We start from the raw sequence: 57,671 nt of genomic DNA, 5'->3' as shown, positions 1-57,671 counted from the left end.
CGCTAAGCTTTTTAGGGCTTAGCGTCACTGATGATATGAAACTCAGTAATGTTGAAGAAATTTTGACTTGGGCAAGCACACAGTTTTCTCTTGCCGCCATTCCACAAGTGCTCGAAAAAAGCATCAAACTATAACAGGTCGCAATTCAAGCTCATTCACACCAGATAACGACACACTAAAGCCACTTTTAGATCAGTTTATTTCTACTCCTAGCTTAATTTTTTAGTGACGCTAGTATATTATTAGCCACTTTGATTTTACCTATATAAGCTGAGCTGTAGTTAAGAGATTTACTAATTTATTGATATTGAATTAGTAAACGTTTTTTCAAGTCTGCAGCCGGAAACTTTTAGGGATAGCACCGCTCACGCGTCCTGCTATCGCTAAGGTACCTACATCCATGTAGGCAAGGCGAATTTACGCGTCAATAGCTGGCCTATTGCAAGTAAATTCAACGTAGTTAGCGTTAAAAGTAACCGCTGGAGATAGATTTATTATCCAGAGTTCAGGTTATAAAATAGGTTACCAACAGAGCGTTTTAGGAGACGGGTCATTATTTCCAAGCTAATTAATATGTGCAAAAAGTGGGTCAAGCCAGACTCAGCAGATGCACACCATACAACCTCGGCCACACCCGCTTTAATCACTCGTGCCGAGCATGGTATCTCGCGCAAGCAATTTAGCCCGAATGCCATCAAAGTTTTGTATCGCTTGAAAGATGGTGGCTATGACGCTTACCTCGTTGGTGGTTGTATTCGTGATATTTTGATGGGGATCCAGCCAAAAGATTTCGACGTTGTCACCAATGCTACACCAGAAGAAGTCAAAAAATTATTTAGAAATTGTCGCCTAATCGGCCGCAGGTTTCGCTTAGCGCACATCGTTTTTGGTCGAGAGATTATTGAAGTCGCCACCATGCGCGGTCACCATGAGGCCGATGAACGCAAAAATGCGACCAGCCAATCAAGTGAACATGGTCAACTGCTCCGTGACAATGTATATGGTACCATTGAAGAAGACGCTCAGCGTCGCGACTTCTCTATAAACGCCCTGTACTACTCGATTAATGACTTTAGCATCCATGATTTTGCACGTGGTGTCGAAGCCATCAACGCGCGTAAAATTGAACTGATTGGCGACCCAGAAACTCGTTACCGTGAAGACCCGGTGCGTATGTTACGCGCAGTACGCTTTGCCACCAAGCTCGATATGGAAATTGCGCCAGGCACGAAAAAGCCTATTTATGAGCTTGCTGATTTACTGGGTAACATTCCACCTGCCCGCTTATTCGAAGAAACACTAAAACTATTTTTAAATGGTAAAGCGGTTGAAAACTACCTTCAGCTTCGCGAGTTTGGCTTATTTAAACAGTTATTCCCTGCACTAGATGACATCTTAGAGCAGAGTGAAACCGGTTTTGAAGCGCGCTTTATTGAGCAAATGTTTGCCAATACCGATACGCGTATTAATCAGGATAAAAAAGTCACGCCGGCGTTTGTCTATGCTGCGCTGCTTTGGTTCCCGCTACAACAACGTACTCAACAGATTGTTGAACAGCAAGGCATGTCAGAATTTGACGCCTTCAATCAAGCTATGAATCAAGTATTAAGCCAAAACGCTCAACATGTGTCAGTGCCAAAACGCTTTACGTTAGGTGCACGTGATATCTGGCATATCCAAATGCGTTTAGACAAACGTTCAGGCCAACGCGCTTATCGCTTAAGCCTTCAGCCTCGCTTTAAAGCTGCTTATGACTTCTTACTGCTGCGTGTAGAAAGTGGCGAAGACGCTCAGCAAGCGTTAGCTGATTGGTGGACTGAATACTTAAAATCAGATGTCACCGGTCAAAAAGAGCTTGTCAAAAACTTAGGCCAGTCTGATGGCAAAAAGCCGCGTCGCCGTTACCGCAGAAAGCCAAAGAAAAAAACAGGTGATGCATGATCCCAGTTTATATTGGCTTAGGCGCCAACCTTGAAGCACCTGTTGAACAGCTACATAATGCGGTTAAAGCCCTTAGTACACTTGTTGACTGTGAGCTTAAAAAAGTCTCAGCGTTTTATTCATCTAAGCCTATGGGGCCGCAAGATCAACCTGATTATGTTAATGCCGTTGCATTACTCAACACCAGGCTTGCACCTGAAGCTCTGCTTGATGAATTACAACGTATTGAACTTGAACAAGGTCGCCAGCGTAAAGATGAACGCTGGGGCCCAAGAACCCTAGATTTAGATATTTTGCTGTTTGGCGAGCAAACCATAAACACCAAGCGCTTAACCGTGCCGCATTATGGTCTATGTGAACGTGAGTTTGTGGTATATCCACTATTAGAAATCTCACCTGAACTTAAGCTGCCGAATGGCAACACACTGGCTGATATTGCTCAGCAAGTGCCGCTCAATGGTTTAACGCCGTTAGAGTTGAATTAAATTAACCCCAAGAGGAACAACATGGCTAAAGTGACCGTCTCTACACTGGCTAAAATGAAACAAGAAAAACAAAAAATTACCGCATTAACGGCTTATGATGCGAGTTTCTCTCAGCTTTTTCACAACCAAGGTGTTGATGTTGTTTTGGTTGGTGATTCACTGGGTATGGTTTTACAAGGCGGTGACGATACGCTTGCTGTCACCACTGATGACATTGCCTATCACACTAAGTGTGTTCGCGCTGGTTCAAAAGAGCTATTTGTAATAGCTGATATGCCATTTATGAGCTATGCCAACGTAGAGCAGTCTTGTCATAATGCTGCTCAGTTGATGCGAGCGGGTGCAAACATGGTGAAACTAGAAGGTGGCGAGTGGTTACACGACAGCATTCGTGCATTGACTCAGCAAGGTATTCCTGTGTGTGGTCATTTAGGTTTAACGCCTCAGTCTGTTCACGTATTCGGCGGTTTTAAAATTCAGGGTCGCGAGTCTGAACAAGCTGATAAGATGGTTGCAGACGCACAAGCGCTAGAAGCCGCTGGTGCACAGCTACTCGTCATTGAATGTATTCCTTCGGCGCTGGCTAAGCGTATCACTGAGTCTGTAGATATTCCTGTGATTGGTATTGGCGCAGGCAAAGACACTGATGGCCAAATTTTAGTGATGCATGACCTTGTGGGGATTTCAGCGGGTTACATTCCTAAGTTTTCGAAAAATTTCTTAGCCGAAACAGGCAACATGCACGATGCAGTTAAAAAATACTGTGATGATGTAAAATCGGGTGCCTTCCCAAGTAGCGAGCACGAGTTTAACTAATGCAGTCAGTCAGTGAAATAAAATCGCTTCGCAGCCAAATTAAGGCTTGGCGTCAGCAAGGCTTAAGCATTGCATTTGTGCCAACGATGGGCAATCTTCATCAAGGCCACTTTTCACTTGTAGAAAAAGCGAAAACACTGGCGGATAAAGTCGTTGTGAGTATTTTCGTCAATCCAATGCAATTTGGTGCCAACGAAGATTTAGACAGCTACCCGAGAACATTAGACGCCGACAAACAAGGCCTTGCTGAAATTGGTACTGCGCTTGTGTTTACCCCGACCGTTGATGTTATGTATCCAAATGGGCTAGCTGCGCAAAGTTATGTAGACGTACCTGATATTTCTATGGGTTATTGCGGTGGTGCGCGCCCTGGTCATTTCAAAGGCGTAGCAACCGTCGTTACCAAACTATTCAACATGGTACAGCCAGACTTTGCTTGCTTTGGCGAAAAAGACTTTCAGCAATTACAAGTCATTCGCACAATGGTTCGAGACCTGTCTATGCCAATTGAAATCATTGGTGTACCAACACAGCGAGAAGTATCTGGACTTGCGATGAGCTCCCGTAATGGTTACTTATCTGAGCAAGAGAAAGACACAGCCAAAGTGTTGTATCAAACGTTGTTAAATGCGGGCCAATCGCTTGAACAAGGTAATAAAGCATTCGATGCGATTGAGCTAGAAGCGAAACAAGCACTTGAACAAGCTGGTTTGAAACCTGATTACTTTGCTGTTGCTGAAAAAGACAATTTAAAACCTGCTACACTTGAAACTAAAGAGTTTGTTATTCTTGCGGCCGCTTTCTTAGGCAAAGTGAGACTGATCGATAACTTACAAGTTTCTGCGTAGAAGGATAATTAAAAATGAAAGCTTTACTTATTGTCGTCTCTGTTTTGTTAGTGGGCTGTACAGCTACCAGTAGTGAACTGAATCAGTGTGCACAACAAAACTATCAATGTGAGAGTAACTGTGCGCAACGTCACACCGAAAACACGCTAGGGCATCAGATCTGTAGCAATGAATGTATTGATGACTACAACAGTTGTAAGGCTGAAACCGAAGCTTTGCTGAATAAGCCGTTAAATTAAAAAGATTGCTACCAATACTGGTTTAAGCTATTTGATATTATTCAGACACAAAAAAACCGCTGAACGTCAGCGGTTTTTTATTTTTTTATCTATTCGATTATAGAAGACCTAACTTCTTCATTTCAGCAGCAGCAACCTTGCTAGGAAGTGGTACATAACCATCTTTCTCTACGATTTGCTGACCTTCTTGAGAAAGTACCATCTTTAAGAATTCAGCTTCGATTGGTGAAAGCGGTTTGTTAGGGTGCTTGTTCACGTAAACATATAGGAAACGTGATAGTGGGTATTTACCTTTAGAAACGTTATCTAAAGTTGCATCTACGAACTTATCACCTTTTTTCGCTAGTGGTACAGTACGAACACCTGAAGTCTTATAACCAATGCCTGAATAACCGATTGCATTGATTGAAGAAGAGATTGACTGTACTACTGATGCAGAACCAGGTTGCTCATTTACGTTGTTACGGAAGTCACCTTTACATAGTGCTTTCTTTTTGAAGTAACCATAAGTACCTGATACAGAGTTACGACCATAAAGCTGTACGTCTTTACCAGACCAGTCACCGTTAAGACCTACATCACCCCAACGGTTGATTTCACCGTCAGCACCACACTTACGTGTTGAAGAGAAGATTGCATCAACTTGGTCAATACGAAGACCTTTGATTGGGTTATCTTTGTGTACAAATACTGCTAATGCATCGATTGCTACACGCACTTCAGTTGGCTTGTAACCGTAGCGCTTTTCGAACGCTTCGATTTCTTTTGATTTCATCTTACGGCTCATAGGACCGAAGTTTGCAGTTGCTTCAGTTAATGCCGGTGGCGCAGTTGAAGAACCCGCTGCTTGAATTTGGATATTTACGTTAGGGTAAATACGCTTATATTCTTCAGCCCAAAAAGTCATCATGTTTGCAAGCGTATCAGAACCTACAGATGAGAAGTTACCTGAGATGCCACTTGTTTTATTGTACATAGGTAGCTTTTCATCTAAAGCTGATGCTGGTGTTGATAATAGAGTTGTTACCGCTACACCCATTGCAGCTACTAAACTTTTAAATTTCATTTGGGTTTCTCCAGTTGTTCGTCCCAATTAGTTAACGAGGTTCATTTTGCAGCGATTAAATGACAGTTAAATTACTTAAAAATGACACTTTTATGACCACTGTTTTATTTATTGTCATAATCAGCAATACGTGTTTTTGGAAAAGCAAAAGAAAAACAAGAACCTTTACCTACTTCACTGCTGATATTTAAATGTGAATCATGACGCGTTAATACATGTTTAGTGATGGCTAAACCTAAGCCTGAACCACCTGTTTTGCGACTTCTTGCCTTATCAACTCGATAAAAGCGCTCAGTCAATCTATTAATATGCTCAGGGGCTATGCCATCACCATTATCAGTCACAGAGAAATGCGCTTGGTCATCTTTTATTTGCCATTGCACATGAATATTGCCGTTTGGCTTAGTGTAATGCACCGCATTGAACACCAAATTCGAAAAGGCGCTACGTAACTCATCCGGTGCACCGACAATATCAAGCTCAGGATCAACATCAAAACTGATCTCGTGCCCTTTTTCTTTATTGAGTGAATTCGCTTCGGTCGCAATCAGTGCCAGCATATCAGGCACTCTAACCGGTTTGTCATTATCGTATTTACGTGCCCCCTCTATTCGAGAAAGTGACAGTAATTGATTGACCAAACTGTCCATACGATGACATTGCTCAATCATGGTTTGATGTGCTTTTGCCCACATTGATGGTGGTGGCAGATTCTCTTCGTCCATCATTTCTAGGTAGCCAGTCACTACCGTTAGCGGTGTACGAAGTTCATGAGATACATTGGCGACAAAATCTTTACGCATCTGCTCTAACTGTTTCAGCCGAGAGATGTCGCGAACCACCATCATAAGCTGGCCCGCATAAGGCATTACCCTAAATTCAAGAGTTTGCTCTTGATTATGCGATACCTCAAGTTCTAATGGCTCATCGAACTTTTGTTTGTTCATGTATTTTGCAAATTTTGGATCACGCACTAAGTTATCTAAGCGCTGACCATGATCGGTTGGCCATTGCAGTCCTAATACTTTCAGCGCAAGCTGATTACACCAAATAATGCTTAAATCAGTTTGCAATACGACGACTGCGTCAGGTACCGCTTCAGCACCTTCACGAAAACGACGGATCAACTCAGCCAATTCGTTACGTTTTTTTCGGTTGCGATGCTGTAGATGATAGATCCCTTCAAAGATCTGCTCCCATGCGCCCTCACCTTCAGGGGGATTAAAACTACGTTGATTGAGGAGCCAATCACTGAGTCGATAGAGCTGATGATAATGCCACAGTAATAGCGCGATCGCGCCCAAGAATAGCAAGATAAAAGGTGCGCCGATTAAGACGCCCACTAAAGCCAGTGGTATAAAATACAAAAACAGGCGCTTAACTAACGCCTGTTTATTAATTACTCGATACATAAATGCTGTGTATCCAAAACTGTGTGCTTACATTTTACTAGAAAAACGGTAACCAGCGCCGCGAACAGTTTGCACTAGTCTGTCATGTCCTAGTGGCGCAATTGCTTTTCGTAGACGTCGAATATGCACATCAACAGTGCGATCTTCAACATACACGTTGGTACCCCAAACATGATCTAATAATTGCTCGCGGCTGTAAACACGCTCAGGGTGTGTCATAAAGAAGTGTAGTAAACGGAACTCTGTTGGACCCATGTCTAATTCATTGCCCGCCGACGTTACTCGGTGTGAAATAGGGTCTAAACGTAAACCATGCACTTCTATGGCTTCTTCAAGTGAGGTTGGAGACACACGACGAATAACCGCCTTAATACGTGCCATTAATTCTTTAGGAGAGAAAGGTTTAGTCACATAGTCATCTGCACCTACCTCAAGTCCTTTTACTTTATCTTCTTCTTCACCGCGTGCAGTTAACATGATGATAGGGATCTGACGCGTGAATTCACTTTGCTTAAACTTTTTAGCAATTTGAATACCGCTGCCGCCCGGAAGCATCCAGTCTAGTAAAACCATATCAGGGTATGGCTCTACCATTGCAGCCATAGCCGAATCATAATCTTCAGCTTCTATTGCCTGAAATCCATTTTGCTCCAATACGAAAACCAACATTTCTCTGATTGGTGCTTCATCATCAACTACAAGTACTTTACGTGACATTCCCACAGTTCTCTTCGATTTACCCAAGTTGGTTTCATTATTATGACTTAGTATGACAGTTTTATGAAAAAATAATCCGATCTTAAAAAGAAATATTTATCAGGTCACATAATTGACAAAATACATTATTCCATAAATAACAATAAATTATATGAATTATGTAGATATCTACACCCCTATTTTAGTCGCACTTAAACTCCATCTATTTTTACATCTGTTTACTCTACTTGTTAAATCGAGTTGATCGGATCACGCAAATACGCACTGATTAAATAGAGATCACTTTTTGACTAAGTAGTGCACTGAGAGATCAGTTTTATACCAAGAGAGTTGGTTTTGAGGATCAAAACTTGGATCTTGATATACAGTTTTGGGGTGATTTTGAGTGTAAATTACTCGACAAGTTAGTAAGAAATCGATCCCAGATCACTTAACTTGGTAAGATCTTGATCCTCAATCTCGAAAATCAGATCTAAGTTAGTTTGAATTAGTAAAATACTGATCCAAAAAAGCCCCAATACCGGGGCTTAATATAAAATCAGCTAGACTTGGTTATTACTTGATCTGTGGATCAAGCTCACCTGATAAATATTTCAGGTGCATATCGTCTAGTGAGATTGGTTTGATCTTCGCAGCATTACCCGCAGTGCCAAACGCTTCATAACGCGCAACACAGATCTCAGTCATTGCTTTCGTCGCTTCAGCTAAGAATTTGCGTGGATCAAAGTTAGATGGGTTGTGTGCAAGGTGACGACGGATAGCACCTGTTGATGCTAAACGTAAGTCTGTATCGATGTTTACTTTACGCACACCGTACTTGATGCCTTCTACGATTTGATCAACTGGTACACCGTAAGTTTCAGGGATCTCACCACCAAATTCATTGATTACTGCTAACCACTCTTGCGGTACAGAAGAAGAACCATGCATAACTAAGTGAGTATCAGGGATACGAGCGTGGATCTCTTTGATGCGGTTGATTGCTAAGATGTCACCTGTTGGTGGACGTGTGAACTTGTAAGCACCATGTGATGTACCACACGCGATTGCTAGCGCATCTACGCCTGTTTTCTTAACGAAGTCTGCAGCTTCTTCAGGATCAGTTAATAGTTGATCTTCAGTTAGCTTACCTTCAGCACCAATGCCGTCTTCTTCGCCAGCTTCACCTGTTTCTAGTGAACCAAGTACACCTAGCTCACCCTCAACAGACACACCGCATGCATGCGCCATTTCAACTGTACGACGTGTTACGTCTACATTGTATTCATATGAAGAAGGTGTTTTACCATCTTCCATTAAAGAACCATCCATCATCACTGATGAGAAACCTAATTGGATAGAACGCTGACATACACCTGGAGATGTACCATGGTCTTGGTGCATAACAACTGGGATATGTGGCCATTCTTCTACAGCCGCTAAAATCATATGACGAATGAAAGGTGCGCCTGCATAAGCACGTGCGCCCGCAGAGCCTTGAACGATCACTGGGCTGTTTGTTTTATCAGCCGCTTCCATGATGGCACGCATCTGCTCTTGGTTGTTAACGTTGAACGCTGGAACGCCGTAACCATGCTCTGCTGCATGATCAAGAAGTTGACGCATACTGATTAAAGCCATTTTGCTTTCTCCAATAGTCGATAGCCTTTGCTATCTAGTTTGAACGGATATATCGAAAGTAGCCTTTCGCTTGCTACTAATACCAATTAAGGAAATTGGTATAATTTATTTACCTTAATCTGAGTGAGAGTGATTAAGATAAAAAGGCCAGCAAAAGCTGGCCTGAAAACTATTACGCGCTTGCTCTTTTCTCAAGCATAGCAACAGCTGGTAGTTTTTTCCCTTCTAAGAATTCTAAGAAAGCACCACCGCCCGTTGAAATGTAAGAAATTTCATCTGCAACGCCATATTTATCAATTGCTGCTAGCGTGTCACCGCCACCTGCAATAGAGAAGGCATTAGACTTTGCAATTGCATTAGCAATCGCTTCTGTGCCATTACCAAACTGGTCAAATTCGAAAACACCAACTGGGCCATTCCACACAACCGTGCCTGCATTTTCAATGATTTTAGCTAGAGTTTGTGCTGTATCTGGACCAATATCGAAGATCATGTCTTCATCAGATACTTCAGTCACATCTTTGATAGTCGCCACAGCTGACTCAGAGAACTCAGTGCCCACAACCACATCTGTTGGTACTGGAATGTCACCATCATTAGCACGTGCTGCTGCTGTTAATTTGTTTGCTTCGTCGATTAAATCAGCTTCGAAAAGCGACTTACCAACAGGATGACCTGCTGCCGCAACGAACGTGTTCGCGATGCCGCCACCAGCAACTAGCTGATCAACCACAGTTGATAGTGAATCAAGTACAGTCAGTTTAGTCGATACTTTTGAACCACCTACAATCGCCACAAGTGGACGTGCTGGGTTATCAAGTGCCTTACCTAGTGCATCAAGTTCAGCTGCTAACAGTGGACCAGCACAAGCAACTTCTGCAAATAGACCAACGCCATGTGTAGACGCTTGAGCACGGTGAGCCGTACCGAATGCATCCATCACGTATACGTCACATAATGCAGCAAGCTGTTTAGCTAGTGCTTCGTCGTCTTTCTTTTCACCTACATTGAAGCGTACGTTTTCAAATACAACCACTTCATTGTCAGCAACTTCAACACCATTTAGGTAATCTTTTTCTAAACGTACGTTTTGCTCTAACGCTTCGTTTAGGTAATCAACCACTGGCTGAAGTGAGAATTCTTCATTGTATTCGCCCTCAGTTGGACGACCAAGGTGAGACATCACCATCACTTTTGCACCTTTTTCAAGTGCAAGTTTAATAGTCGGAAGTGAAGCGCGAATACGCGCATCAGACGTTACTTTGCCGTCTTTTACTGGCACGTTTAAATCTTCACGAATTAAAACACGCTTGCCTGATAAATCTAGATCCGCCATTTTGATGACTGACATTGATGTCTCCTTTAAGAACGATACTGGGTAATAGCTTTGTTGTTATTTAGCGGCCATCATGGCCTCAGCGGTGTCGAGCATACGGTTCGCAAACCCCCACTCGTTATCACACCATACTAAAAGTTTTACTAACCTTTTATGACTTACGCGTGTTTGCGTGCCGTCAATGATACAAGAATGTGCATCATGGTTAAAATCTACCGACACCAAAGGCTCTTCGGTATAACTTAAAATATTTTCTAATCGGCCTTCTGTATTAGCCTGAATTGCTTGATTTATTTTATCTAAATCAACGTCTTGATTTAGCGTAACACTTAAATCCATGGCCGTCACATTTATCGTCGGAACACGTACTGCGATGGCTTCAAAGCGACCTTCAAATTTAGGCAAGATGCGCTCAATGCCACGGGCTAATTTAGTATCGACTGGAATAATTGACTGACTCGCTGCACGAGTACGGCGTAAATCACTGTGATATGCATCGATCACTTGCTGGTCGTGCATCGACGCATGGATCGTAGTAATTGCACCCGATTCAATGCCAAAGGCATCATCAAGGACTTTGATCACAGGTACAATACAGTTGGTTGTACAAGAACCATTAGAAACAATTGTGTGCTCAGCTTTAAGCTCTTCTTCGTTAATGCCATACACTATGGTTGCATCAACATCTGCATCGGCAGGTTGTGAGAATAAAACTTTTTTAGCGCCTGCATTTAGGTGTTTTTGAGCGTCTAAGCGACTGTGGAACACACCAGTACACTCAAGTACCACATCAACTTGCAAAGCCTGCCAAGGTAAATGAGCCGGATCTGACTCACTAAACAATTGGATCTTATCGCCATTTACTTCTAAGAAAGGTGCATCATGCGAAACCGAGTAAGCAAAACGACCGTGAGAGGTATCATATTTAAGTAAATGCGCAACGGCTTTGGGATCGGCTAATTCGTTAATAGCCACGATTTCAATATCTTGATGGCGGCCTGACTCGTATAATGCACGCACAACATTGCGTCCAATACGACCAAACCCATTTATTGCCAGTTTTATTGCCATTAAGTTGTGGACCTAGCTAAATGCAGAGACAGGAAAGTAACTTCCTAAAAGATGGCGCTATTGTAATCGACATAGGCAAATTATGTATACACTTGCGCGAAAAAAAATCTCACATCAAGGCTGAAAGTTTAAGTGGCTTACCCGCCCCAATTTTATTTATTAAGACTAACAACAACTCGGCTGTTGCTAAGGCATCGGTGAGTGCATTGTGCACCTCATAGTCTGGCAGTTGATAACGAGTGCGACAATTCGCCAGAGTCAGGCTGTCCTGATGTAATTCGGTGTTTTGCTTTAACTGACGCCTTTTCTCTATTTGCATGGTGTCAACAATGGCCAAAGGAAGTGCCTCTAAACCTAACGCTTTGCTATTTAATCGGATAAATCCCCAATCTAAATAAGCGTTGTGACACACTAAAACCTTACCATGTAAAACATCACATAGCTCAGTCATTAACGTCTTAAGAGATACCCCTTCACTAAGCGTTTGCTCATCAATACCGTGAAAAACTGGGCTCTGCTCTAACTGCTTCACGTCACTATTAATGATGTGCCTAGCGCTTTTTAATTGAATTCTGTCACTTCGCATTGTTACCCAAGCTGCAGATACAATTTCATGTGCTTTAGGATCGAGCCCTGTGAGTTCAAGATCTAAAACCACAAACTCCACTTCATCAAGTGACTTGCCTTTGGCTTTTAAATAGCGAAGCGCTTTTTGTACTAACTTCTGCATTTACAAACTGCCTCTGGCAAACTTAAACGCGCAGGCTTGCTGTGCTTGCTTAATCAGATAAAACGCTTCTTTTAACTGATGTTTTTCTAAAGAGGTAAGCATTTCTGGATCAATACAATTGCCCGGCAAGCCCTCTTTATTCAATTGGGTTTTGAGTCGCAATTGTGTCAGGTAACGCCAACAATCTTTGAGGTTATAAATGTCTTTAGCGCTTATGAGATTAAATTTAGTCAGTGCATCCAGACGTTCAAGGGTATTGGCCCGCCTTACTCCAGCTTTTAGCGCATAGAGCCTTGCAATATCATTGATGATCACAACCCCGCGCTTTTTCAGATCTAAATACTTATGCTTAGACTCACTCTTCTCAAGCTTAAATTGCTGGAACAAGCCAATCGGTACTGAGTTCGCGTTAATATCTGTGGCCATGGCCGCAAAAAAGAGTTCATTTTTGCTTATTCTTTCAAGCGACACACATAAGTCACTATATAGCTCATTCGAACCATCAATAAAGCGTAGATCAAAAAAGATCTTACAGTTCAACATGGCTTGTGGCGTGGGGGATTTGATCCACTTAAAAAATCGCTCTGACCACTCATTTAAGGTGCCGCAACATTCAGGGTTACTTGCCATAATATTACCTGGGCAACGCTTAATACCGCATTCAACCAGTTGCTCACAGACAAATTCGCCCATTCCTTTGAAATAAGATCTTTGCGCCTCGGTTAAATTGTTCGGTAGTAATAAACCATTGTCTTGATCTGAATGCAGAGTTTGCTCTTCACGGGCTTGTGAACCAAAGCAAATAAAACTAAACGCACATGGCGCTGCGCCATGCTCTTGCTGATAAATACGAATTAACCGACTGGTCAAAGCATCGGTCAGGCCACTTAATAGCTTGCCCATGACCGAGATATCATCAATGTTATGAGAAAAGCGCTTTAATAATGCAGGGATCTCTTGTGCATACAAGCGTAACTGCTGAACCGATGTCGCTTTGTAGATGCGGCCAATCAGTTGTACTGGATCGCTTTTTTGCTGACGTAACAAATCTGTGCTGGTCAACATACCCAGTGGTGTGTAATTTTCATCCAGCACAGGCAAGTGATGTATGTTGTGTTTGAGCATTAAATGCAAAGCAGAAAACACCCGATTATTTTCGAAGATGAATTTTGGCTTGCCCGTCATAACCTGATTTATTGCAATATTAGGGTCGACATCTTTGGCCAGAACTCGATTACGCAAGTCTCTATCAGTGAGTACACCAATAAGACTTTCTTGCTCGGTGACCATAATGGAAGAGACCCCATGATCACTCATTTTCACCGCGGCATCACGAATTGATGCATCAGGTCCGAGTGTTATCGCCTTTCTGGTCAATAACTCACTGATTTTTTTCTCAGACCAATTGTCGCTTTTCTGCTGATAATGAGATGACAGTAAACGATTGGCATGAGCGCGCACAAAGTGTTGTTCGAACGCCTTATATTCACGACGTAAATAGTCAAAACTGGTTTGGTTTAAGATGTAGATTAAGCCGGGGGTCGACACTTCGATGCGATTTTGTATGGCATCGCCGGTTAATAAAGACGGGAATCCAAAATAGTCACCTTCTGCGATTTGTGTGATCACTTCTTCTTTGGCATTGACCAGATCATATTGACCTGAGCGGACTAAGTATAAATTTGGCTCAGTTGATTTAAGCCATTGCGACTGGTTGTCTTTATTTAAGTAAACAATTTCTAAATGGGACACAAAATAGTGGGTCGCCGCTTCTGGTAACTGACTAAACGGCGCCTGTAAGGCAACAAATTTTGCGACTTCAGCAACTTCTGGGGTCATGCTCTACTCCTAAGTCACCCGCCTATAAACAACTACAATAAAAGAGAGGAATGTTAGTGTTTACGCTTAGGTATGAATCGTTTTAGCAAAATACGGCTATAAAACTGAATTTTTAGAAATGTAAAAACAGCACTTTGCTAAAACGAATAAAAGCCCAGCCTGGTCGGCTGAGCTTTGTGCTTATTCGCTCAAATATTAGTGGGCGTGTGCCTCACCTGAGCCTTTAGGGTTACGAATACTGTCAACCATGTCTTGAACTTCTTTTGGTGTTTCAGCAGTGAGTTTAAGAACAACCGCCGCTACGATGAAGTTAACTAGCATACCGATGATACCAATACCTTCTGGAGAGATACCGAATAACCAGTTTGCAGGTGCATTTAGTTCAGGGCTGATGAACTTGAAGTAAATGATATAAGCCGCTGTGAAGCCAATACCAGTTACCATACCCGCAATCGCACCTTCTTTATTCATCTTCTTAGAGAAGATACCCATGATGATTGCTGGGAAGAAGCTCGCTGCTGCTAGGCCGAATGCAAATGCCACAACTGAAGCCACGAATCCTGGCGGGTTGATACCAAAGTAAGCTGAAATTGCAATCGCTATCATCGCCGATAAACGCGCAGCTAGTAGCTCTTGTTTATCACTGATATCTGGTTTCAGCGTACGCTTAAGTAAATCGTGCGATACCGAGGTTGAAATTACCAGCAGTAGACCCGCCGTGGTTGATAGTGCTGCTGCAATACCACCCGCTGCGACTAATGCAATAACCCAAGCTGGCAGATTCGCAATCTCTGGGTTCGCAAGTACCATGATGTCACGATCAATCTTCACTTCGTTCGCACTGTTTGGATCTGAGATCTTGCCCGCAGAGTACTGCATCTTGCCATCGCCATTCTTATCTTCGAATGTGATAAGGCCAGTTCTTTCCCAGTTTTTAACCCAAGCTGGTGCTTCTTCATATAACGTACCGCTACCGTCTTTACCATTGATTGTGTCAATCATGTTTACACGCGCAAATGATGCAACTGCAGGTGCTGTCGTATAAACAATCGCGATGAATACAAGCGTCCATGCTGCTGAGATGCGCGTATCTTTTACTTTTGGTACTGTGAAGAAGCGAACGATTACGTGAGGCAGACCCGCTGTACCGACCATAAGCGCGGCAGTGATAGCGAATACATCGATCATGCTCTTAGAGCCTTCGGTATATTGAGAGAAACCCAGTTCGGTACTCAGTCCATCAAGTTTGTCGAGCATATATACACCCGAGCCATCAGCTAGAGTTGCACCAAAACCTGTTTGCGGTAATAAATGGCCAGTCATCATCAGTGAGATGAAGATAGCAGGTACTAGATAAGCAAATACTAATACACAGTACTGAGCAACCTGTGTATACGTGATACCTTTCATACCACCTAATACAGCGTAGAAGAATACGATAACCATACCGATGTAAACACCAGTCTCAATGTCTACCTCTAAGAAGCGAGAGAATACAACACCTACGCCACGCATTTGTCCGGCAATGTAAGTGAAACAGATAAAGATTGCACACAAGATAGCTACTACACGGGCAACTTGAGAGTAATAACGATCTCCTATGAAATCTGGCACTGTAAATTTACCAAACTTACGAAGATAAGGTGCTAGGCAAAGTGCCAGTAGAACATAACCACCGGTCCAACCCATTAGGTAAACACCACCGTCGTAACCGGCGAAAGAAATAATACCCGCCATTGAAATGAATGATGCTGCACTCATCCAGTCTGCGGCTGTTGCCATGCCGTTTGCCACAGGTGGTACACCACCGCCAGCAACATAGAATTCTTTAGTTGAACCCGCACGAGCCCAAATTGCGATGCCGACATAGAGCGCAAAACTCAAGCCAACAATAATAAAGGTAAGAATCTTAACATCCATCTTTGTGCTCCTTATTCATCTACGCCGTATTTTTTATCAAGCGTATCCATTTTGAACACGTAGACAAAAATCAAAGCCACAAAGGTGTAAATTGCGCCTTGCTGTGAAAACCAAAACCCTAATTTGAATCCAAAGAAGCGGATCTCATTAAGTACATCTACCAGTAAAATGCCAAAACCAAATGACACTACAAACCATACTGTTAATAGCTTAAACATGAGGCTCAGATTTTCTGACCAATATGCTTTTGCTTGTTCTTCGTCTTTAAAAGCCATTTTTGTTGTCCCCTATCACTCACCAATGAATTGGCTGTGTTGGTGTTAATCGTCACTATCTACATTAGCAACGCCCTTACAAGTTGGAATTGCTACCTTAGTCGTAACACCAAGTTAACGTTTACGTAAACTGCAGATTGACACATTAAAAACATCAAGTTTAATTATATTTAACAAACACTTAGCAAATTAAACGTTCGCATTTTGAGCAAAAAAGGCATTTTGGGGATGATATAAGACATTAGTCTAATTTGAACAAGATAATAAACACAAAACCCATATTAAACAGTTAGTTAAACATTGAATTGCGATACAAAAAGGATTACAAAAAAAGCAAATGTGGTAAGGTTATTTGGTCGACTATAAAAAAGATAAGACTATGAGCGCTGCACTAATATTTGTTTCTCTTTGTTATATAGGGGTTTTATTTTGGCTCGCGAACTGGGGAGATAAAACCACCCCCCGTGCGCTAAAATTTAGCCATCACCCTTTTGTGTACGCATTGGCACTCGGCATTTATTGTACCTCATGGACTTACTATGGCGCCGTGGGTACTGCAGCAGCAAGTAGCTGGCATTATTTGCCGATTTTACTTGGCCCCGCTCTCTTATTTTTATTCGGACAAGGCTTTCTAAGAAAACTGGTATTAGTCAGTAAAAAACAAAATATCACCACCATTGCCGATTTTATCTCTGCCCGCTACGGCAAACGACAAACCACAGCCGTTATGGTCACCATGATAGCTTTATTGGCGACCATTCCCTATATTGCACTGCAACTTAAAGCGCTGAGTTCTAGCTTTTTATTACTACAACAAGATGAACAGCTTTCAGGGACTGTTTTAGCGCTTACTGGTACCTTGATCATCGCCCTGTTTGCTATCTTTTTTGGTACACGAAAAGTCGACGTCACCGAATACCGTTCAGGCTTAATGCTGGCCATTGCGTTTGAATCTATTATTAAGCTGTTAGCACTCGGGGCTGTTGCGGCTCTGGCATTAATCGCGTTATATAATCAGCCTAAGCACAGCTTAAATTTGCTCACCCACTGGCAAGACTTTAACTTTAGTAGTTTCAACTTTATCGGCCAAAGCCTGATCGCGGCTGCGGCTATTATCTGCCTGCCCAGACAGTTTCATGTGACTGTGGTAGACAACCAGGATAGAAAGCACTTACTTACTTCACGTTGGGCATTCCCACTATATCTTATGTTAACGGCAGCAATGATAGTCCCCATCGCCACGGCTGCTATTCACCCTAATATTGGCTCTCAATTGGCAGCAGACAGTTTTGTATTGGCACTGCCTATTTCAACCGGCCACCCCATTTTAACGACATTTGTTTTTATCGGTGGACTTTCTTCGGCAACTGCGATGATCGTTGTCGCAACACTCACACTCAGTACTATGTTGTCGAATGATGTGGTATTGCCACTGGTATTAAAGCGCCGGTTTCACCGCGCCCCTACACTGGGTAACTATAAGTCTTCCATTCTCTTGATCCGCCGCTTCATCATCGCCGCCATTTTATTGTTGGCTTACTTATACCAACAACATTTTGGTCATGGGGAATCACTGGCAAGTATGGGTCTTGTCGCATTTTCTTTAGTTACTCAGTTATTACCAGCCATTGTTGGCGGTTTGTACTGGCGCAAAGGTCATGCTTACGGCGTTTATGCAGGCTTATTAGCTGGGTTTATTTGTTGGACGCTGTTTTTAATGATGCCCATGGTCGATATGGGGTTTTCTCTCAACTTCGAGGCAAGACAGCAGCTTATCACTCAGGGCACCTTAATCGCCCTTTTTGCAAACATCAGTTGCTACATCAGTTTTTCATTGGGTGCCCATGAACGTTTAATCGATAAAATCCAAGCTGCAGCTTTTGTCAATCCACGTGAAGAGGCGGCGCTGATTAAGCGTATGAACAAAAACGTCAAGGCGACCGTGTATGACTTTAAAGTGTTATTACAGACTTTCTTAGGTGTTCAGCGCTCACAACAACTGCTTGGTCATTATACGTTATTGCATGATATTGATGACAATAACGCCTATCCAGAACCAGAATTTATTGCCTATTGTGAACGTGCCCTCACTGGGGTTTTGGGTGCCTCATCTGCTCAGGCGCTGATCCATACAGTCGCTTCAGGCAAGCAAATGGCATTTGAAGAGGTGGTTAACTTTTTTGATGAAACTACCCAAGCGCTTCAGTTTAACCAAAACTTACTCTACACCTCACTCGAAAACCTCTCTCACGGTATTTCTGTGGTAGATAAAGACCTTAACCTCGTCGCTTGGAACAAACGTTATGCTGAGATGTTTAATTATCCTGAGGGCTTTTTAGAAGTCGGCCAACCAATAGAAGAAGTCATTCGTTTTAACGCGCAACGTGGTGAATGTGGCCCAGGTGAAATTGATCGCCTTGTTGAAAAGCGCGTACAACATTTAAGAAATGGTACACCGCATCATTTTATTCGCCACCGCCGAGATGGTCAGGTGTTTGAGATGACGGGTAACCCACTACCTGAAGGCGGGTTCGTGACCAGTTTTAGCGATGTCACCATGCACATCGCCACACAGAATGCCCTAGAAGAAATTAACATGGATCTTGAAAACCGCATCGAAGCGCGAACTCAGGAAATCCGAAATATTAATAAAGACTTAGAAGCACAAATAGACTCGCGAATTGAAACCGAGCACGCCTTAATCGCTGCAAAAAAAGAAGCTGAAAAAGCCAATGACAGTAAAACCCGCTTCTTAGCACTCGCCAGCCATGATATTTTGCAGCCGCTCAATGCCGCCAGACTATACTCAGCAGCGATTGATCCTAACCACTTATCATCTCAAGATAGAGGCAGCTTTGATAAGCTCAACGACTCGCTCGATTCTACCGTTCACCTGATGTCATCTTTGCTTGATATTGCCAAATTAGAACAAGGGGCAATGCAACCAACCCCAAGACATTTTAGTATCGATGATATTCTCTGCCCTCTTGCTAATGAGTACGCGATTTTATCGAGTGAAAAAGGGCTTAAATTAAAAGTAAGAAGCAATCAAAATATTGTGCATAGCGATACCACTTATTTACGTCGTGTGATCCAAAATTTAGTCTCGAACGCGGTTAAATACACTGACACTGGCAAAGTATTAATTGCAACCCGCAAACGCAAGCATGGCTTATTGGTTGAAGTGTATGATACGGGCCCTGGGATCAGCGAATACGAACAAGCAAAAATCTTTAACGACTTCTATCGCATACATTCAAATGACAATAAAGGCGTAGGTTTAGGCTTAGGGGTCGTAAAACGTCTATGCGACCTGCTGTCTATTGTCTTAGAAGTAAAGTCTATTCCGGGTAAAGGGAGCCGCTTTAGCGTATTAATCCCTTATGGCGACGCTAATTTAGTAGCGAAGAAAACCCTCACAACCTCCAGCATGCCACTTGGAGATAACAACGCTAAACTCAGTGTTATCGCCGTTGACGACGATCCTAAAAATCTTGAAGCCATGTCGAGCTTATTGGCCAAATGGCAAACTAACTACGACCTATTTAATGATGTTGATTCGGTACTGGCGCATGCTAAATCAAATAAAGCCCCTGATTTAATCCTCATGGACTATCAGTTGGGTACTGAATGTGATGGCATCACCTTAATCAAAACTCTGAGAGAGATATGGCAATCACAAGTACCCGCAGTACTCATTACCGCTGTACGCGACCAAGAAGTGAAAGCTGAAGTAAAGGCTTTGAACATTCATTATCTATCAAAACCGGTAAAACCGGCAAAATTGAAAGCATTAATGAACTTTGGCCGATAATTAGCATGAATTAGCTGTTTTCATTCCTCTGTAATAAAGCTAGAGTAACTATTCGACTTTGCAGAGGAATGAGGAAATGCAAACAATATTAACCACACAGTGCGATGATGATGTAGGTCTGATCGCAAAAATTACTGGGCTCTGTTACGAGCATAATCTAAATATCACTCGTAATAACGAATTCGTTGATAAAGAAGCGAAACGTTTCTTTATGCGTACCGAATTAATCGGTGAACCCAGTGAAACTTTTCTTGAACAATTACAAACCTTGTTACCATCAGGGGCTAAAGTTGAGCTATTTGATGAATCAAAAAGAAAAGTAGTATTACTGGCTACAAAAGAAGCCCACTGCTTGGGTGGTGTGCTACTTAAGCAATATGAGCAAGCGTTTAACATTGAAGTGCAAGCTGTCATTGCGAACTACCCAGATTTAGAAAAACTGGTGTCTGGTTTTGATATTCCCTTTCATTGTATTTCACATGAAGGGTTAAGCCGTGAAGAGCACGATAAACTCGTCGGGGATGCAATTGCGCAGTATCAGCCAGACATTATTGGCCTTGCCAAGTATATGCGTATTTTATCACCTGAGTTTGTTGCGCGTTTTGAGAATAAAGTGATTAATATACACCACTCTTTCTTGCCTGCGTTTATTGGTGCCAAGCCTTATCATCAAGCATTTGAGCGCGGTGTAAAGATTGTCGGCGCAACCGCACACTTTGTGAATAATGAACTTGATGAAGGGCCTATCATTGCGCAAAATGTGACGCCTGTTACCCATATACACAACGCCGAGGCCATGGCAAAGATTGGCCGAGATATTGAGAAAACCGTGTTCTGTAATGCCTTACAACTCGCTTCTGAGCACAAGCTGTTTATCAATGGCAATCGTACAGTGGTATTTAGCTAATTAATCTGAAAACAGAGGGGCTTGTTACAGTTTGGTATTAACCTCTGTGACAAGCTTATGTAGGGAGTCTTGCAGCGACCTTCCTTGCCGATTGCAACTTTTTTGTGTTGTTTAATTCACTGCTTCTACGGGTTCTAGTTGTAGTTTTGAAGCAATCAGTACTGCTTGAGTACGGTTATAAACACCTAATTTTCTAAAGATGGCAGTAATATGTGCTTTCACTGTCGCTTCAGAAATATGTAGTTCATAGGCAATTTGCTTATTCAGTAAGCCTTCGTGGAGGTACTGTAAGACTTTATATTGTTGTGGTGTCAGTGAGGCAACTTGCTGTGCGAGTTCTTTATCTTCATTTTCAACATTGGCTACTTTGTCTTTTATATTTTCTGGTAACCAAGTTTCACCTTCGAGTACAGCTTCGATACCTTGCGCGATATCTTGTGTTGAAGAGGCTTTTGGAATGAACCCCATAGCACCGTATGCCATTACTTTAGAAATGATGCTGAGATCTTCGCTACCCGATACAACCACAATAGGCAGGCTTGGGTAATCCTCACGAATACGGATAAGACCATATAAATCACCGCTGCCGGGCATATGTAGATCAAGTAAAAGTAAATCTAACTCGTCTTGCTCTGATAACACAGCAAGAGTACTGTCAAAACTTTCAGATTCGAAAACGGTTAAATCTTCAAACTGACTTTGCAACGCGCCTTTTAAAGCTTCCCTGAATAAAGGGTGATCATCCGCAATTAAAAACTGATTCATGCTTTTCTCCTAAAAATTCGGCTGTCATCTGAAAGAGGACAGCCGATATAGTACGATTAGAATTTAATGAAATTCAAGTTTTTAGCGTTTTATTAACGATTTAAACGATTTTCTATTAATTCATCTACTACAGTAGGATCGGCCAGTGTTGACGTATCACCCAGCTGTTGGTGCTCATTTGCTGCGATCTTACGTAAAATTCGGCGCATGATCTTACCAGAGCGAGTCTTAGGCAAGCCCGGTGACCATTGGATCATATCTGGAGAAGCAATTGGGCTTAACTCTTTACGAACCCAGTTACGAACTTCTTTCGTTAGTTCATCGCTTACCTGTACACCTTCATTCGGTGTCACATACACATAAATACCTTGGCCTTTGATGTCATGTGGGTAACCAACTACCGCAGCTTCTGCGACTGCTTCGTGCGCAACTAAGGCACTTTCAATTTCAGCAGTACCTAAGCGGTGGCCTGATACGTTCAATACGTCATCTACACGGCCTGTGATCCAGTAATAACCATCTTCATCGCGACGACAACCATCACCTGTAAAGTAAACACCCGGATAAGCTGAGAAGTAAGTTTGCTCAAAACGCTCATGGTCACCATACACTGTTCGCGCTTGTGACGGCCAGCTATCAAGAATAACTAAGTTACCTTCTGTTGCGCCTTGTAGAGTTTCACCCGCGGCATCAAATAGAGCTGGGGCAATACCAAAGAATGGACGTGTTGCCGAGCCTGGTTTCATGTCTGTCGCACCAGGTAGTGGCGTGATCATGATGCCACCCGTTTCAGTTTGCCACCAAGTATCTACAATTGGACATTTGCTGTTACCAATACGCTCATGATACCAAGTCCATGCTTCAGGGTTGATTGGTTCACCTACTGAACCCATGATACGCAGTGAATCACGCTTTGAACTCGCTGTTGGCTCATCGCCTTTCGCCATTAGTGCACGAATAGCCGTCGGAGCAGTATAAAGAATGGTTACGTTATGCTTATCTACCACCTCACCAATACGACCTGCACTTGGGTAAGTTGGCACACCTTCGAATACTACCTGTGTACAACCATTAGCCAATGGGCCGTATGCCATGTAGCTGTGACCTGTGATCCAACCCACATCGGCTGTACACCAATAAATATCATCTTCTTTAATATCGAACACATATTCATGTGTCATTGAAGAGTAAACTAAGTAACCACCGGTTGTATGTACGACACCTTTAGGCGTGCCTGTCGAACCTGAGGTATAAAGAATGAATAATGGATCTTCTGCATTCATTGGCGTTGGTTCACATTCAGCAGGTACATCAGCTGTTAGCTCGTGCCACCATACATCATGACCTTGCCAATCAACTTCACCACCTGTTAGTTGATGCACAACAACATGCTCAACCGTCGTTACGCCATCTTGAGACACAGCTTCGTCAACATTGGCTTTAAGCGGCACTGCATTACCACCGCGGCGACCTTCATCAGATGTGATAACCACTTTCGCGCCAGAATCCTTGATTCGATCTGCGATGGCTGATGGCGAGAAACCACCGAATACCACTGAGTGGATAGCACCAATTCGCGCACAAGCTTGCATTGCATAAATTGCAAATGGTGTCATCGGCATATAGATGGCAACGCGATCGCCTTTTTCAACACCCAGCTTCTTAAGGCCATTAGCAAGCTTTGCTACTTCGTCGTGAAGTTGTTGGAAGGTAATATTTTCGCTATGGTCTGGGCTGTCGCCTTCCCAAATTAGCGCAACTTTATCGGCTTTATCTTTAAGGTGACGGTCGATACAGTTATAAGATGCGTTAAGCTCACCATCTTCATACCAATTAATGCTGATGTGTCCTTTGTCGAAAGACGTGTTTTTAACTTTTGTATAAGGGGTTGACCAATCAAGACGTTTACCGTGTTCAGCCCAAAATGCTTCAGGGTTGTCGATAGACTGTTGATATAAAGTTTCATACTGGTCGTTATTAACTAATGCATTGTTCTTGATAGCTTCAGGAACCGGATAAATGCTCTGTGACATAGTCATCTCCATATTAATTTACTTGCCCTTGGGCTTTCATCAAGGATCACTCAGGCGTTGCAGTTTAAGAATTAGACCTTAGTTGTATACAGGTTAAAAAACAAACAAAGATCATTTTTTGCAATAAAGTGCCCAAAATAGAACCAAACAGTACAACCCTATATTAAATAAATGAAAAATACAGCGTAAAATACGATTAACCACTATTTTTATAGACGGAATACTGCCACGAATTATTAATGGTCTGTGAACTGTTTGTTTATTATTCCACCTTAGTCGTATAGACCAAAGGCTAATTGAGCAAAAAGCGACCATCAACAACAGTGGGTATGAACTCTTATTTATGACAGCGTCGTTGCAATTTACAACGTAGCTTTAAGGAACATCAACTATGACAACTAAAAGTGTAGCAATTAAAACCCTTACAGCATTAGCAGTATCAAGCGCTCTAAGCCTACCCGCTCTAGCAGGTACCATCGAAGACACCAAAGTAAGCTATGGCGGTTACGTTAAGCTCGACGCGATTTGGAGTGATTTTTCAGACGGTACTTTAGGCGCACAAAACATTGGCCGTGACTTCTATGTACCGGGCACTACACCTGTTTCAGCATCTAGCAGTGAAGATGCTGTGTTTGATATGCACGCCCGCCAATCTCGCTTCAATTTTGGCACAGCCACTAAACTTGAAGATGGCAGCACCATTAAAACGAAAATCGAGCTAGACTTTATTGCCTCTACGGGTGGCAATGAGCGAGTAAGTAACTCTTACTCTCCGCGAATTCGTCAGGCATTTGTTACCTACAAAGGCTGGTTATTTGGTCAGGCTTGGTCAAACTTCCAAAACGTCGGTGCACTACCTGAAACACTCGACTTCGTCGGCCCTGCGGAAGGTACAGTGTTCGTTCGTCAAGCAATGGCAAAATATACTACAGGTAACTTTTCATTCTCAGTAGAAAACCCAGAAAGCACAGTCACCACAGCTGATTCAGGTCGTGTTGTGACTGATGACGCATCTATGCCTGATTTCACAGCGCGTTATACACACAAAGCAGATTGGGGTAACTTTGTACTTACAGCGCTTGCACGTCAGCTCACTTACAAAATTGGCGCGGCTGATGAAAGTGAAACATCATTCGGTGTGAGTGCATCAGGTCGTGTGAACTTTGGAAAAAATAACCTGAAATTTATGCTTACTCAAGGCGCTGGTCTTGGTCGTTATGTGGGTCTAAACGTTGCAAATGGCGCGGTGTATGATGGTTCGAACCTGCATACAATTGACTCTACTTCAGGTTTTGTTGCATACCAGCACCACTGGAACGACAAATTCCGTTCAACTTTCTTATATTCTTTCTTCGAAGCAGACAATGTGACTGATGTACTTGGTGAAGGTTACAACCCAACTAAATCAAGTATGAGCTACAGCGCGAACTTGCTTTACTCGCCAGTTAAAAAGCTGACGTTTGGTGCTGAATATAAGGTGGGTACACGTGAGACTGAAAGTGGTGTAGATGGTGATCTGAACCGTATTCAAATGTCTGTGAAATACGTGTTCTAATCTCCCAACTTGTCCATAGCTAGCTTCTTTACAATTGCGGTGAAGAAAGCTTATTAGGGCGAAGTTTTTAAGCGGCGATTTTCGCCGCTTTATTTTTTTACTTTTTATTTCGAAATACTAATTATTCATCGACTAACTGTTCACTTCTGAAAAAGCCATCTTCATCAGACAATAAATCAACAAGTTCCGGTAATACATCATCCATAGTCTTTTTTAATGTCCAAGGCGGGTTGATAACCATCATGCCTGAAGCCGTCATCCCATGAACATCAGTATCCGCACTGGTTGCCAGCTCAAATAATTGAATGTTTCTAATACCCGACTCTTTTAAAGTTTGCTCCATTAAATCAATGCGCTCTCTATCCACTACTGGATACCAAATCATATAAGTGCCTGAGTTAAACTTTTTATGCGCCTTAATAATCATTTTAACGGCATGCTGATAGTCGGTTTTAATTTCATATGGCGGATCCATCAACACGCAAGCTCTTCTTGAAGTTGGCGGCACCAAGCCTTGCAAACCTTTGAAACCATCTTCTCCCTTTACACGCAGAGACTTTTTATGCTGAGTATTTTTCTCAAGTAAAGCTAAATCTTGCGGGTGCAATTCAAAGAACCATCCCTTGTCTTGACGTCGTAAAAATTGCTCTGCCACTTTTGGAGAACCAGGATAAAATGCCAATGACGCCTCATTCATATCCTTAACTAGCTCGACAAAATCAAGGATTGCTTGGTTTTGACCTTGGTAGTGCCAAAGCTTGCCAATGCCATCTAGATATTCTTGTGTCTTTTGCGAATCTGCACCTGCTAATTCAAAAAAACCAGCGCCTGAATGCGTATCAATATAATCAAACGGTTTGTCTTTTTTGGTCATGTACTCCAGCACTTGTGCCAGAACAAGGTGTTTGATGATGTCAGCAGGGTTGCCCGCATGAAATGAATGTCGATAACTCAGCATAGTTGCGCCCAAAAGTGTTTACCTGAGCACTTACCCAGGTTTGAAGATAACAGCTTGCATTATCGCCTAATTACCCTCAGATATAAACGACACAACTCAGAGAAATATTAAATTCAAACATTACAAAATAATATTTTTCACATGTATTCGAGCTGAATTTATTCATTTATGACTAAATAATGACAAAATGCACCGCAAAGCTAGGTATTTGCTAGCATCCTTATTCAGTTTGTTTTACATTTGTACCATAAATAACAGTCAATAGAGCGCCTTTATGAACAACGAAACTCTCCCAAAACTCGAACAATTGATTGATGAACTGATCAACCAAAATAATCGTTTAAATAACGAACTTTCAGAGCTTAAAGCTCAAAACGAAAAACTAGTTGATGAAAATGAAACTCTTCAGCTAGAAGTGCTTGAAAGTGAAGAAAAGCAAAAAGAGACAAGCCAAACTTTATCAGGCCTGTTGAGCAAGCTACAGAGTGCAACTCAGGCTAGCTAATGTCGCAAAAAACCATTCAAGTTGAAGTGAGCCTGCTTGGCAAAACACATCAATTTGCCTGCACTGAGGGGCAAGAATCTGCGCTCCTCGATGCTGCAGCCTTGCTAAACAGCACGGTAGAAGAAATGAAGCAGCGAAGTAGCATACGTAATGAGCACAATGCATTATTAATGGCAGCGCTACACCTATGCCATGATATACAAGCCCAGAAGACAGCACATCAAGGGCTGATCGATAAACTTTCTTCTCATATAACAAGCAGCGAAAAGTAATTCACTTTCATCAATTCGCATAATCGGTTAAATTACGTCCAACTTTGAATTGCACAGTAATATATTATTTTGATTATGCGATTTTTCCTCGCTCTTTTTTTTATTTTTGCCCCATTATCAGCTTCAGCAACACAATGGCTAAAGTTCGATGAGAAGACCTTTCTAGTAGCCCCTCCATCTGATGCCCGCTATCTCACAAGCAATCAGGCGGTTTTAGTAGGCCAAAAATGTGCAGCCATAATTGATGCCCATGGAGACTTTAGCGCACTAGAGCGCTTTGCAAGCGAAGTAAAGAAACGCATCCCCCAACCTATTTGCCATTTATTTAGCACCAGCAGTGATGAAGAACAAATCTTAGGGATGATGCTGCTAGCGAATGAATTTCCTGATGCGACATGGTATGCAACGAGTCATGTTTCACAGCATTTCAACGAATACCAAAGTGCCTTAAAAGATAAACTTTCGCGATTTGAAAAAAGTCTACAGCTCAGTCAATCTCGATTAGAAACACACTCTAATGCTCAGATGCAACAACGGCTAAATAAAGCTAAGGCGCGTATTGATAAGTGGCAAAGTAGACAATTTTCTCCCCCCACTTTATTAGACGCTGCTCAAGTGACTCTAGATTTAGGTGGGCATTTTGTTGTCGTAGAAGAAATTGAAGGCGCGACACTAGGCGGCCTCAGTATATTAAGTCATCATAATCTCGGATTGTTTGCAGGCTTAACAGCGAATCCTATCCCCTATGTACAGGACAGTGATTTAGGGGCTTGGTTAGCAACAATCAAAAAACTACGCCAATCTGAAAAAGTGACTTGGTTACTACCAGCTCAAGGGAAGCCATATAAGCTCAGAGCGTTACAAAAACCAATTTCCTTTTTAGAGGCCGCAATCAACAGCGACTCGATGGTGATGCCAGAAGCATTGCTGGCAATGTACAAATCGGATGAGATCACACAAACTCGCTTAAAATTAATGTATGACCTGGCTAAAACCAAACAGGCGCAAAAAATGCAAAAGCAAAGGACAGTGCTATAATTTAACAAGGAGCATGGCTATGAAAATACATCTAAGAAGCAGTTTATTATGTATTGGGTTGCTAGTATTAACGGCATGCCAAAGCACTTCTTCGCCTAGCCAAAACAACTCTGCAAAACCCCATGAAATCGCAGCACTATTTAACCAATCTACGCCTGAATATAAGCCTGAAACAGAAGCGAACAGAACAGACAAAAATATCGACTCCGATATCACGTCTGATTCAAAACCAATCGTTTATGATGATCTATGGCAAGAAGTTATTGCAAACTTAGCGTTTGACATAGTGCCGACACCTCGCTTGCAAAAACGTATTGACTGGTATTTAAAGCAACCCGATTACTTGTTGAAAGTAAACAAACGTGCAAAACCGTATCTGTTTCATATCACGCAAAAAATAAAACAAAAGGGTTTACCCATGGATATGGTATTACTGCCCTTTGTTGAGAGTGACTTTAGACCAAAGGTGCACTCGAGCCAAAGTGCTGTGGGTATATGGCAGTTGATGGATAGCACCGCTTACCATTTTGGTGTAACAACCGATGAGTGGTACGACGGCAGACAAGACGTGTTAGCGTCAACTGATGCCGCCTTAGATTATTTAGTTTACCTTTACCAGCGCTTTAATGGTGATTGGTTACATGCGCTCGCAGCCTATAACACCGGAGAAGGCCGAGTAAAAAAAGCCATTAGACAAAGCAAAAAACAGGGAAAGCAAGGCTACTTTTGGCAGCTAAAACTCCCTTCAGAGACTGCCGACTATGTGCCAAAATTGCTCGCTTTAAGCTATTTACTTCAAGCCAAACATCCTAAGTTTAAGGTGCCTAAGTTGCCCAATTACGCCTTAACCAGCGAGGTCGATTTTGCTCAGCGTTTTGACTTTTCAGTGCTTGCCTCACTCACTGGCGTCAGTAAGAATCAGCTCCACCGTCTAAACCCAGGGTACCTACAACATCAAAGTGCCCCTGAAGGCCCCCATAAAATATTATTACCCCTAACCGAAAAACAGCTATGGCAAAGTGAGTTTTTTCAGCGCTATTTTAGCCAGACTTATACCGTAGTCAAAAACGATACCTTTTACGGTTTAGCACGTCGTTTTAATACTTCGGTCAATACGTTAATGGCACTCAATAATAAACAAACGACTCTCTTAAAAGTTGGCGAAGTATTAAAAATAAAAAAAGCACAACCGCTCGATAACTTAATGCTTGAATACCAAGTAAGTCCCTATCTTGCTCAAGAAGAAAAAAAGCCCGTATTAACCATGGAGCATGAATACATCATTCAAAATGGTGACTCGCTTTGGGAGATCAGTAAACAATTCAATGTGCCCGTCAAAGACTTGTTAACATGGAATAATCTAAAAAGCTCCAGCTTGCTTAAACCTGGAAAAAAGCTGGTGCTGCATTTACCAAGACCTGCAAAAACACCAAAAAAACCAGAGCCGAAAAAATTTTTATCTGAGTTGGAGCAACTCGTAAAACCGAATACTTCTCCTTAACACTCGCACTTCATGGTTTGCTCACGTAAAATGAGCACCAAACTGAGATAAGAGAGAAAAACATGCAAATTACTAAAGATACGGCTGTTGAGTTTCACTACACGTTAAGTGAAGCCGGTGAACAGATTGAAACAAGCACAAATGCAGAACCATTAACTTACCTTCATGGCACTGAAGGCATGCTACCAGGTCTTGAAGCGGCGCTTGAAGGCAAAGCAGTAGGCGACAAGTTCAGTGTGACACTTGAACCAAAAGACAGCTATGGCGAGTACCAAGAAGGTTTAATTCAACGTATTCCAATTAAACATTTACAAGGCTTAGGCAACAACAAAGTATGGAAGCCAGGCATGAGTGCGATTGTTGAATCAAACCAAGGCCGCCACCAAGTAAGCATTGTAAAAGTTGGCCGTTTTAACGCTGACTGCGATTTAAACCACCCTTTTGCAGGTAAAACACTGACATTTGATGTTGAAGTGGTATCTGTGCGTGAAGCAACGGCTGAAGAGTTATCTCACGGTCATGTTCACGGTGCAGGCGGCTGTGGTCACTAATTTTAGATTGAATAACTTATTATGAATAAAGTTGCCATCGTAACAGGTGGCAGCTTTGGCATCGGCCTCGCCGTTGTTGAAAAGCTGCTATCAGAAAACTACCAAGTCTTTAATCTCGATATTGCCCCTTCTGAGGTTGGCAGTTTCGTGGAGTGTGATGTAAGTTGTGTCGAAACAGTAAAGCAGTGTATTGCTGAAATTATTACGCAAACAGGTCGTGTTGACGCCCTAGTTTCAAATGCCGGCAAGCATTTAAGTGCCACCATCGAAGATACCGATGAAGCTACATTAGACGCGCTATTTAACTTGAATGTAAAAGGCGCTTATGCGGCTATTCAAGCAGTTTTACCGAGCATGAAAGCACAACATAACGGTGCGATAGTGTTAATGGCATCCGACCAAGCCATAATAGGTAAACCGAACTCGTTTGCGTATAATCTTACTAAGTCATCATTAGCTTCAATGGCAAAAACCACGGCACTTGATTATGCAAAGTTCAATATTCGCGCTAATGCTGTGTGTCCAGGCACAATAGAAACCCCGCTATTCCACCATGCTATTGATAAGTACTGTGCAAAGAGCGGTGCTAGCAAAGCAGAAATCGTGGCTGAAGAAGCGCAACTGCAGCCATTAGGTCGATTGGGCCAAGCTCATGAAGTTGCTGCACTCACCGCATTTTTATTGTCTGATGATGCTAGCTTTATCACAGGCAGCCTACAAAGCATAGATGGGGGCTATACAGCACAATGATGCAGATAATTGATCCACACTTACACTTTTTTGACTTAAGTTTGGGTCAATATCATTGGCTCACTCACGGCTCAGGCCCAAACTGGCCGAACCTTGATAAAATTAAGCAGCATCATCACTATGCGGATCTCGCTAATCTTGAGTTTAACGTACAACGATTTGTGCATATTGAAGCAGGGTTTAACAACGCAAAACCTCGCACTGAACTTGATTGGCTAGCCAATAGCACGCCAAGACAAATCCATTTTAAGGCCATTAGCTATATCCAAATTGACAGTGAACCAGCTATCTTTAAGCAGCAGTTAACCGAGCTACTCTCAGCACCTAACTTCATTGGTATTCGTGATATCACTGAAGGCCAAGATTATCTTAGGTTATTGTCTGATAACACCAAAAAAAACCTGAACATGCTTGCCGAACTCAACTTAGTCTTTGAAGCGCAGTTTGAGTTATGTCACCTTGATGCGGTACAAGAGTTGGTCAAGATCGCTACACTTAATCCTGGTTTCAAAATTGTTGTTAATCACGCAGGCTTTATCAATAACCTTCATGATTACACAGAAGCTTTATCATTATTAAAAGAAGCAAATAACATATATATCAAGTTTTCAGGCCAAGAACATTGCGAGCCTGCTTTAGAGCCATCGGCTAAATTAAAGCTTTTATTAGCATACTTTGGTGAAGATCGGGTGATGTTTGCTTCAAACTATCCTGTGTGTTTAATACGAGAAAGTTATTTAAAGGTGTGGCAAGGTTACAAACAATTAGTGAACGACACTGCACTTTGGCAAAAACTCAGTTTTAACAATGCACTCAAATTTTATTTTAATGAATAAAAAACTCTCTAAGCCCATTTTCTTCATTTAAGGATCTATATTGAATGTTGCCGCAGGAGATGAGTTTATTATCAAGGGTTCAGATTATTTAGTCGCCCTGATCCTAACTAAATCATACGCTTTTAAACTTGGAACAATGGCTTGTAAACGCGCTTCTGTCTCATCCAATGAATTTAAGCACTCGCAATACTCTTCAGCTTTGTCTTCTAGTTGTTCAGCTTTCTTTTTTAAAGACTTATCAATTTCTTTGGAGATGATCTCCATCCGCTGACCCATGTCAGTAATACGGTCTTCGATATTGCCTTCACGAGATTTAAACGCATCGCCCAATGACACTAAGATGGAGCCTAAAGACCCATGAATTGCTGAGTGGATTTTTTGACTGATTTCTTGCGTAAAGAAGTCATCTATTTTAGACAGAGATTGGGGGGCGATAAAAAAGAAATCATCACCACGTTTAAACTTATCCATTAGCGCCCGTTCAACGTATTGTAATTGCGTTTTAAGCACTTCAGGTTCTTTATCAGACATGCCTTCAACGATTTGTTCAATGGCACTTAGTCCAAGATTTACACCATCTGTTGCAAGGCTTACAAGCTCAGGAACCGTATCTCGAATACCTAACGCATATTCTCTAAGAACTTTAGTTTCTTCATCGCTAAGTTGAATATAATAACCTTTAATGAGCAACTGTTCGTCATGATTGATTTGAACACGAGTTTGACCTTTATCGACAATACGGATCACTGAATCAGTGATGATCAAGCCATGGTCAAGCTCAACATCACATTTATCACTGGCCCAAACTGAACCAGAAAACAGCGTTGTTAATAACAGTGATTTAAACAAGTGTCGCAAAATAAAGCCCCATATAATTAAGGCGCACAGATTAGCAAATTCTCTCTTGAAGCTAAATCTATTTTGCGTAACGTACCAGCCTTAATCGACCAGTCTGCGTTTTTTTGAGATACCTGTTCTTTCCATCAGAAACTTGGAACGTCCATGCATATTCAGGCTCAAGTGTGACCGTTGTGCTGGACCAATAATCTCCCTCCTCACCACTGATTAACTCATTACTAAAGAGTAAAACCCCTATTTCCAGTTGAGGTAATGCAGGTGATGCACAGCTATGATCAATAATACTTGCCAACTCTTTAATGTTAGGTACGTGCCAATCTGTAAAACCGGCATGACTGTTATCGTTTGCTTCAAGCAAAGACTGTTGCCAAGTGAGTTTCTGAGTACTGCCAATGCAGGTTTTATTATTTGAATTATAATTTAGGCCTACTTCGCATTGTTGCCACATAAGACCCGTGCTTCTATCCAGCACCACGCCTTCCGCCTCGTTAATTTCAAAACGTTCGCCCGGTTCGATAAAACCTACAGGGTTTGTTGCTTCACTAATACATACTTGTGCTGAAACACCAAGGCTCATAAATAAAATAGGCAGTAATGATGTATTTTTAGTTACCATTGTTCGACACCTCTCTCACTAATCGAATATAAGCCTTAGTTGTGTGTTCTAACTCTACCGTTTCACCCGTCTGCATATCGAAAGCATATGACTCGATTAAATTTGAGTTATCAGTTGCACCCTCAATACTGATTTGTGAAGTCCAGTAAAAGCTAGTGCCCTTGTCGCTTGGGTTTTCCCTTGTCCACGCAGGATTCGCAATAGCAGGGAAATAATTAGGATCTAATACATAAGAGCTTCCAGATACTTCACCATAATTAAAAATTCCCATTAACTCAGTAAAGGTTGGCAAACGCCAGTTTCGGCCACCACAATAGTTAGTCGCATTTACATCATCAATATACTGTTGTGCATCACAATAGATGGTATTTGGGCAAGTTGATGCATCAACCCCTCGATGACCATTCGGGTAATTCCTTAAAAACCAGGTGTAGGTATTTCGAGTATCGCGCAATGTGGTACTTGGAGGAGTTGCAGTATTAGGTTGTTTTACCTCCCAAATCAGTCCTGTGTTGTTGTCCTTAACACAGCTGAAATCACTGGTTGAACTGTCAGTAATGGGTCTGGCATTTTCATCTAATTTCGTAAAATCAAAAGACGCAAGGCCTGCGCCTGTTTTCCCCTCATTCTGTACGAAACTATCACGACCAAGCTCTGCATCTTGCTTAGGGTAAACATCACTCTCACACTCTATAACTGCTTCGCTATCAAAACAGCGTTGTTGACCCGTGTCGTTTAAATTTTCGCCCACAGCACGCCTTTGTACACTCACTTCCATATCATCTTTATCAGTAAAACCACCTGGTTCTGATACAGTTACTTGAAACTTTAAGATTGAAGCGATATCCACATCAGGTGCAGTAAATGTGGTTTGGCATAAGGCTGGATCTGAAATTAATTCTTCTAGTTGAGTTTTTGGTCGCTCTAATTGTTCCCACATACACGTGTATTCACCTGATGACGATAAACTCGCGGTGGCATTCAACTCACCTTTATCAAACTCGATGACTTTTATGTCTTCGCCTGCATCAGCAAAAACCACTTGGGCGTTTTTATACAGTGTCAAAGAAAACTCTGTACTACCTTGCCCGCTTTCATCATCAGTGATGGTTAATTTAAAGCGTGCAGTATCATTTGTAGATAACAAAGGGTGAATAAACTTTAGAGTCACTTGATCATTACGCTCAAAGGTAAGCTCTGGGCCGCTTACTTGCTCCCATAAGTACTCAATGATTTTGCCGTTCTCATCCGGATCGATTGATTCATCAGCACTTAATGTAATTTCATCTTTATATTGCAGTACATCACTGTCAGGTAAGGTCTTTTTTATATGAGGAATAGGGAGCTGATTTCGAGAGCCAATTGAAATAGTGACCATGTCAGAAACTAATACACCACTCGGTGCGAGATACTCGACTTTCAAGGTCGCTGAGGTGTCTGTTTTTACATCTGGCGCAGCAAGTTTATGTTCTTGACCTTCTTTCGGAAACCCTTCCATTGCAGGGCCTTCCATCACTTGCCAAGTATACGTTCCGCCAGAAGGTGAGCCTACTGCAGATAAAGTAAACTCTGCTTTTTCTTCAACACTAAAATCTGCGCCAGCATTCACACTGGCATTTTCAACGGTATCATTGGAGTCGGAGCCTCCACCGCCACATCCTAAAAGTAAAAAACTCGCTACAACACTTAAAGATGCTCGACGCAACATAGACGCTCCTAATAGAATTAGAGATAGCTATCTTGATGTATACGCACAAATAATTTGGTTCCGATCTTACTATAATCGACTTTGTATTCGCGGCCATCAAGCGCTTGGATAAACAACAAACGTTTTACTTCCCCAAAAACATCGGCACTTGCGACTTGAACAACTTCTAAATAACGCTCTTTACCTTCTCGTCGGTTTCTTGGCAGTTCTTCTTTAAATGGCACAAGTCCATTCGCAGTTACTTTAATTTTTGGGTGTGCCTCACCGTTTACAATGACTAGGTCGAGCTTCTTTTCTTTATGAATAATGGTATTACGACCACTTTTAATAAAGGCTCTTTCTGTACTCATGAATCGTTCCTGTTACTTCTTGCAACGGTGGCCTGTTTATCTAGCAATTCTTGGACCACCATTTCTGGATTTAGTTTCCAGTGGTTCAATAGGTTTGAAAAATCCCATATGTCCCTATCTAACACATTTGCAGGTAGCAACAAATGATAACCTGTCAACGTGTGTAAATGTTGCATCCGATTTGCGAACATGGCGATTAAACCGGTATAAATTTGACCCGTGCCCGCCTGGAACTCACTTGGTTCAACAAGCCATTTTGATGGGCAAGAGCCGGATTTGCAATGCATTTTAACAGCTTGTAAAAAAATATGCCGCTGTTCAATTAATAATTTACACGCTAATCGTGGGTGTAAAGCGTTTAAGAAGCATGCTTCATCTTTGATCTTTATACCTACAGCATTCAGTTCGACTTGCTCAAAACCATCGGTTGCTACAGGCACTCCAATAGATGAAAGGTTAGATGTATCGATACACCACTCACCAACTTTATGATAGTAGGTAATTTTTCTATTATCCAACCGAAAACTGTAAAAGGGTTCTCTGCTTTTCAAAAAGCCTAAAATCACCGCCATAATTGCGGTAGCAACAAACACGATTTCAATAATACTGATCGGTGTCGCTCTGAGCGTGACAAATAACATGACAATGGCAATAGCAATACCGCCTACTAACATGAACTCTATGCTAAATCGGTTGGCTGACGCCCTTAGGAACACATACTTACTTGATTCAGCCATTATAAAAACCAAAATAAAAGATAAACATTAGTACAGTCCAAAAAATAAGCTTTCTGATTTTCTCACACCTCGGGCATTTTTTATTTGGTTTCATCTTTACATCCATAAAACATAATCGGTACAAGCACATAACTAAGATTTAATTTTCGTTCAACACACAAATTAATACGACCATACTCATTTTCCGATCGTATAAAGATTGTAAACTGAGCTCAACATTAGCAGTGGTCGAACAACATGTATAACAAGCAATCAGGTAAAGTTCTTTTTCCCGTCTTAATTTTAATGCTTATCGCTATCAGTGGTTATTTTTATTTACCGGTCAGTCATAGTAAAACAGGGCCTTCGTCTCGCCCTGCAACCCAAGTAACTGCGCATACTATTAGCACGGATATCAAAAGTATCAATATTGATGCCGTTGGTACAGCCAGAGCAAACCAAGCCATCAACATCATCAGCGCACAAAGTGATTATATAGAGTCTCTTGCATTCGAAGATGGTGAATTTGTAAAAGCGGGGCAAGTGCTTGCCACCCTTCGCGATAAACAAGAACGTTTAACCGTCAAAGAGCTGAAAATTAATTTAAAAGAGCAACAGCGCCAGCTAAAACGCTTGCAAGAGCTTGCTCGCGCTCAATCAGCAGCGCAGTCTCAATTAGAAGAGCAAGCTTCTGAGGTAGATGCTCTGCAAGCTAAACTCGCTAATGCTGAGTCAAAACTGCAGGAGATGATTATTAAAGCCCCCTTTTCTGGCGTACTAGGCAAACGTTTAGTCGATATCGGTAGCTTCGTAAATAATAACACCCCTTTCACAACCTTGGATGATATCAGCATTATCAAAGTTGACTTTCAGGTGCCTGAAAAATATTTGGCTCAATTAACTCAAGGTATGCAGGTCTCAGCCTTATCTGATGCTTACCCTAACTCGCCTTTCACAGGCGAAGTAACGCATATTGAACCGCGTATCAACCAAGCAACACGTAGCGTATCTGTCACTGCGAGTTTTGAAAATGAAGCTAACCTATTACGCCCAGGTATGTTAATGCAAGTGGCACTGGAACTGGGCCGTATTGAAGCACTCATGGTGCCAGAAAAAAGCATTATCCCGCGTCAGGATAACCACTTTGTATATATCATTGACGATGAAAATAAAGCGCAGCAAGTTAAAGTCGAGTTACTTGAACGTTTTCATGGCTGGGTCGCCATTAAAAGTGGTTTAGAAGCGGGTCAGCAAGTGATCACAGAAGGCACTATTAAAATTCGTCCTGGTTCTTCAGTAACGACACAGGGGTGATCGAGTGAGAATTACAGATACCGCGGTAAAACGCCCCGTTTTTGCAATTGTAATCAACCTACTGTTACTCACGTTTGGTATCGTGGCATTTACCATGCTACCACTGCGAGAGTATCCGGATATAGAGACACCAATTGTCAGCGTTTCAACAAGTTACACTGGTGCTTCAAGTGAAGTCGTGGAAACTAAGATCACACAGGTTTTAGAAAATCGAATCTCAGGCATTGAAGGCATCAAGAGTATTACTTCATCCTCTCGTAATGGCCGTTCAAACATCACCATTGAATTTAATATTGACAGAGATATCGACGCTGCAGCAAACGATGTTCGCGAACGTGTATCTCGCGCTTTAGACAGACTCCCCGAGCAAGTTCGCCCGCCTGAAGTGTCCAAATCAAATTCAGATGAAAGCCCAATTGCTTGGTTTGTACTCAACAGTACCTCCATGAACACATTAGAGTTATCTGATTACGCTCAGCGTTACATTGTCGATCGCCTTGCGGTAGTTGATGGTGTTTCTAACGTGCGCATCGGTGGTGAACGTCAATATGCCATGAAGATTTGGCTAGACAGAAAAGCCATGGCAGCACGCGGTATTACTTCAAGCGACATAGAGCAGGTTTTACGCCGTGAAAACGTGGAACTCCCAGCAGGTGAAATTGAATCTCTTGATCGCGACTTTTCTGTACGTATCACCCGTAGCTACAAAACCCAAGAAGACTTTAATAACCTTGTTATTAAGCGTGGCGAACAAGGTTACTTAATCCGCCTTGGGGAAGTAGCAGATGTATTACTTGAAGCCGCTGACAACGAAAGCACATTCCGCGGTAACGGTAAAAACATGGTCGGTATGGGCATTGTAAAGCAAGCCAAAGCCAATACCCTCGAAGTGGTCGATAATGCCCGTAAGGAACTAGAGAAAATTAAGCGCAATCTGCCTGAAGGCACGACGATTCAGGATAGCTATGATTCTTCTATCTTCATTAGAGAATCTATCACTGAAGTTTATCGTACGCTTGCGATTGCTATGGGCTTAGTTGTGGTAGTGATCTTTATCTTCTTAGGTAACATTCGTGCAACTTTAATTCCTGCGGTCACTGTGCCCGTTGCGCTTATCGCTACCTTTATGTTCTTACTCTCAATGGGTTATTCAATCAACTTACTCACTCTATTGGCTCTGGTATTAGCAATAGGTTTAGTCGTGGACGATGCCATTGTTATGCTCGAGAACATTTATCGCCGTATCGAGCTTGGTGAGCCGCCACTTTTAGCGGCATTTAGAGGCGCACGTGAGGTAGGTTTTGCCATCATAGCCACAACTCTTGTTCTTGTTTCTGTGTTTGTACCCTTGGTATTTATGGATGGTCGAATTGGTGCACTCTTTACTGAGTTCGCGATGGCAACCAGTGCCGCAGTGGTATTCTCAAGCGTCACAGCCCTGACCCTGTCACCAGCTTTATGCTCCAAAGTACTTAAGCCTAGTAGTAGTGAAAGTCGCTTTACCCAGTGGATGGATAAACAATTTACTAAGCTTGAAAATGGTTACCGTAAAGTACTACAGGATAACTTAAACAGACGCTTTAGCTTGTTAGCTGTACTGGTATTAGCAGGTTTTGCAACATATACCCTTATGAAACAAATTCCATCTGAACTTACACCTAGAGAAGACCGCGGTACTTTTTTTGTGATGATGAATGGCCCTGAAGGCGCAAGTTACGAAAATAACGCTGAAAATATGGCAAAGATTGAAGAGCGATTGCTGCCATATGTTGAAGCGGGTGAACTAAGCCGTGTGCTAGTGCGTGTTCCTGGTTGGGGTGGCCGTGGGGGTGTTGCCATCGTAGGTATGCCAGATTGGGACGAGCGCAAGCGTTCAACTTGGCAGGTTATGGGTGAGATCAGTGGCAAGATGCGCGAAGTCACCGATGTACGTGCTTTTGCTATTATGCGCCGAGGTATTGGCGGCGGCGGTCAGTCACGTCCTATCGAGTTTGTACTGCAAGGTAACGATTACGAAGAGCTGGTCGAATGGCGAGATAAAATCTTAGCCAAAGCTCGCCAGAACAAAGGGCTCGTGCGTTTAGATCATGATTACAAAGAAACCTTCCCACAGTTTTTGGTTAGCATTGATAAATTAAAAGCGGCAGACTTAGGTGTGTCGGTAAGTGATATTGGTCGCACCCTTGAAACCATGTTAGGTCAACGTCGCGTTACCACCTTTATTGACCGCGGTGAAGAATACGATGTGATATTGAAAGGTACTAAAGCAGACTTCGCGGCGCCTAATGACATTGCTGATATATTTGTTAAGTCTCGTACAGGTGAATTGATCCCACTAGATAGCTTGATCACTGTGACAGAGGAAGCCACAGCTTCACGCTTAAATCGTTACAACCGTATGCGTGCTATCACCATTACTGCAAACCTTGCAGATGGGTATACGCTAGCCGAAGCTTTAGATTTTTTAAACACCGTTGCTGCAGAAGAAAACCACATAGATGGTGCAGTAGATTATAAAGGTGAATCTAAGCTGTTTTATGAAGGTGAGTCAGCCATGACTTACGTGTTCCTGCTTGCTTTAACCGTGACTTTCTTAGTGCTTGCTGCTCAGTTTGAAAGTTTTGTACACCCACTGGTGATCATGCTAACCGTACCACTTGGTCTCGTTGGCGCTATGTATGGGTTATTTATCACCGACAGCAGTCTTAATATCTACAGTCAAATAGGTATCGTGATGCTAATTGGTTTAAGTGCTAAAAATGGTATTCTTATTGTTGAATTTGCCAACCAGTTACGCGATAAAGGTATCGAATTTGAGCAAGCTTTAGTTGATGCTGCCGTTCAACGCCTGCGCCCTATTATCATGACGTCACTGACGACGGTAATGAGTGCAATCCCACTAGTATTTGCGACAGGCCCTGGCTCAGAAAGTCGTATGGTAATTGGTGTGGTTATTTTTGCAGGTGTAAGCGTGGCAACTATACTGACGCTATTTATTATTCCTTGCGCTTATTCATTACTAGCGCGTAAGACTCAATCACCTGAGTTCTTAAGCCAAAAAATTGCTGAACAAGCACGCGCTTTAGAGGAGAAAAATCATGGCTAACAATACAACTGCAACCTTTGCCGGTGGCTGTTTCTGGTGTATTGATGCGGCGTTTCGCCGCGTCAAAGGCGTTCATAAAGTTGAATCTGGCTACATGGGGGGTCAAACCGACGCTCCTACCTACAAAGATATCTGTACAGGCATGACCGGCCATGCTGAAGTAGTTCAACTTAGCTTCGATGCTGATATCATTAGCTACAGCCAACTATTAGATATGTTCTTCACCTTGCACGACCCAACTCAATTGAACCGTCAAGGTAATGACGTGGGCACGCAATATCGTAGTGCGGTGTTCTATCACGATGACGCACAAGCTGAGCTAACTGAACACGCCATCACACAGTTGCAGCCTCATTTAGCCGAGAAAATTGTCACAGAGGTAACACCTGCGGTCACTTTCTACTCTGCTGAGCAGTATCACCAAGACTACTTTAATGAGAACCCAAATCAGGGCTATTGTAGTGTGGTTGTAGCCCCTAAAGTAGCAAAGTTTAGTCAAAAATACGCACACCTACTCAATGAGTAGATGTGCTAATAATACCAATTTTATTAACTAACAAAAAAGGAGCATCAAGCTCCTTTTTTCATGTCTATATTGCCAGTTAGATATTAACTGTCTTTGTTACGACTCTCCTTAGAGAAAGCACGTAACTTACGCTTTTGCGATAAGGTCATCTTGTTACTACGACCTGCATACGGGTTATCACCTTCTTTAAACTCAATCTTAATCGGTGTGCCCATAATGCCCAGCGCTTTACGGTAGTAATTCATTAAGTAACGCTTGTAGCTGTCAGGTAAGTCATTTACCTGGTTACCGTGGATAACGATACGTGGTGGGTTATAACCACCGGCGTGCGCATACTTTAACTTCACTCGACGACCACGGACGAGTGGCGGCTGGTGATCAGCCTGTGCCATATCCATAATACGACGCAGCATTGCTGTACTAATACGCTTAGTCGCAGACTCATAGGCTTCGTCTACAGACTCAAATAAGTGACCTACACCCGTACCGTGTAGTGCCGAGATAAAGTGTAAACGAGCAAAATCGATGAATCCTAAACGACGGTCTAACTCAGTTTTGATACGCTCTTTTACGTATTCGTCTAGACCATCCCACTTATTGATGGCAATGACCAGTGAACGACCCGCGTTTAAGGTAAAGCCTAACAAGCTTAAGTCTTGATCAGAAATACCTTCACGCGCATCAACCACCAATAACACTACATTGGCATCTTCAATGGCTTTAAGCGTTTTGATCACTGAGAACTTTTCGACTACATCGCTAACTTTTTTACGTTTACGCACACCTGCGGTGTCGATCAGGACGTACTCTTTCTCATTGCGCGTCATCGGGATATAAACAGAGTCACGCGTCGTGCCCGGCATATCGTACACAATCACACGCTCTTCACCTAGAATACGATTAGTAAGCGTAGATTTACCAACGTTAGGGCGACCAATAATAGCTAACTTAACTGGCTTATCTTCAAAACCAGTTTTGCCATCTTCTAGCTTCTCGCCATCTTCACCTTCAAGGTATAACTCAGCTAAGCTTTCATCATCTTGCTCAAGCTCTTCAGCTTCGGCTGAAAGTTCTGCAATAACAGGCTGTAAGGTATGATCTAATAACTGAGTGACACCACGACCATGCGCTGCCGCAATTTGATGAACATCACCCAATGATAATTGATAAAACTCAGCACAATGAGAATCAGCATCAATACCATCGGTTTTATTCGCAACGATAAAGCATTTTTTCTCTTGCTTACGTAAATGCTGCGCAATAGCCTGATCGGCAGCATTCATACCGGCACGAGCATCTACTAAGAATAAAACAATATCCGCTTCTTCAATGGCCAGCAGAGACTGCTCAGCCATTTCGGTTTCAATCCCTTCTTCGCTTCCATCGATACCACCCGTATCAACAACGATAAACTCATAGCCATCATAATTCGCTTGACCATATTTACGGTCGCGCGTTAGGCCAGGAAAGTCCGCTACTAACGCATCACGTGTGCGTGTTAAACGGTTAAAAAGAGTGGATTTACCCACATTAGGTCGCCCCACAAGAGCGATCACCGGAAGCATAGACTACCTCATCAATAAACAACAAAAGGCTTCGCAATGCGAAGCCTTGAAAAAATGCATGAATAAATTAACTGTTATGGGATTTTAACCGCGCTAACTTCACCGTCTCGGGTTACCACAATTAATTTATCTTCTGCTACAACAGGCTCTACGTAAAAGCCTGAGCTATCAAAACTTTCTCTAGAAACTAGGTCACCAGTTTGCTTGTCTAACCAGTGCAAGTTACCTTCTTGATCACCTACAGCCAAATAATTACCCGCCACTGTAGGCGCCGTTAGGTACCAACCTCGTAAACCAGATTGACTCCAGCGTTCAATGCCCGAATCTTTATCTAACGCGTAAATAATACCGTCACTATCGACCACATAAATCACATTGGCTTCAATGCTTAAATCACGGTAACTGCTATATTCACGTTTCCAGACAACATTACCGCTGCGAACATCAACCGCAGCTAAATTACCATTATAGGCGATTGCGTATGCAATTGCGCCAACGATAACCGGTTTTGTATCAACATCGACTAAACGTTCAAATTCAGACGCACCTTTCGCTGTTGCAACTTCTGCGCTCCAAGCCGTATAACCATTTTCAGCAATTAAAACCGTTAACTTACCGCTTTCTTCACCGAATAATACACCGCCATTGGCAGACGTTGGAGAACTTAAACCGCGTAGCGTTAATGCAGGCACTTCTTGTTCATGACGCCAGCGCTCTTCGCCTGTATCTGGGTGAAGTGCCAATAATTTACCTGAACCTAAATTCACATAAATAAGACCATCGCCTGCAGCAGGAGATGATAATGCTTCACCTGGCACAGCTTTACGCCAAACAATTTCTCCGGTTTCACGGTCTAGTGCAATCACTTCGCCATGTTCAGAACCAATATATAGTTTGCCATAAGCCTGTAAAATACCACCCGAGAGCTTTGCGCTGTCGTTATCTGCCCAAGGCCAGAAATTGACCTCTTTTCGCACATCGGTTTCCCACAGGGTTTCACCCGATGCAGCTGAAATCGCCTCTACTTCACCATCTCTTGCAGCAACAAATACAGTATCTTTGTAAGTAACAGGTGTTAAACGAGAAAAGTAATGCTCCACACCATTACCCACACCGTTTGTCCAGTCAACTTGCGTTTCGAATTGGTTTACGATTTCAGGTAAAACAATTTCTTCTTCATCATCGCTCGATGAACAACCTAACAAAGACGCCATACACAACGCCAATGTGGCCATACTTAGCTTTCTCATCGAAACTACTCCTAAGCGGCTGGCTGGGCTGTGGCTAAATTGTCCAACTTAATCTGTAGTAGGCTGTTATTGCCTTCTGTTGACTCAGCAAGCGCAGCTTCATATTCAGAGCGAGCGCTGTCTTTGTCACCTTTAGCAAGATAAACATCGCCTTTTACTTCAGCAATTTGTGCTTTAAATGCGTCTGGTGTTGTTTGTGATAACGTTTTAAGTGCTGCATCATACTGAGTAAGCTGTGCTTGCACACGCGCTAAACGTAAGATAGCAGTGGCTTTTAGCTCTGGATTTTGAACATTGTCTTGTAGCCAAGTTAGCTTAGTTACTGCTGTTTCAAACTCTCCTTTTTCCACCGCCTCTTTAGCTGCAACAAATGCCGCTAACGCCGCATAATTTGAATCGCCATTTTCAGCAATGAATGAGTCAGACTTAGTCAGAACTTCACCACCTTCAACCAATTCATTGTAAGCGTTTGAAGCAGCTTCAGCAGATGTGATCTTGCTTTGGTTGTAGTATTTCCAACCGTATAAGCCACCAAGACCAATGACGATGCCTAGCGCAAGTGAAACGCCGTTTTCACGGAAAAATCGTTTTATTGCTTCTGCTTGTTGTTCTTCTGTTGAGTAAATTTCCATACAGTCCTCTTATACTGCTAAGTCTGCTAACAGTGTTTTTACCTCTTCTAGGCTCACTGTGACTTGTTCTTTTTCTTCTCGCAGATATTTCACGGTTACCTTGCCTTCAGCAAGTTCGCTTTCACCTAAAATTAGCGCAACTAGCGCGTCGCTCTTATCTGCACGTTTTAATTGTTTCTTAAAGTTACCGCCACCACAATGTACTTGTACACGAAGGCCAGCTACTTCTGTTCTTAATTGCTCTGCAATCACTGGCGCTTGAATACTTGCGGCATCACCCATAGCTGCAACATACACGTCAGCATTACGGCGAATTTCACCTACACTTTCTAGCGCTTGAAGTAATAGAACTAAACGCTCCATACCCATTGCGAAACCAACCGCAGGGGTTGCTTTACCACCCAGTTGTTCAACTAGACCGTCGTAACGACCCCCAGCACATACAGTGCCTTGCGCACCTAGACTTTCCGTTACCCACTCAAATACAGTGCGGTTGTAGTAATCTAAGCCACGTACTAGCTTTTCATTAACTTGGTATTCGACGCCTGCTGCGTCTAAACGTTCACATAAATTTGCAAAATGTGCTTTTGACTCTTCGTCTAAGTGCTCAGATAGCTTAGGCGCATCAACTAAGATAGCCTGTACATCTGGGTTTTTGCTGTCTAGAACACGCAGTGGGTTTGAGTACATACGACGTTTAGAGTCTTCGTCTAACTTATCAATATGCTGCTCTAAAAACGCCACAAGCGCATCGCGGTACTCTGCACGCGCTTCATTTGAACCTAAAGAGTTCAGCTCGAGACGAACATGATCTGAAATACCAAATGCTTTCCACAAGCGCGCAGTAAGTAAAATCACTTCAGCATCGATATCAGCAGTCGCAATACCAAATGCTTCAAGGCCAAATTGGTGGAATTGACGATAACGACCTTTTTGTGGACGCTCGTGACGGAACATGGGACCCATGTACCAAAGACGCTGCTCTTGGTTATACAATAAGCCGCCTTGGTTACCCGCACGTACACACACTGCTGTACCTTCTGGACGCAGTGTTAAGCTATCGCCGTTACGATCTTCAAAGGTGTACATTTCTTTTTCAACGATATCGGTTACTTCACCAATAGAGCGCTTAAATAAGTCGGTAGATTCAACAATTGGGAAACGGATCTCTTGATAACCATAAGACGCCACCGTATCACGTAATACTGCTTCTACTTTCTGCCAAACTTGCGTATCACCTGGCAGACAATCGTTCATACCACGAACTGCCTGAATTTGTTTTGCCACTGAAAATCCTAAATCAATCTATTTGCTAAATGCGAGTGCCACACACAGTGCGCATTGTGGGTAAAGGAGTCAAGTATTATACCCAGCTCGCGTAAAACGTAAACGACATAGCAAAAGATCTGCAGGATATTCTTTGCTCTGTCGGTAATTTTTAAAAATTATTCGACGATTTTAATGTCGATTGCTGGCTGTGCCTGCTTCTTAGCAACAAAATCACGCACTTGCTCTTCAAGCTGCTCGACAATGTTGTCGTTATCAATACGCATCTTTTGACGCTCACCGTTGATATACAAACCAGAGCGGCGATTTGCACCAGCCAGGCCGATGTCACTCACCAAAGCTTCACCAGGACCATTTACAACACACCCAATCACTGATACTGAAATGGGCTCAATAATGTCTTCTAGGCGCTCTTCTAGTTGGTTCATGGTATTTACCACATCGAATTCTTGACGTGAGCAGCTTGGGCAGGCAATAAAGTTGATACCACGAGAACGAATGCGCAGTGACTTTAAGATATCAAAGCCCACTTTAATTTCCTGTACAGGATCGGCAGCTAACGAGACACGTAAGGTATCACCGATACCTTCGGCAAGCAGCATTCCTAAACCAACTGCTGATTTTACTGAACCAGAGCGGAAGCCGCCCGCTTCTGTAATGCCGAGGTGAAGAGGTTGCTCAATTTCTTTTGCCAGTAGACGGTAAGCGCCAACTGCCAAGAATACATCTGACGCTTTTACAGAAACTTTGAATTGATCGAAGTTCAAACGTTGTAAAATTTCAACATGACGCATGGCTGATTCAAGTAAAGCTTCAGGTGTTGGCTCACCGTACTTTTCTTGTAAATCGCGCTCCAAGGAACCGCCATTTACACCAATACGGATTGGAATATTACGTTCGCCCGCAGCATCTACCACGGCACGAATACGATCTTCACTCCCGATGTTACCTGGGTTGATGCGTAAACAATCAGCACCATATTGTGCTACTTTTAACGCAATACGGTAATCAAAGTGAATATCGGTAACGAGTGGAATATCTACCTGCTCTTTAATACTTTTAAAAGCCTCAGCCGCATCCATGGTTGGCACTGATACACGAACAATATCAGCACCAGCATCTTGAATAGCACGGATCTGTGCAACAGTCGCGTCGATGTCCATGGTATTGGTGTTCGTCATTGACTGCACAGCAATTGGTGCGCCATCACCAATAGGCACGTCACCTACATAAATACGGGTCGATTTTCTACGTTTAATTGGAGATTCTGAAAACATGACGGTTACTCTGTTAAGGGTAATTTAAATTTAGCTGAACGATTACGTGGCAATGATGATAAGTCAACAGCTTGACCATCTAGCTCTACAGCAACCTGCTGATGACGACCTAACACCACAGAAAACGGTGCAACGCCCTGCACTGTCATGGTGTAGCCGGCTTTTTTAACGCCAAAAGCAATACGCTCAGATGAGGCATCAAAGATCTCTACCCAAGAATCGTCTTTGAAATGCATCACAATCGTATTTAAATCAGGTGTACTGCTTGTCTCTTCGGCTGGTGCTTGTTCGGCTTCTACTACATCTAAAACTGGTTTGTCAGATTCGGCTTTTTCCACAGCAGGTTCAACCGCATCCTCAGCGGTTAATGCAACATCAGAAGGCGTATCGCTTTCTTCGCTGCTTTCTGGAACCGGCGCTTCGCTTTCAGATATAGTACTCTGTACTTCAGGCACGATAACATCGCTTTCATTCGATGTGGTTTGCCAGTACATAAAACCAGAAGATCCTAACACTATGGCCAAGATCACATAGCTAACTAGCATTAAACGGCTATCGTTGGCTTCTTTTTCTGTGCGACGTGAAAAGCTTTGCATACTTTTATTTTCAGCCACGCTTTCAGGTGCCTGAAACAGAGCCAAGGTTTGTGCTTGATCTAGTTGCAATAGCGTACAGTAAGCCTTGATATACCCTTTAACAAAGGTAATTGGACCTAGCGATGTATAATCATCTTGCTCAAGTTTGGTGATATGCTTAGGGCTTAGCTTTAACCTATCAGCCACGACTTCAATAGTTAAGTTTGCATCTTTTCTTGCACTTGCAAGTACTTGCCCCAAAGAAGCTTGTTGCTCAGTTGATTCTGGGCTCATGTCATTCATAAAGTATAATTACTCGGATCTACAATCAGTAAACTATGTCCAGCCGCAAGTTCTACGTCTGGTGTTAATTTGTTCCATCGCATTAAATCACCAATCTGCAATTGGTAGTTAGTTGCGATATTATACAGACTATCTCCATCTTGGATGATATGGGTCACTTGCGGATTATTTAAATAAACCTGCTGGCCAATTTGCAAACGGTCCGACTCTTTCAGTTTGTTCCATTTTAATAGACTCGCCATTTTGACATCATATTTAACCGAAAGGCTAAATAAGTTTTCACCTAACCCAACGGTATGCACTGGCACATTTGGTAAATTCACCTCAGGATTAAGCAAAGGTGCACTCGCTGATGAAGATTTAGTTGTACGAACTGGGTCATTATTCTCAGCTATTTCTCTGAACCTAACCTGACTTGGATCTGGTTGATAGAACTGCACTTGACCCTGAGCTTGTTGCACTGGCTTTTTTTCACCAAACGACACGACTCTCACTTGATTATTTGGTGTTTCAGTAACCAGAGTCATCTCTTGGATTTTCTCTTGCGTTTCTGTTACGCCTGTCGTGATTGCAGGCTGTTTTAACTGAGATTGCTCCTCAACCTCCGAACTTGCTGGCAAGCTAGTACGTAATGACACAGCGTCACTTACAGTGACATTACTTGAGTTTGTAGCGATAACAGGCTGTTCAACTTCACGATTATCTTTACTTTCTCGTTTAGGCGCTTTTTTACGGGTGATTTTTATTTTTGGCTGAGCATTATAAACCGTCGGTGACTGCGCGGTTATTTCTGCTACTTTTGCTTTTCTGTATTGCTCTCGCAATACATCAAACTCGCTGTTGTTATAGTTCTCTGTAATGATTGCTTGCGCTTGGTAAGATTGCGGATAAGTCTGCACTAATGTCGTGGCGATTTTTTGTGATTGTTCTAGGTGCCCCATTTCTTGATGTAACAGATACTCTAAAAACAAACTACGCGATGAAATGAAGCCATTATCAGTATAACGTTCTAACACCCGTAGTGCCTGATGCAAATCACTTTTGGCATAGTATAAACCTGCAAGAGAAATTAAAGCACTTTTGCTCTGACCATCATGCTGTACTGCACTATTCAAATAATCCAGAGCTAACTCAAACTTATCTTGCTTCACTGCGCATAAAGCCAAATTTTCATAACTTTGTGAAACACGTAAATAGCCCCGAGTATCTATCGCTTTTAGTAATTGCGCCCTCGCCTCATCATACTCGCCTATTCGACATAAGAACGTACCATAGTTGTTCAAAGTATTTGGATCGTTAGGTACTAACTTAAGTGCAGTTTTATAAGACGCTTTGGCCTGTTGGAATTCTTTTACTTGCTCGAAGTAATAAGCAAGTGTGTAGTGTACTTCAGGTAGTTTAGGAGCAAATTTGGCTGCCCGCTCAAGATTAAACTTAGCTTGGGTATTATTACCCGCTTTTAGATATTCTAATGCCAAGCTAATACGCGTTCTTGCTGCTTCTAGGTTATTCACTTCTGAATTCACCACGGGGCTATTTTTTGTGACACTGTGTGTTTCAGTTACACAGCCACTTAAGCCAATTAACGCAAATGGAATTACCCAATAAGAACGCATGTATCACCTTGATAGTATGAAATAATAAGGACCTATATTACCGAAAAGCCCCTATCTTTCATCTATTTTATGTAAATAACTTCGGCAATAAAAAATACTTAAGTTAATTACTCACATTCACAGCAATGGCGTTATCTTCGCGCTGCTGTTTTTTCATAATACGCTTAGTGCGGTCAACCACGTCACCGACTAGCTGTCCACAGGCTGCATCGATGTCATCACCACGCGTACGGCGAACAATACAAGTTAAACCCGCTGCCTGTAATACCTTTGAGAAGCGATCGATACGGCTATTGCTTGAACGACCATATTCATTACCCGGGAATGGGTTGAATGGGATCAGGTTAATCTTAGACGGTGTGCCTTTTAGTACTTTAACCAGTTCATGCGCTTGATCTGTACTGTCGTTTACACCTTGCAGCATAACGTATTCGATGGTGATGTCTTTATTCGCTTTAGAGCCATCAATGTAACGACGACATGCCGCTAAGAACTCTTCAATTGGGTACTTTTTATTGATAGGTACTAGCACATCACGTAAATCATTAGTTGGCGCGTGAAGAGAAATCGCCAGTGCCACATCAATTTTCTCTTTAAGAATATCAAGCGCAGGCACAACGCCTGAAGTACTGAGTGTTACACGACGCTTAGACAAGCCAAACGCCCAGTCGTCCATCATCAGTTCCATCGCAGGAACCACGTTGTTGATATTCAGTAATGGCTCACCCATACCCATCATAACCACGTTAGTAATTGGACGCTTAGTGCTGTCACCATTATGTAGGCCAATATCTGTCGCAACACGCCATACCTGACCGATGATCTCAGATACTTTTAAGTTACGGTTGAAGCCCTGCTGCGCCGTTGAGCAGAATGTACACTCAAGCGCACATCCTACCTGTGAGGAGACACATAGAGTTGCGCGGTCTTTTTCTGGGATCCAAACAGTTTCAACCTCTTGGCCGCCCTCTAAGATCATTGCATATTTAATAGTGCCATCACTGGCTACTTGCTTAACTGAAATCTCAGGCGCTTTAATTTCGCATTGCGCTTGTAACTTCGCACGTAGCTTTTTATTGATGTTGCTCATATCGTCGAAGTTATCGATGCCGAAGTGATAAATCCACTTCATTACCTGATCTGCGCGGAATGGCTTTTCACCAAATGATGCAAACAATTCACGCATCCCCTCGCGATTCAAATCAAGTAAATTAATTTTTTTCTCTGTAGTGGCCATGAAGCAACCTCGATAAAGTGACGGTACGAAATTAAAAAGACGACGTATTGTATAAAAACCAACCAACACACTCAAACATTGTTGATGATTTTGCAAAAATAGCTATAAAAACTGACTTTGCAAAAGCAGCAAGGACTAAAAAAGGGCCCGAGAGCCCTTCTTTACTCTGTTCGATTCGCGATTAGCGAGTACGAGGACAGATTTCTTCTTCAGCGAAGAAGTAAGCGATTTCGCGAGCAGCTGACTCAGGAGCGTCAGAACCGTGTACCGCGTTCTCGTCGATGCTGTCAGCGTAGTCAGCACGTAAAGTACCAGCTAGTGCTTCTGCAGGGTTAGTAGCACCCATGATTTCACGGTTCTTAAGAACTGCGTTTTCACCTTCAAGAACTTGAACCATTACTGGACCAGAAGTCATGAAAGAAACTAGTGCACCAAAGAAAGGACGCTCTTTGTGCTCTGCGTAGAAACCTTCCGCTTTCTCTTGAGAAAGGTGAACCATTTTAGAAGCAACGATCTTAAGACCAGCAGATTCGAAACGGTTGTAGATTGCACCGATGTGGTTTTTAGCTACCGCATCAGGCTTGATGATTGAAAAAGTACGCTCTAAAGCCATCTTTTTAGCTCCAATAATAATTGTTGAATATTTACGGGCGCGAATTATACGCGTTTTAGCGCTAAAAACCTACTAGATCTTGATCCTTTAAAAATTTCGAATAGATCAGAATTCAGCGAAAAACCATGATCTGCGTCAAACATGACAATTTCATTAACCTTTATACTGCGCCGCTTTTTAATTTCACCTGAAATTTTACCGTCACTTTTGACCGAAACAGCTGACCAGCACTCAGTTCAATGTAAGAGGTTTTTACTATGTTTGTTCCAGAGCTTTTATCCCCTGCAGGTAGTTTAAAAAATATGCGTTATGCATTCGCATATGGTGCCGATGCCGTGTATGCAGGCCAACCACGTTACAGCTTGCGCGTGCGTAACAATGAATTTGATTTAGCTAATTTAGAATTGGGGATTAACGAAGCCCATGCACTCAATAAAAAGCTCTATGTGGTTTCAAACATCGCGCCACACAATAAAAAAGTACAAACCTACTTAAAAGACATTGAGCCTGTGATTGCCATGAAGCCCGATGCACTCATCATGTCTGATCCGGGTTTAATCATGCTAGTGCGTGATAAATGGCCTGATATGCCAATTCACCTTTCAGTCCAAGCTAACGCAGTTAACTATGCGTCAGTTCAGTTTTGGGCGAAACAAGGGATTGAGCGCGTAATTTTATCCCGTGAATTATCACTTGAAGAGATCGCTGAAATTCGTGAACTTTGCCCACAAACCGAGTTAGAAGTGTTTGTTCACGGCGCATTATGCATGGCCTACTCTGGTCGCTGCTTATTGTCAGGTTACATCAATAAACGCGATCCTAACCAAGGTACGTGTACCAATGCATGCCGTTGGGAATATGACGTTAAGCCAGGTAAAGAAACTGAGACCGGCGATGTAGTGCATAAAATTGACCCACAATCTGTGATCCCAACACTGGGCGAAGGTGCACCGACCAATGAAGTCTTCATGTTAGAAGAACAAGGTCGTCCCGGTGAATACATGCCAGCATTTGAAGACGAGCATGGTACATACATCATGAACTCAAAAGACTTACGTGCGGTGCAGTATGTCGACCAACTGACAAAAATGGGCGTGCACAGCTTGAAGATCGAAGGTCGTACTAAGTCTTTCTACTATGTAGCACGTACAGCGCAAGTTTACCGCAAGGCAATTGATGACGCGGTAGCAGGTAAACCTTTTGATCCAAACCTGATGCGCACTCTTGAGAACCTAGCACACCGCGGTTATACCGAAGGTTTCTTAAAGCGCCACGCGCACCAAGATTACCAAAACTATGAATACGGCCATTCAGTTTCTGACAAACAACAATTTGTAGGTGAAGTATTAGGCCGCCTAGACAATGGCTTGGTTGAGATTGATGTTAAGAATAAATTCTGTACGGGCCACAGTCTTGAGCTGATGACACCGCAAGGCAACATCAGCTTCAACCTTGAACACATGGAAAACAAAAAAGGCGAGAAAATTGACGATGCAAAAGGCTCTGGTCACATTGTAAAAATTCCACTGCCTGAAAACATCGATTTAGATCACGCGATTTTGATGCGTAACCTGAACGATCAAGAAGATACGCGTAACCCATTTAAAAAGGCCTAAATCATGGCGCTGTTGATCAATTCAAAGTGCATCAACTGTGATATGTGCGATCCTGAATGTCCGAATGAGGCCATTTATATGGGTGAGAAAATTTATGAGATTGATCCAAATAAATGCACTGAGTGTGTCGGCCATTACGACACGCCCACGTGCGTAAGTGTCTGTCCGATCGATTGCATAAAACCCGACCCCAATCACAAAGAAGATTTAGATGCCTTAGCCGAGAAGTTTTTGCGCCTTACTGGTCAAGATAAGTAAGTTCTGGCTAATCTAAATCAAAAAATGGCGCCCAATGGGCGCCATTTTTATTTCTTCGATAAATTATAACGAAGCAATAAATTAGCGAAGTGCTTTTTCAACTTGATCGAAATGCGCAATCACTTCGACAATTTCAAGTTCAGCGTCTTCATATGCCGATTCAAACTGCATACCTTGTGCAGCCATTGCTTGCACAGTTGCAGGGTGAACCAACAAATCTTTTGCGTGATAGCACACAGGTGAATCGTATTTAGGTAACTTGCCATCTTTGTGGTAACCAGATTCAATTTCTTCTAATGGCAGTGTAGGAATAACGTCTGCAGCTTTGTCTAATGCCGAAAGGTAGCTGTCACATGCAGGGTATTTAGCAGTGAATTCAGCTAATAATTGACGAGATGTCGCAACAAGTTGCTGTGAGCTTTGCTCAAGCTTTTGAGACGCTTCGTTGGCTCTGATCTCACCCAGTAAGCTTTGTGCTTGTTGCTTGTAGGTGTCTAAGTTGGTTACTTTGGCTGGTGCAGCTTCTGTCGTTTGTGTTTGTTGCTCAACCTGCTCTGAACATGCTGTTAGTGCAAGGCTTGTAAGTAAAATTGCCAACCTAGATTTCATGAGAACCTCGTAATTATTATTGAAAACAATTCTCATTATACTCTTTAAAGAAAAGAATGAAATATCATTGTCATAAAATTATGAGGTTTTCTTTATTCTTCTAAATTCAGCGAATTTAGATGCCTTACTTACCTTTACAGGTATTGGCCATAATGGCTTTTTGCGCTTGTGCTTCTTTTTCATTGTTATTTGATTTAGCCACCGCATAACTGATCTTCGCATCATTACACTTATCTCTGAGCTCTTTATCCATCAAATACAGTTTATCTTTTTGCGCTTGCGCAATGCCTTCCGCACCATTGTATTCAGTACGTTCTTCAGGTGCTTTATCTTTTTCGTATGCTTCACCTTCATTTACCTTGCAACCAGATAATACAAAGGCCAAAGGTAATACCGCAATCAATAAGCTTTTCATAAATTTACCTATTTTAAATACTTTTTCTTGATTATAACTGATTTGATGTGATTACACAGAAAAGGTTCAAAACTTGCTTTTCAGACAATAAAAAACCGCATATTTGCATATGCGGTTTTGTCAAAGAAAACTTTCGGTTCTCTTAAGGCATGGCGTCTAAGTCCGCACCTTCTTTTTCAACTTCTACTGGTATTAAATCTTCTTTGCTTACACCCATCGCAACCGCAACCGAGCTTGCAACATATACAGAAGAGTAAGTACCAATGAATACACCAAATAGTAGTGCAGTTGCGAAACCATGAATGGTTTGGCCGCCCCATACGAATAGTGCAATCAAAACTAAAATAGTCGTGATTGAAGTAACTAAGGTACGATTTAGTGTTTGCGTGAGTGAGATATTGATGATCTCAATAGTGTCATCAATACGCACTTTACGGAAGTTCTCACGAATACGGTCAGATACAACAATGGTGTCATTCAGTGAGTAACCGATAACCGCTAAGATAGCTGCAAGGATAGTCAGATCAAACTCTAGGTCTAATAATGAGAAAAGACCCATCGTGATGATCACATCGTGGAAAAGTGCCGCTACCGCACCGATGGCAAAACGATATTCAAATCGAAATGCAACGTACATCAAGATACAGATAAGCGCGGTTAGCATGGCTAAGCCGCCCTGCTCTTTTAAGTCTTCACCCACACTTGGACCAACAAACTCAATACGACGCATCTCTACGCTGCTATCAGCTTGCTTAAGTGCGGCGATCAATTGGTTACCAATCGTTTCCGCTTTTACTTCACTGCCTCGTGGTGCTAAGCGAACCAATACATCTTGGCTTGAACCAAATAATTGTACTGATGCATCCGCAAAGCCATTTTCAGCTAAGACAGAACGGATTTTTGCCAAATCAGCTGGCTGTGAAAAGCCAACCTCAACCGCTGTACCACCGGTAAAGTCTAAGCCAAAGTTCAATCCACGAATTGCCATAGACGCAATTGATGCCAGAATCAATAACGCAGAAATCGCCATGGTAAGCTTGCGTGCTGACATAAAGCGGATGGTGTCATTTAATTTTAATAACTGCATATCCGTCTCCTAGATTGAAAGCTTATTAATGCGCTTACCACCGATCACTAAATTGATCACAGCACGCGTACCGACAATGGCCGTAAACATCGACGTGATGATACCGATCGCAAGTGTTACAGCAAAGCCCGCAATTGGACCTGTACCAACCGCAAATAAGATAACGGCTGCAATCAGTGTAGTGATGTTGGCATCGAAAATGGTGCTAAATGCACTGTCATAACCTTGGTGAACTGCTTGCTGAGGGCTACGACCGTCGGCTAATTCTTCACGAATACGCTCAAAGATAAGTACGTTCGCATCTACCGCCATACCTACCGTTAGTACGATACCGGCAATACCTGGTAATGTCAGAGTGGCACCTGGGATCATCGACATAACACCAACAATAAGTACTAGGTTAGAAGCAAGTGCAATGTTAGATACCAGACCAAAGCCTTTGTAGTACAACAACATAAATGCCAGTACAAATGCAAAACCAAGTACCACAGCTGTCATACCCGCTTCGATGTTTTCCTGACCTAGGCTTGGACCTACTGTACGCTCTTCAACAATTTGAATTGGCGCAACTAAGGCACCTGCACGAAGTAATAGGCTAAGGTTGTGGGCTTCAGCTGGGTTATCAATACCTGTGATACGGAATGAGTTGTTTAGACGAGCTTGAATGGTTGCAACGTTAATCACTTCTTCAACCTTAATTGGTGGAAGCGCTTTCCCATTTTCGTCTTTCTTACCTGATGGCTTGTATTCAATGAATACGGTCGCCATACGCTTACCTACTGCACGCTTAGTAAAGGCACTCATTTTAGCGCCACCTTTGCTATCAAGGTTAATGCTCACTTGAGGACGTGAATATTCATCGATCCCCGATTGCGCACCTGTAATATGAGAACCGCCTAAAATAACGCGTTTCTTAAGTACCACTGGGTAGCCATCTTTGTGCATGATCACTTCAGTGCCCGGTGGAACACGGCCCTGTGCAGCAGAGCGAACATCCGCGTTTTCATCTACTTCACGAAACTCAAGCGTAGCCGTTGCACCTAAAATTTCTTTCGCACGAGCAGTGTCTTGAACACCAGGTAGTTGCACAATAATACGTTCAGCACCTTGCTGTTGTACATTTGGTTCTGCAACACCTAGTTGGTTGATACGGTTACGAATGATGGTTTCGTTTTGCTTGATTGCGTAAGCGCGGATCTCTTTGAATTTTTGATCGCTTAAACTCGCGAAGAATGCCAAGCTGTTGCTGCTATCATCAACAAAGTTGTAAAGTGGGTAACGCTGCTTTAAAAAGCGCTCTGCCGCATCTTTGTCATCATCATTACGCATGATCACTTGTACACGTTCAGCACCTGATACACGACGAATAGAACGATAACGAAGTTTTTCACCACGTAAGTCACTCTTGAAATCTTGCTCCATGGTTTCTAACGCATTGTCTAACGCTGTGACCATGTCGACTTCCATTGTGAAGTGAACACCACCACTTAAATCTAGACCTAGCTTCATTGGATTACCGCCAATGTCTTTCAACCAATCAGGTTGTGCTGGGCTCATATTGATCGCAGAAATGTAGTCGTCAGATAGGCTGTCACGCAAAATATCTTGCGCTTTTAACTGTTCTTCAACATTCGTAAAACGTACCAATACTTGATCGTTTTCTAATGCTGAAGATTTAACTGTGATGTTGTTCTCTTTTAGAGTCTCATTTACTTTGTCTAGCACACTTAGATCAGCGCTGGCACCTTTAGTACCAGAAACCTGTATGGCCGGATCACGGCCATACAGGTTTGGTGTGGCATATAAAATACCAATCGCTAATACAGCCAGAACAAGTAAATACTTCCACATTGGATACTTGTTTAACACAGGCTTTACCTTTTTATTTTTGTTTTTAGATTACAGCGATTTCATTGTGCCTTTAGGCAACACAGCTGATACTGCTGATTTTTGCACTGTGACTTCAGTTTGGTCATTTAAAGCAATAACGACAAAATCTTTGTCATCAGCAACTTTAGTGATTTTACCTACTAAGCCACCTTGTGTTAGTACTTCGTCACCTTTACCTAGTGCACCCATTAGGTCTTTGTGCTCTTTTACACGCTTAGCTTGTGGACGGTAGATTAAAAAATAAAAAACCAAACCAAATACACCTAACATGATAAGCATTTCCATGCCACCACCTGCTGGTGCTGGCGCTGCAGCACTTGCATGCGCAGTCGAGATAAATAAACTCATAACACTTCCTCTTATATTTTAAATTTATATTATTCTGTTTCAGCTAATGGCGGCACTGGAAGGCCACGTTTAGCGTAAAAATCTTCTACGAATTCGTCT

At 42.4% G+C, this 57,671-nt stretch carries 54 protein-coding genes (2 of these 54 running past the window's edge); 21 read left to right on the top strand and 33 right to left on the bottom strand.

Annotation, left to right across the window (positions count from 1 at the left end; genetic code table 11):
* From gluQRS to PP2015_RS02785, 6 genes are all read left to right on the top strand, one after another.
* Window positions 1-134, top strand: partial view of a tRNA glutamyl-Q(34) synthetase GluQRS gene (gene gluQRS / locus PP2015_RS02810; protein ID WP_058028835.1) — the 3' end only. Its footprint begins 760 nt before the window's first position; only the last 134 of its 894 coding nucleotides appear in the window; its start codon lies beyond the left edge, outside the window; the stop codon is at window positions 132-134.
* Window positions 135-573: 439 nt separating this feature from the next.
* The gene (gene pcnB / locus PP2015_RS02805; protein WP_058028834.1) at window positions 574-1,941 is read left to right on the top strand and encodes a polynucleotide adenylyltransferase PcnB; all 1,368 of its coding nucleotides are present in this window, start codon (window positions 574-576) and stop codon (window positions 1,939-1,941) included.
* Window positions 1,938-2,426, top strand: coding sequence for a 2-amino-4-hydroxy-6-hydroxymethyldihydropteridine diphosphokinase (folK, locus tag PP2015_RS02800; protein WP_058028833.1), 489 nt, complete (start codon window positions 1,938-1,940; stop codon window positions 2,424-2,426). The genes pcnB and folK overlap by 4 nt, the downstream gene beginning before the upstream one ends.
* A 21-nt stretch (window positions 2,427-2,447) precedes the next feature.
* Complete coding sequence (gene panB / locus PP2015_RS02795) at window positions 2,448-3,242, top strand: 3-methyl-2-oxobutanoate hydroxymethyltransferase (protein ID WP_058028832.1); 795 nt, start codon at window positions 2,448-2,450, stop codon at window positions 3,240-3,242.
* Entirely contained in the window at window positions 3,242-4,090 is an 849-nt protein-coding gene (gene panC / locus PP2015_RS02790) for a pantoate--beta-alanine ligase (RefSeq protein ID WP_058028831.1), read from the top strand. The genes panB and panC overlap by 1 nt, the downstream gene beginning before the upstream one ends.
* Before the next feature lie 14 nt (window positions 4,091-4,104).
* On the top strand, window positions 4,105-4,329 hold the full coding sequence (locus PP2015_RS02785) for a hypothetical protein (RefSeq protein WP_058028830.1): 225 nt from the start codon (window positions 4,105-4,107) through the stop codon (window positions 4,327-4,329).
* A gap of 97 nt (window positions 4,330-4,426) precedes the next feature.
* On the opposite strand, the gene PP2015_RS02780 is transcribed toward PP2015_RS02785, so the two are convergent.
* The 10 genes from PP2015_RS02780 to PP2015_RS02735 all read right to left on the bottom strand — a co-directional run bounded on the left by PP2015_RS02780 (window position 4,427) and on the right by PP2015_RS02735 (window position 16,315).
* Window positions 4,427-5,395, bottom strand: coding sequence for a PstS family phosphate ABC transporter substrate-binding protein (locus PP2015_RS02780; RefSeq protein ID WP_058028829.1), 969 nt, complete (start codon window positions 5,393-5,395; stop codon window positions 4,427-4,429).
* 104 nt (window positions 5,396-5,499) lie between these two features.
* On the bottom strand, window positions 5,500-6,807 hold the full coding sequence (phoR, locus tag PP2015_RS02775) for a phosphate regulon sensor histidine kinase PhoR (RefSeq protein WP_058028828.1): 1,308 nt from the start codon (window positions 6,805-6,807) through the stop codon (window positions 5,500-5,502).
* A gap of 27 nt (window positions 6,808-6,834) precedes the next feature.
* Complete coding sequence (phoB, locus tag PP2015_RS02770; protein WP_058028827.1) at window positions 6,835-7,524, bottom strand: phosphate regulon transcriptional regulator PhoB; 690 nt, start codon at window positions 7,522-7,524, stop codon at window positions 6,835-6,837.
* Window positions 7,525-8,079: 555 nt separating this feature from the next.
* The gene (gene fba, locus PP2015_RS02765) at window positions 8,080-9,144 is read right to left on the bottom strand and encodes a class II fructose-bisphosphate aldolase (protein WP_058028826.1); all 1,065 of its coding nucleotides are present in this window, start codon (window positions 9,142-9,144) and stop codon (window positions 8,080-8,082) included.
* A gap of 172 nt (window positions 9,145-9,316) precedes the next feature.
* Window positions 9,317-10,495 carry a phosphoglycerate kinase gene (locus PP2015_RS02760; protein ID WP_058028825.1) on the bottom strand — a complete coding sequence of 393 codons (1,179 nt, stop codon included), beginning with the start codon at window positions 10,493-10,495 and terminating at the stop codon, window positions 9,317-9,319.
* A 42-nt stretch (window positions 10,496-10,537) separates the two neighbouring features.
* Entirely contained in the window at window positions 10,538-11,551 is a 1,014-nt protein-coding gene (gene epd, locus PP2015_RS02755; RefSeq protein WP_058028824.1) for an erythrose-4-phosphate dehydrogenase, read from the bottom strand.
* Between the two features lie 109 nt (window positions 11,552-11,660).
* Window positions 11,661-12,281 (bottom strand): exonuclease domain-containing protein, encoded by a 621-nt coding sequence (locus PP2015_RS02750; RefSeq protein ID WP_058028823.1) that lies wholly within the window; start codon window positions 12,279-12,281, stop codon window positions 11,661-11,663.
* On the bottom strand, window positions 12,282-14,120 hold the full coding sequence (locus PP2015_RS02745; protein ID WP_058028822.1) for a DUF294 nucleotidyltransferase-like domain-containing protein: 1,839 nt from the start codon (window positions 14,118-14,120) through the stop codon (window positions 12,282-12,284).
* A gap of 195 nt (window positions 14,121-14,315) precedes the next feature.
* Window positions 14,316-16,040: a sodium:solute symporter family protein gene (locus tag PP2015_RS02740; protein ID WP_058028821.1), complete on the bottom strand. Its 1,725-nt coding sequence runs from the start codon at window positions 16,038-16,040 to the stop codon at window positions 14,316-14,318.
* An 11-nt stretch (window positions 16,041-16,051) separates the two neighbouring features.
* The gene (locus PP2015_RS02735; RefSeq protein WP_058028820.1) at window positions 16,052-16,315 is read right to left on the bottom strand and encodes a DUF4212 domain-containing protein; all 264 of its coding nucleotides are present in this window, start codon (window positions 16,313-16,315) and stop codon (window positions 16,052-16,054) included.
* 379 nt (window positions 16,316-16,694) lie between these two features.
* Here PP2015_RS02735 and PP2015_RS02730 point away from each other — a divergent pair, with 379 nt between their 5' ends.
* Both PP2015_RS02730 and purU read left to right on the top strand, forming a co-directional pair.
* Complete coding sequence (locus tag PP2015_RS02730; RefSeq protein WP_058028819.1) at window positions 16,695-20,129, top strand: PAS domain-containing hybrid sensor histidine kinase/response regulator; 3,435 nt, start codon at window positions 16,695-16,697, stop codon at window positions 20,127-20,129.
* 76 nt (window positions 20,130-20,205) lie between these two features.
* Window positions 20,206-21,036, top strand: coding sequence for a formyltetrahydrofolate deformylase (purU, locus tag PP2015_RS02725; protein ID WP_058028818.1), 831 nt, complete (start codon window positions 20,206-20,208; stop codon window positions 21,034-21,036).
* A gap of 111 nt (window positions 21,037-21,147) precedes the next feature.
* On the opposite strand, the gene PP2015_RS02720 is transcribed toward purU, so the two are convergent.
* Both PP2015_RS02720 and acs read right to left on the bottom strand, forming a co-directional pair.
* Window positions 21,148-21,801 carry a response regulator transcription factor gene (locus PP2015_RS02720; protein ID WP_058028817.1) on the bottom strand — a complete coding sequence of 218 codons (654 nt, stop codon included), beginning with the start codon at window positions 21,799-21,801 and terminating at the stop codon, window positions 21,148-21,150.
* Window positions 21,802-21,893: 92 nt separating this feature from the next.
* Window positions 21,894-23,834, bottom strand: coding sequence for an acetate--CoA ligase (acs, locus tag PP2015_RS02715; RefSeq protein ID WP_058028816.1), 1,941 nt, complete (start codon window positions 23,832-23,834; stop codon window positions 21,894-21,896).
* Window positions 23,835-24,225: 391 nt separating this feature from the next.
* On the opposite strand from acs, the gene PP2015_RS02710 reads away from it, so the two are divergent.
* Window positions 24,226-25,389, top strand: coding sequence for a DcaP family trimeric outer membrane transporter (locus PP2015_RS02710; RefSeq protein ID WP_058028815.1), 1,164 nt, complete (start codon window positions 24,226-24,228; stop codon window positions 25,387-25,389).
* Between the two features lie 121 nt (window positions 25,390-25,510).
* Here the strand turns inward: PP2015_RS02710 and PP2015_RS02705 are convergent, their stop codons facing one another.
* Window positions 25,511-26,347, bottom strand: coding sequence for a 23S rRNA (adenine(2030)-N(6))-methyltransferase RlmJ (locus PP2015_RS02705; RefSeq protein ID WP_058028814.1), 837 nt, complete (start codon window positions 26,345-26,347; stop codon window positions 25,511-25,513).
* 274 nt (window positions 26,348-26,621) lie between these two features.
* Here PP2015_RS02705 and zapB point away from each other — a divergent pair, with 274 nt between their 5' ends.
* The 7 genes from zapB to PP2015_RS02670 all read left to right on the top strand — a co-directional run bounded on the left by zapB (window position 26,622) and on the right by PP2015_RS02670 (window position 31,800).
* Window positions 26,622-26,852 carry a cell division protein ZapB gene (gene zapB, locus PP2015_RS02700; RefSeq protein WP_058028813.1) on the top strand — a complete coding sequence of 77 codons (231 nt, stop codon included), beginning with the start codon at window positions 26,622-26,624 and terminating at the stop codon, window positions 26,850-26,852.
* A complete protein-coding gene (locus tag PP2015_RS02695) occupies window positions 26,852-27,124 on the top strand; it encodes a cell division protein ZapA (protein ID WP_058028812.1) in 273 nt (90 codons plus the stop codon). Before zapB ends, PP2015_RS02695 begins: the two co-directional genes overlap by 1 nt.
* Window positions 27,125-27,199: 75 nt before the next feature.
* Window positions 27,200-28,162, top strand: coding sequence for an MBL fold metallo-hydrolase (locus tag PP2015_RS02690; protein ID WP_058028811.1), 963 nt, complete (start codon window positions 27,200-27,202; stop codon window positions 28,160-28,162).
* A 19-nt stretch (window positions 28,163-28,181) separates the two neighbouring features.
* Window positions 28,182-29,663: a LysM peptidoglycan-binding domain-containing protein gene (locus PP2015_RS02685; RefSeq protein WP_058028810.1), complete on the top strand. Its 1,482-nt coding sequence runs from the start codon at window positions 28,182-28,184 to the stop codon at window positions 29,661-29,663.
* Window positions 29,664-29,725: 62 nt separating this feature from the next.
* Window positions 29,726-30,214, top strand: coding sequence for an FKBP-type peptidyl-prolyl cis-trans isomerase (locus PP2015_RS02680; RefSeq protein ID WP_058028809.1), 489 nt, complete (start codon window positions 29,726-29,728; stop codon window positions 30,212-30,214).
* A gap of 21 nt (window positions 30,215-30,235) precedes the next feature.
* The gene (locus PP2015_RS02675) at window positions 30,236-30,964 is read left to right on the top strand and encodes an SDR family NAD(P)-dependent oxidoreductase (RefSeq protein ID WP_058028808.1); all 729 of its coding nucleotides are present in this window, start codon (window positions 30,236-30,238) and stop codon (window positions 30,962-30,964) included.
* A complete protein-coding gene (locus PP2015_RS02670; RefSeq protein WP_058028807.1) occupies window positions 30,961-31,800 on the top strand; it encodes an amidohydrolase family protein in 840 nt (279 codons plus the stop codon). The genes PP2015_RS02675 and PP2015_RS02670 overlap by 4 nt, the downstream gene beginning before the upstream one ends.
* An 84-nt stretch (window positions 31,801-31,884) precedes the next feature.
* Here PP2015_RS02670 and PP2015_RS02665 read toward each other — a convergent pair whose 3' ends face one another.
* Genes PP2015_RS02665 through PP2015_RS02645 form a run of 5 tightly spaced genes read right to left on the bottom strand, consistent with a single transcriptional unit; the run spans window position 31,885 to window position 36,069 of the window.
* Entirely contained in the window at window positions 31,885-32,661 is a 777-nt protein-coding gene (locus tag PP2015_RS02665; RefSeq protein ID WP_405127329.1) for a YggN family protein, read from the bottom strand.
* A 55-nt stretch (window positions 32,662-32,716) separates the two neighbouring features.
* Window positions 32,717-33,274 (bottom strand): Lcl C-terminal domain-containing protein, encoded by a 558-nt coding sequence (locus PP2015_RS02660; protein ID WP_058028805.1) that lies wholly within the window; start codon window positions 33,272-33,274, stop codon window positions 32,717-32,719.
* Entirely contained in the window at window positions 33,264-34,982 is a 1,719-nt protein-coding gene (locus tag PP2015_RS02655; protein WP_058028804.1) for an Lcl C-terminal domain-containing protein, read from the bottom strand. Before PP2015_RS02655 ends, PP2015_RS02660 begins: the two co-directional genes overlap by 11 nt.
* A gap of 17 nt (window positions 34,983-34,999) precedes the next feature.
* Window positions 35,000-35,332, bottom strand: a complete 333-nt coding sequence (locus tag PP2015_RS02650) for a hypothetical protein (protein ID WP_058028803.1) — start codon at window positions 35,330-35,332, stop codon at window positions 35,000-35,002.
* A complete protein-coding gene (locus PP2015_RS02645; protein ID WP_058028802.1) occupies window positions 35,329-36,069 on the bottom strand; it encodes a DUF2982 domain-containing protein in 741 nt (246 codons plus the stop codon). Before PP2015_RS02645 ends, PP2015_RS02650 begins: the two co-directional genes overlap by 4 nt.
* A 237-nt stretch (window positions 36,070-36,306) precedes the next feature.
* Here PP2015_RS02645 and PP2015_RS02640 point away from each other — a divergent pair, with 237 nt between their 5' ends.
* Genes PP2015_RS02640 through msrA form a run of 3 tightly spaced genes read left to right on the top strand, consistent with a single transcriptional unit; the run spans window position 36,307 to window position 40,994 of the window.
* Entirely contained in the window at window positions 36,307-37,362 is a 1,056-nt protein-coding gene (locus PP2015_RS02640; protein ID WP_058028801.1) for an efflux RND transporter periplasmic adaptor subunit, read from the top strand.
* A gap of 4 nt (window positions 37,363-37,366) precedes the next feature.
* On the top strand, window positions 37,367-40,468 hold the full coding sequence (locus PP2015_RS02635) for an efflux RND transporter permease subunit (protein WP_058028800.1): 3,102 nt from the start codon (window positions 37,367-37,369) through the stop codon (window positions 40,466-40,468).
* Window positions 40,461-40,994, top strand: a complete 534-nt coding sequence (gene msrA / locus PP2015_RS02630; RefSeq protein ID WP_058028799.1) for a peptide-methionine (S)-S-oxide reductase MsrA — start codon at window positions 40,461-40,463, stop codon at window positions 40,992-40,994. Before PP2015_RS02635 ends, msrA begins: the two co-directional genes overlap by 8 nt.
* Before the next feature lie 83 nt (window positions 40,995-41,077).
* On the opposite strand, the gene der is transcribed toward msrA, so the two are convergent.
* The 9 genes from der to ndk all read right to left on the bottom strand — a co-directional run bounded on the left by der (window position 41,078) and on the right by ndk (window position 51,349).
* Window positions 41,078-42,559 (bottom strand): ribosome biogenesis GTPase Der, encoded by a 1,482-nt coding sequence (der, locus tag PP2015_RS02625; RefSeq protein WP_058028798.1) that lies wholly within the window; start codon window positions 42,557-42,559, stop codon window positions 41,078-41,080.
* A gap of 74 nt (window positions 42,560-42,633) precedes the next feature.
* Window positions 42,634-43,809: an outer membrane protein assembly factor BamB gene (bamB, locus tag PP2015_RS02620; RefSeq protein WP_058028797.1), complete on the bottom strand. Its 1,176-nt coding sequence runs from the start codon at window positions 43,807-43,809 to the stop codon at window positions 42,634-42,636.
* Window positions 43,810-43,820: 11 nt separating this feature from the next.
* On the bottom strand, window positions 43,821-44,441 hold the full coding sequence (locus PP2015_RS02615; RefSeq protein ID WP_058028796.1) for a YfgM family protein: 621 nt from the start codon (window positions 44,439-44,441) through the stop codon (window positions 43,821-43,823).
* Window positions 44,442-44,450: 9 nt separating this feature from the next.
* Entirely contained in the window at window positions 44,451-45,728 is a 1,278-nt protein-coding gene (gene hisS / locus PP2015_RS02610) for a histidine--tRNA ligase (protein ID WP_058028795.1), read from the bottom strand.
* A gap of 158 nt (window positions 45,729-45,886) precedes the next feature.
* Window positions 45,887-47,005, bottom strand: coding sequence for a flavodoxin-dependent (E)-4-hydroxy-3-methylbut-2-enyl-diphosphate synthase (gene ispG / locus PP2015_RS02605; protein WP_058028794.1), 1,119 nt, complete (start codon window positions 47,003-47,005; stop codon window positions 45,887-45,889).
* Between the two features lie 5 nt (window positions 47,006-47,010).
* Entirely contained in the window at window positions 47,011-47,874 is an 864-nt protein-coding gene (locus PP2015_RS02600) for a RodZ domain-containing protein (RefSeq protein WP_227009196.1), read from the bottom strand.
* 5 nt (window positions 47,875-47,879) lie between these two features.
* The gene (gene pilW, locus PP2015_RS02595; RefSeq protein WP_058028792.1) at window positions 47,880-49,499 is read right to left on the bottom strand and encodes a type IV pilus biogenesis/stability protein PilW; all 1,620 of its coding nucleotides are present in this window, start codon (window positions 49,497-49,499) and stop codon (window positions 47,880-47,882) included.
* A gap of 103 nt (window positions 49,500-49,602) precedes the next feature.
* Window positions 49,603-50,736, bottom strand: coding sequence for a dual-specificity RNA methyltransferase RlmN (rlmN, locus tag PP2015_RS02590; RefSeq protein ID WP_058028791.1), 1,134 nt, complete (start codon window positions 50,734-50,736; stop codon window positions 49,603-49,605).
* A gap of 181 nt (window positions 50,737-50,917) precedes the next feature.
* Window positions 50,918-51,349, bottom strand: coding sequence for a nucleoside-diphosphate kinase (gene ndk, locus PP2015_RS02585; protein ID WP_058028790.1), 432 nt, complete (start codon window positions 51,347-51,349; stop codon window positions 50,918-50,920).
* 257 nt (window positions 51,350-51,606) lie between these two features.
* On the opposite strand from ndk, the gene trhP reads away from it, so the two are divergent.
* Window positions 51,607-52,965 carry a prephenate-dependent tRNA uridine(34) hydroxylase TrhP gene (gene trhP, locus PP2015_RS02580; RefSeq protein WP_058028789.1) on the top strand — a complete coding sequence of 453 codons (1,359 nt, stop codon included), beginning with the start codon at window positions 51,607-51,609 and terminating at the stop codon, window positions 52,963-52,965.
* Window positions 52,966-52,968: 3 nt separating this feature from the next.
* The gene (locus PP2015_RS02575) at window positions 52,969-53,223 is read left to right on the top strand and encodes a YfhL family 4Fe-4S dicluster ferredoxin (RefSeq protein ID WP_058028788.1); all 255 of its coding nucleotides are present in this window, start codon (window positions 52,969-52,971) and stop codon (window positions 53,221-53,223) included.
* An 81-nt stretch (window positions 53,224-53,304) separates the two neighbouring features.
* Here PP2015_RS02575 and PP2015_RS02570 read toward each other — a convergent pair whose 3' ends face one another.
* The 6 genes from PP2015_RS02570 to tgt all read right to left on the bottom strand — a co-directional run.
* Window positions 53,305-53,832: a hypothetical protein gene (locus tag PP2015_RS02570; RefSeq protein WP_171041677.1), complete on the bottom strand. Its 528-nt coding sequence runs from the start codon at window positions 53,830-53,832 to the stop codon at window positions 53,305-53,307.
* 124 nt (window positions 53,833-53,956) lie between these two features.
* Window positions 53,957-54,247, bottom strand: coding sequence for a hypothetical protein (locus PP2015_RS02565; protein ID WP_058028786.1), 291 nt, complete (start codon window positions 54,245-54,247; stop codon window positions 53,957-53,959).
* A 142-nt stretch (window positions 54,248-54,389) separates the two neighbouring features.
* Window positions 54,390-55,334 carry a protein translocase subunit SecF gene (gene secF / locus PP2015_RS02560; protein WP_058028785.1) on the bottom strand — a complete coding sequence of 315 codons (945 nt, stop codon included), beginning with the start codon at window positions 55,332-55,334 and terminating at the stop codon, window positions 54,390-54,392.
* Between the two features lie 9 nt (window positions 55,335-55,343).
* On the bottom strand, window positions 55,344-57,203 hold the full coding sequence (secD, locus tag PP2015_RS02555) for a protein translocase subunit SecD (protein ID WP_058028784.1): 1,860 nt from the start codon (window positions 57,201-57,203) through the stop codon (window positions 55,344-55,346).
* Window positions 57,204-57,233: 30 nt separating this feature from the next.
* The gene (yajC, locus tag PP2015_RS02550) at window positions 57,234-57,572 is read right to left on the bottom strand and encodes a preprotein translocase subunit YajC (protein ID WP_058028783.1); all 339 of its coding nucleotides are present in this window, start codon (window positions 57,570-57,572) and stop codon (window positions 57,234-57,236) included.
* A 29-nt stretch (window positions 57,573-57,601) separates the two neighbouring features.
* Window positions 57,602-57,671, bottom strand: partial view of a tRNA guanosine(34) transglycosylase Tgt gene (tgt, locus tag PP2015_RS02545; RefSeq protein WP_058028782.1) — the 3' portion only. The gene runs 1,055 nt beyond the window's last position; only the last 70 of its 1,125 coding nucleotides appear in the window; its start codon lies beyond the right edge, outside the window; its stop codon occupies window positions 57,602-57,604.

This window comes from Pseudoalteromonas phenolica (assembly GCF_001444405.1).
In the GTDB taxonomy this organism is placed as follows: domain Bacteria; phylum Pseudomonadota; class Gammaproteobacteria; order Enterobacterales; family Alteromonadaceae; genus Pseudoalteromonas; species Pseudoalteromonas phenolica.
Note: the sequence above shows the minus strand (reverse complement) of the source record. Positions and strands in the feature narration are given on the sequence as shown.

Excerpts from the sequence above, each read along its gene's own strand:
- pcnB (WP_058028834.1), top strand. The coding sequence starts at position 574 with ATGTGCAAAAAGTGGGTCAAGCCAGACTCAGCAGATGCACACCATACA.
- folK (WP_058028833.1), top strand. The coding sequence starts at position 1,938 with ATGATCCCAGTTTATATTGGCTTAGGCGCCAACCTTGAAGCACCTGTT.
- panB (WP_058028832.1), top strand. The coding sequence starts at position 2,448 with ATGGCTAAAGTGACCGTCTCTACACTGGCTAAAATGAAACAAGAAAAA.
- panC (WP_058028831.1), top strand. The coding sequence starts at position 3,242 with ATGCAGTCAGTCAGTGAAATAAAATCGCTTCGCAGCCAAATTAAGGCT.
- PP2015_RS02785 (WP_058028830.1), top strand. The coding sequence starts at position 4,105 with ATGAAAGCTTTACTTATTGTCGTCTCTGTTTTGTTAGTGGGCTGTACA.
- PP2015_RS02780 (WP_058028829.1), bottom strand. The coding sequence starts at position 5,395 with ATGAAATTTAAAAGTTTAGTAGCTGCAATGGGTGTAGCGGTAACAACT.
- phoR (WP_058028828.1), bottom strand. The coding sequence starts at position 6,807 with ATGTATCGAGTAATTAATAAACAGGCGTTAGTTAAGCGCCTGTTTTTG.
- phoB (WP_058028827.1), bottom strand. The coding sequence starts at position 7,524 with ATGTCACGTAAAGTACTTGTAGTTGATGATGAAGCACCAATCAGAGAA.
- fba (WP_058028826.1), bottom strand. The coding sequence starts at position 9,144 with ATGGCTTTAATCAGTATGCGTCAACTTCTTGATCATGCAGCAGAGCAT.
- PP2015_RS02760 (WP_058028825.1), bottom strand. The coding sequence starts at position 10,495 with ATGTCAGTCATCAAAATGGCGGATCTAGATTTATCAGGCAAGCGTGTT.
- epd (WP_058028824.1), bottom strand. The coding sequence starts at position 11,551 with ATGGCAATAAAACTGGCAATAAATGGGTTTGGTCGTATTGGACGCAAT.
- PP2015_RS02750 (WP_058028823.1), bottom strand. The coding sequence starts at position 12,281 with ATGCAGAAGTTAGTACAAAAAGCGCTTCGCTATTTAAAAGCCAAAGGC.
- PP2015_RS02745 (WP_058028822.1), bottom strand. The coding sequence starts at position 14,120 with ATGACCCCAGAAGTTGCTGAAGTCGCAAAATTTGTTGCCTTACAGGCG.
- PP2015_RS02740 (WP_058028821.1), bottom strand. The coding sequence starts at position 16,040 with ATGGATGTTAAGATTCTTACCTTTATTATTGTTGGCTTGAGTTTTGCG.
- PP2015_RS02735 (WP_058028820.1), bottom strand. The coding sequence starts at position 16,315 with ATGGCTTTTAAAGACGAAGAACAAGCAAAAGCATATTGGTCAGAAAAT.
- PP2015_RS02730 (WP_058028819.1), top strand. The coding sequence starts at position 16,695 with ATGAGCGCTGCACTAATATTTGTTTCTCTTTGTTATATAGGGGTTTTA.
- purU (WP_058028818.1), top strand. The coding sequence starts at position 20,206 with ATGCAAACAATATTAACCACACAGTGCGATGATGATGTAGGTCTGATC.
- PP2015_RS02720 (WP_058028817.1), bottom strand. The coding sequence starts at position 21,801 with ATGAATCAGTTTTTAATTGCGGATGATCACCCTTTATTCAGGGAAGCT.
- acs (WP_058028816.1), bottom strand. The coding sequence starts at position 23,834 with ATGTCACAGAGCATTTATCCGGTTCCTGAAGCTATCAAGAACAATGCA.
- PP2015_RS02710 (WP_058028815.1), top strand. The coding sequence starts at position 24,226 with ATGACAACTAAAAGTGTAGCAATTAAAACCCTTACAGCATTAGCAGTA.
- PP2015_RS02705 (WP_058028814.1), bottom strand. The coding sequence starts at position 26,347 with ATGCTGAGTTATCGACATTCATTTCATGCGGGCAACCCTGCTGACATC.
- zapB (WP_058028813.1), top strand. The coding sequence starts at position 26,622 with ATGAACAACGAAACTCTCCCAAAACTCGAACAATTGATTGATGAACTG.
- PP2015_RS02695 (WP_058028812.1), top strand. The coding sequence starts at position 26,852 with ATGTCGCAAAAAACCATTCAAGTTGAAGTGAGCCTGCTTGGCAAAACA.
- PP2015_RS02690 (WP_058028811.1), top strand. The coding sequence starts at position 27,200 with ATGCGATTTTTCCTCGCTCTTTTTTTTATTTTTGCCCCATTATCAGCT.
- PP2015_RS02685 (WP_058028810.1), top strand. The coding sequence starts at position 28,182 with ATGAAAATACATCTAAGAAGCAGTTTATTATGTATTGGGTTGCTAGTA.
- PP2015_RS02680 (WP_058028809.1), top strand. The coding sequence starts at position 29,726 with ATGCAAATTACTAAAGATACGGCTGTTGAGTTTCACTACACGTTAAGT.
- PP2015_RS02675 (WP_058028808.1), top strand. The coding sequence starts at position 30,236 with ATGAATAAAGTTGCCATCGTAACAGGTGGCAGCTTTGGCATCGGCCTC.
- PP2015_RS02670 (WP_058028807.1), top strand. The coding sequence starts at position 30,961 with ATGATGCAGATAATTGATCCACACTTACACTTTTTTGACTTAAGTTTG.
- PP2015_RS02660 (WP_058028805.1), bottom strand. The coding sequence starts at position 33,274 with ATGGTAACTAAAAATACATCATTACTGCCTATTTTATTTATGAGCCTT.
- PP2015_RS02655 (WP_058028804.1), bottom strand. The coding sequence starts at position 34,982 with ATGTTGCGTCGAGCATCTTTAAGTGTTGTAGCGAGTTTTTTACTTTTA.
- PP2015_RS02650 (WP_058028803.1), bottom strand. The coding sequence starts at position 35,332 with ATGAGTACAGAAAGAGCCTTTATTAAAAGTGGTCGTAATACCATTATT.
- PP2015_RS02645 (WP_058028802.1), bottom strand. The coding sequence starts at position 36,069 with ATGGCTGAATCAAGTAAGTATGTGTTCCTAAGGGCGTCAGCCAACCGA.
- PP2015_RS02640 (WP_058028801.1), top strand. The coding sequence starts at position 36,307 with ATGTATAACAAGCAATCAGGTAAAGTTCTTTTTCCCGTCTTAATTTTA.
- msrA (WP_058028799.1), top strand. The coding sequence starts at position 40,461 with ATGGCTAACAATACAACTGCAACCTTTGCCGGTGGCTGTTTCTGGTGT.
- der (WP_058028798.1), bottom strand. The coding sequence starts at position 42,559 with ATGCTTCCGGTGATCGCTCTTGTGGGGCGACCTAATGTGGGTAAATCC.
- bamB (WP_058028797.1), bottom strand. The coding sequence starts at position 43,809 with ATGAGAAAGCTAAGTATGGCCACATTGGCGTTGTGTATGGCGTCTTTG.
- PP2015_RS02615 (WP_058028796.1), bottom strand. The coding sequence starts at position 44,441 with ATGGAAATTTACTCAACAGAAGAACAACAAGCAGAAGCAATAAAACGA.
- ispG (WP_058028794.1), bottom strand. The coding sequence starts at position 47,005 with ATGTTTTCAGAATCTCCAATTAAACGTAGAAAATCGACCCGTATTTAT.
- PP2015_RS02600 (WP_227009196.1), bottom strand. The coding sequence starts at position 47,874 with ATGAGCCCAGAATCAACTGAGCAACAAGCTTCTTTGGGGCAAGTACTT.
- pilW (WP_058028792.1), bottom strand. The coding sequence starts at position 49,499 with ATGCGTTCTTATTGGGTAATTCCATTTGCGTTAATTGGCTTAAGTGGC.
- rlmN (WP_058028791.1), bottom strand. The coding sequence starts at position 50,736 with ATGGCCACTACAGAGAAAAAAATTAATTTACTTGATTTGAATCGCGAG.
- ndk (WP_058028790.1), bottom strand. The coding sequence starts at position 51,349 with ATGGCTTTAGAGCGTACTTTTTCAATCATCAAGCCTGATGCGGTAGCT.
- trhP (WP_058028789.1), top strand. The coding sequence starts at position 51,607 with ATGTTTGTTCCAGAGCTTTTATCCCCTGCAGGTAGTTTAAAAAATATG.
- PP2015_RS02575 (WP_058028788.1), top strand. The coding sequence starts at position 52,969 with ATGGCGCTGTTGATCAATTCAAAGTGCATCAACTGTGATATGTGCGAT.
- PP2015_RS02570 (WP_171041677.1), bottom strand. The coding sequence starts at position 53,832 with ATGAAATCTAGGTTGGCAATTTTACTTACAAGCCTTGCACTAACAGCA.
- PP2015_RS02565 (WP_058028786.1), bottom strand. The coding sequence starts at position 54,247 with ATGAAAAGCTTATTGATTGCGGTATTACCTTTGGCCTTTGTATTATCT.
- secF (WP_058028785.1), bottom strand. The coding sequence starts at position 55,334 with ATGCAGTTATTAAAATTAAATGACACCATCCGCTTTATGTCAGCACGC.
- yajC (WP_058028783.1), bottom strand. The coding sequence starts at position 57,572 with ATGAGTTTATTTATCTCGACTGCGCATGCAAGTGCTGCAGCGCCAGCA.